Here is a 56,856-nt window from a genome sequence, read left to right as displayed (position 1 = left end):
ATGTACAAGGCACGCAGGTATACCATGTCGTACTGGATCTCGAGGATGTCCAGAACAGTACCTGTACCTGCCCGTACAGTCGGCTGTGCAAGCATATTGCAGCGACGTTCTTTCAGATGTATAGCGTTTTCGAAAATCCACGCCAATACCTGTCCCGTGCCCAACAGCCGCGACGAGCGAGATTTTCCCCTGCTATGCTCGTTCCTACCTTTCGAAATAGTAACCAGGTGACCGCTCAGGAAGGTACAGCAGCTGTGCAGTCCCCGCTGACGCCTGGCAGTCCTGTACGTGATTGGTGGACGTTTTTGGAAAGCTGGACACGCAACCTCCCCTCTGCGATGGAAACGTATCGGGCTTCCTCAGAGCTTATGTCCAGCTATCAAAATGTCCTGAGTGTCGCTGCTGGCTGGTCAACTGCCCGTGCGCAGCTATTTACGGTGCACGCCATCGTCTTTCACCTCCTGAAGCTGCAGGAGTTCGTCAAAACGAATCGGCAGTCGTACTGGTTCCAAGACTTATCCCAAACCGCTGAACGCTTGGTTGAGCAGCTGGAAGGCACTTTGTTTTACCTGGATGTGGAGGAGCTACACGCAAAGCATCGGGATTTACTGGAAGAGACCATGCAGATCGTCAAAAAAATGAAGAAAACGGAATCGACGGCTCTTTACTGGACCTTTGCCTACCAGCTTCTTTGGTGGCACCTGCTGCAGGTACCGGAATGGATACAAACGGAGGTCGAGGATCTAGAACGGCTGCTTCACCATACTTCGGCCACCCCATCCGAGCAGGAAATTTACAAGCTGCTGCGTGCTCATTTTTATGTCATGGCAGGCAAGGATGAAGCTGCCAAAGAGACATGGATTGCCAACAGTAGACTCACGCTTTCCTTTTATCTGCCCTATTTGAAAATGTTCGCTCGAAATGAGGATTGGCAGCGCTTTTTGACTTGGACGGATTGGCTGCAGTCCCTCATCGGCCAAGCGGATCCTCAGAACTACCAGCTCGTGATGGCCATCTGGCAGGAAGCGATGGAGCGCGTCGGTAGGGCGAGTGAGTGCGGAGAGAGTTTGAAGCTCTTTTTGCCTAGCAGCTTCCATGAGTATTCGTCCTACTTATTTGATCAACAGCAGTTTCGGCAGTGGATCGATTTGCAGATGTCCTATCACGTGCCATTGACAGAGGTTTTGGCAACTCCATTTAAAGAAGTGGAAGACAGGCAGCCTTCTCTGCTCTTCCCTCTGTATGTACGAGAAATCAATCGGCTGATCGGCGAACGAAACCGACCAGCCTATAAAGAGGCTATCAAGCTGTTAAAGAAGGCCAGAGCTGCCTTTAGCAAAGCGGATCAGGAAGCACGCTGGGTGCAATTTGTCGAGCAACTGTCTACGAAGCACAATCGTTTGCGCGCCTTCCAGGAGGAGCTAAGGAGAGGAAATCTGAACTTATGACCATCGTCACTACGCTGGTGCTCGCCGCAGAGATTATGGCAGACGGGCGTTTTTTGATCACTGGATCTGGACCACACGGAGAACGAATCGACCCCGAGACACTCGGAAGTACCTTGTTTGCTTGGGATGAGAAATCGTTCTACGGAACCTTTCTGGAAAAAAACGAGTACGGCTTGCTCCTGAGTCCGTCCGAAGCCCTGTCCTTTTTTGCCTCTCCTGCCTGGCTGCAGCACATGACCTATGAACTCGATCATACGTTTACGTCTTATCAGGAAATGGCGCGTGTCATTCAGCAAGCACTTGCTGCTGGTGCCATCTCCCCTGATTTTGAGCAATGGAAGATGGGCCGCTACGGATGGAAAATGACCGATGCTCCCGAAGACATTTCAGGACTTTGCCGGAATTGGCTGACACTTGCCCTGGAAGAAGCGCTTCTATCACGGGGTGAGGTCGGACTCGCCTGGGATCAATTATTGACTCAGTTTCCGGCGCTTATGGTCATGGGCAGTGATCTTTCGCCACATTTGGAAGAAAAGGAATGGCTGCAATCCATCGGCTGGCTCCCGGATCTGACTCCTTTTCGTACATGTCTGCGCTTGGTGGAGGCCGAGGACAGCTTTTCGGACTGGCAGCTCTCCGTCTATCTGCAGGACCGCGAAGAACCGGACCGCCTGTTCTTAATCGAACGGGATCTTGATGCTCCACATGGCTATTCTCGCGCGGATATCCCTGAGGAATGGGTCGAGCACTGGGAGAGGTTCCTGCACGATCTTCACAAATGCCAGGAGATATTGCCTTGGGAGACACCCTCCAGTGCGGAGCCCCTCTTGCTTTCTCGCCTCTCCAATGAGCAAGCATGGATTTTTTTGACCGCCAGCAGCTTGCTGCTTGTGCAAGCAGGCATTCATGTCTTCTTGCCTGCATGGTGGGAACAGGCGCGCAGGGTCAGACCAAAGCTGAAAGCCAAGGTCACCTCCTCAGTCGGGGCGAGCAGACAATCGTTTTTAGGAATTTCGCAAGTGATGGAATTCGAGTGGAAGCTCGCCTTAGGTCCGATCGAGCTGAGTGAAGAAGAGTTTGAGCAGCTGATCAAGCAGAAGCAGCGGCTGCTCAAAATACGCGGACATTGGGTGCAGCTCACCCCGGATCTCTTTTTGCAGCTGCAAGAAACCTTAAAGAAATCAAAAGGCAAGAATGCCCTGACGTTTCGCGATGTCATGAAAATGCATCTGACTGCCCCCGAGGAGCAGGAAGACGATTTGCTCGATGATGACGAGCTAGACGCCTATTCGCTGACGATGGAAGTCGAGTTGAATCAGCACTTGCTGCAGCTCATGCACCAGCTGCAAGAGACGAAGCAAATTCCGATCCTCGAGCAACCGTCCACCTTCCGCGGCACACTGCGCAAATACCAGCTGGAAGGCAGCTCCTGGCTGCTTTTCCTGCGCCGCTTCGGACTAGGCGCTTGTTTGGCGGACGACATGGGGTTGGGGAAAACCGTACAGTTTATTACCTATTTGCTGCAGCTAAAGCAAAATGGCGTATCGGACACCCCTTCCCTCTTGATCTGTCCGACTTCGGTCATCGGCAACTGGCAAAAAGAGCTGGAGCGTTTTGCCCCTTCCCTGAAGGTCTTTGTCCATTACGGCAACAACCGTCTGAAAAAGGAAGACTTCTTGCCTGCTATTGAAGGGGCAGATCTGGTCATCACCTCCTATGCCTTGTCCCATCTGGATGACAAAGAGCTCTCCTCCATCACCTGGAATGCCATTTGTCTGGATGAGGCCCAAAACATCAAAAATGCATATACCAAGCAAGCATCGGCTGTACGTGATTTGCAGGCTTGGCATCGGATTGCTTTGACAGGCACCCCTATCGAAAACCGTTTGAGCGAGCTGTGGTCCATTTTTGACTTCCTAAACCCCGGGTATTTGGGGAGCTTGGGTGACTTCGCCCGGCGATACGTACACCCAATCGAGAGGGACCAGGATCAGAGCCTGATACAGCAAGTTCAACGACTGATTCAGCCCTTTTTGCTCCGCCGGGTGAAAACCGACCCTAGCATTCAGCTGGATCTGCCAGAAAAGAACGAGGGGAAAGAGTACGTCCCTCTCACTGCAGAACAAGGGGCGCTTTATGAAACAGCCATCCAGGAGATGTTTGCCCGGATGGAAAATACGAGTCCGATGGAGCGGCGCGGGCTCATCCTCACGACTCTCTCCCGGCTGAAGCAGCTTTGTGATCACCCTGCTCTCATCCTCAACGAAATCGCGACGAGTGAGGAAGCGAGCCGTTCCCATAAGCTAGAGCGGCTCCTGGAGCTAGTCGGGGATATCCGGCAAAAGGGCGAGCGCTGCCTGATCTTTACGCAATATATCGAGATGGGCAACATGCTGCAGCGTGTGCTGACTCGAGAGGGCTATGGTCCTGTCTTCTTTTTGAATGGATCAACCAAAAAGGAAATGCGGGACGACATGATCGCACGCTTCCAAAATGAAGCGTTGCCTGATCAAGAGCGCGGCGCCATCTTCATCCTCTCTTTGCGTGCAGGAGGAACCGGTCTGAACTTGACCGAAGCCAACCATGTCATTCACTACGACCGGTGGTGGAATCCTGCCGTCGAGAACCAGGCAACCGACCGTGCCCATCGAATCGGCCAACGACGAAATGTGCAAGTGTATAAATTCATTTCGCTCGGAACCATCGAGGAGCGCATCGATGAGATGATGGAAAGAAAGCTCTCCCTTAGTCAACAAATCGTCGGTTCAGGCGAATCCTGGATCACGGAGCTGTCGACCTCAGAGCTTCGCGAGCTGTTTGCGCTGCGCCATGAATGGCTCGATATGAAAGGATAGAGACGCGTATGGAAGACCAAAAAGACAAAAAAGGGGTGCCTCCATCCAAATTGGACTCCCCCAAGCAGCCACCCAAATTACCGGACGCTTGGCAACGTCTGCTCGATGCCGTCCGAAAGCACTACGAATCTCCCCCTCATTCATAAGTTAGAAAACGGGCTCCGCCAAGCTTTGTGGCGGAGCCTTATTGTACAGAGAAGGTCCGATCAAGTGACTGATCGGACCTTCTCTATGGGAAAAACGACCTCTACTGTCGTTCCTTTTTGCGGATCGCTGGAAAAGTGGACATAGCCTTGGTGATACTCAATAATTTTATAACTCACCATAAGTCCGAGGCCAATGCCCTTTTCCTTTGTGCTGTAGAATGGCTCCCCTAACCTGTTCAGACGATCTTGACTCATCCCGCAGCCTTCATCGACAATACGGATTTTCACTTTGTCACTGCCCTCGTTGAACATGCCGACCTGAATGGTTCCTCCACCCGGCATCGCATCCATGGCATTGGTCAGCAGATTGAGAAAGAGCTGCCGAATTTGACCGGGATTACAGCGTATTTTTGACGACTCCCCATCCAAGTCGAGTTTCAAATCATAAAGAACCGTTGCCTCCTGAAGCTGCCCTACGACACTCACGAGTATCGTGCTGAGTTCCACTTGCTCCTCTAACAGGCAGCGCTGCCCCGATAAAAACACAAATTCACGCAAAGTGTTTTCCAGCTGTTGAAACTCCGCAAGAATAATATCAAAATACTCCTTTTTTCCGCGATCTTGCTTGAGAAGCTGGACAAACCCCTTGATGGAAGTAACAGGATTCCGAATCTCATGGGCGACCCCAGCTGCCAGCTGGCCTACTGCAGCGAGCTTGTCAATCTTGTGCAAAAACTCCTCTGCATGTACTTGAGCGGTAATATTGCGAATCAGGAAGATCATTTGCTGAACCTCCCCCTGACAATCGAAAACAGGAGAACCTTTGGCTTCGAGAATCAGCTTACTGCCATTTCGATGCTTGCCTGAGAAAACAAGCTGCTGCGGCAATTTCCATTTAATCATTTCCTCTACATGCTTCAGGACCCGCTCTCTTTCGTCCGGTAAAATAAAGGTGAGCATGTGCTTGTCATGCACTTCCTCCGGGGATATACCCAATATCGAGGAAACGGAAGGAGAGGTATAGGTAACCATGCCTCTTTGATCGAGTACCACGATCATATCCGAAACGTTTTCCGCGATCACACGATATTTGGCTTCACTCTCTCGCATTTTTGCTTCCGCTCTTTTTAAATCCGTAATATCGACACAGGAAGCAATGACTTCTTTGACTGCACCATTTTGAAAGATGGGACGCAGCGCCGCCAAATAATAAACTCCATTCGTCAGACCCTCGTAGTTGATATTCTCTTCGCCACTCCATGCGCGCTCATAATAACGCGTTTTTCTCTCGGCCTCGAGAGCCGGCAAAAACTCCTTCAACTCTTTGCCCACGACTTGTTCGGACATAAGTCCAGCACGATGCATCAGCTCGCCTTCACAGAGCGTGTGGATGAACTTATCGCCTATTTTCCGAAATGTAAAAATCATGCCCTGCTGATTTTTCAAAAGATTGCCTAGTTCGCAGCGCGTGTGGATGGCTCTCCATGGCTCATGCGCGGCTTCATTTGACCGTAAGCCGTTTCCATGCTTATCCACAATCTCTTGAGCAAGGGCCATATTCATTAAGAGTTCTTGGGCAGCGACTGGCCTCGCGATGAAAAACCCTTGTGCTGCGTCACACATGTGCTTTTGCAAAAAATGCAGCTGCTCTTTTGACTCTACACCCTCTGCGACAACTTGAAGGCGTAAACTTTTCGCCATGCCAATAATGGCTGTGAGCACCATTTCTTCTGCCTGATCCTGCACAAAGGATTGATCGATTTTGAGCTTGTCGACCGGAAACCGCTTGAGCTGGGAGAGCGAACTATAGCCACGTCCAAAGTCATCGATGCTGATCGTCACACCTATACGCTTCAGCTGAAGCAGTATTTCCAGAGCTTGCTCGGCATCGAACGCCATATCCTCTGTCAGTTCCAGCTCCAGCCATCTCGGTTCTAGTCCGCTAGCTTCTAGCACACGCTCTACGACCGTTACCAGATCATCGTGAACGAGGGAGAGCAGTGACAGATTGACAGAAACAGGGAACGGGGAAATGCCGGACTCCTGCCATTTTTTATTTTGCATACAAACTCGCTGTATGGCCCACTCTTGAATAGAGAAAAGAGTACTTGCCTGTTGGACACCTGAAAGAAACTCTCTCGCTACCAGTAAACCCCTTCTGGGATGGTTCCAGCGCAGAAAAGCCTCTGCCCCGACGATTTTTCCCGTTCTCAAGTCGATGACAGGCTGATAATGAAGCAGGAATTCCTGCCTTTCCAGAGCAAGGATGAGTTCGCTATCGTAGTCATCTGCGACACACCTTTCGTCCCTTTGCTGCCAAATCTGCAAATTGGAACACTCCCTTCCTCTGATACATGCCCTACAGCACGTATGCCCCCGGAATTTTGTTTGCTGGTATTCATTTTTGGGAATTTTTATAATCTTCCTTTACTTTACTGGAAGAATATATCTTCTGTCTAGTTCCATGGTCGCAGTGGTGAGAAAACTTGTGTGGGGCAAGCCTCTCCCCAAGGGGGACATGTCTCGCATTCGCTGTCTTTAGGCGAATAGGATCATTTCTGCATAAAAAAACGGCTCGATTCGACGTCGAGCCTTTGCTTTGATCCTTCTATCCTGTTTAGCTGGTGAATGCGGTGCGAGATTGTTCGAGATAGGTTCCAAACTGGGCTTGATACAGCCTGCTGTATACCCCTTCCTGATCTAGCAGCTGTTCGTGGCTGCCCTGCTCCGTAATCCCTTCTTCTGTCACAACCATGATGCGATCCGCGGTTTTGATTGTGGCCAAACGGTGCGCGATCACCAATGTCGTTCTTCCTTTTGACAATTCCGCCAGCGATTGCTGGATTGCCGCTTCCGTCTCGGTATCCAGAGCAGATGTCGCTTCATCCAGAATTAAGATCGTCGGGTTTTTCAAAAACATGCGTGCAATCGCCAGCCTTTGTTTTTGACCGCCAGACAGCTTGACTCCGCGCTCTCCGATAATCGTCTCCATCCCATCCTGCTGCGCGCGGATAAACTCATCGAGCTTGGCACGTCTGGCTGCTTCCCAAATTTCTTCCTCTGTTGCCGTTTGGTTCCCATAGATGATATTTTCCCGAATCGATCCAGAGAACAGGAATACATCCTGTTGAACGATCCCGATCTGACTGCGCAGTGACGACAGTTTGATCTTGCGAATATCAATACCATCGATGGTGATGCTACCGCCGTCAATTTCATAGAAACGCGGGAGCAAGCTGCACAATGTGGTTTTCCCCGCTCCAGAAGGTCCTACAAAAGCAATCGTTTCCCCTGCCCGAATGTTCAAGTCGATGTTGCGTAAGATACTTGACTCCTGATCATAGCTGAAGGATACGCCTTTGTATTGGATGTCCCCTCTTAGCTTCTCTACCGCAATCGCATCCGGTGCATCTGTAATATCCGGCTCCGTTTCCATAATCTCGATGTACCGTCGAAACCCTGCAATTCCTTTTGGATAGCTTTCAATGATAGCATTAATTTTTTCCATCGGACGGAAAAACACGTTGGTCAGCAGCAGGAAAGCGACGAATTCCCCGTAGGTCAGCTGATTTTGCAAGACAAACCAGCTTCCGCAGATTAAGACGAATAGCGTGACCAGCCTCATCATCATATAGCTGACTGAGGAATTTTGCGCCATAATTTTGTAAGAGAGCAGCTTCGTCAAACGGAAGCGCAAATTGTTCTCGGCAAAGCGCCCATTTTCAAAAGCCTCGTTGGCAAATGCTTGGACAACGCGTATCCCGCCTACATTGTCTTCTACGCGTGCATTAAAGTCTGCCATGTCTCCATACATGCGGTGAAAAGCAGTCGTCATTTTCCGGTTAAAGTGGATGACGAGCCAAATCATGATCGGAATCACCAAGAACGTCATGATCGCCATTTCTTCGTTGATGCTAAACATCAGGAAGAATGCCCCCACCAACGTCATGATGGCAATAAACAAGTCTTCCGGCCCATGGTGCGCCACTTCTCCGATCTCCATCAAGTCGTTGGTCAATCGGGAAAGCAGATGCCCTGTTTTGGTATTATCAAAGAAACGGAACGAGAGCTTTTGAATATGATCGTACAATTTTTTTCGCATGTCCGTTTCGATGTTGATTCCCAGCATGTGTCCCCAATAGGTAACTACATAGTTCATGGCTGCATTGAGTATGTACATGATCAGCAGTCCGAAGCAAGCCCACAGGATCAGCGGCCAGTCTTTGCTGGGCAGCAGCTTGTCTACGACCATATTTACCGCGACAGGAAAGCCCAATTCGAGCATCGCAGCTAGGATGGCGCATGAAAAATCAAGTAGGAACAATCCCTTATAGGGTTGATAATAGGAAAAAAAACGGCGAAGCATGCAAGCAACTCCTCTCTCTTTCAGGCATTTCTCCAATCGAAGCACCTTTGATAATCATTTTCATTATATAGCAAGCTCGCGCAATATCGACCCTTTTCTTGGAATCCCTTTCCTAATTTCCCTTCAGAGGCACACGTCGGAAGAAGATGGGAGTGCGCATAAAAAAGGCAAAGACCACAAGGAAGTCTTTGCCCCCGAATTTATCTACCTTTTTTCCGTTTTTTATAAGCTCTCGCCAGTCTTCGGATATTGTGAAAATGCGATTTGTCCTTTAATTTCAAGAACAGGACATGGGATGGCACCTCGTGGTTGACCTCAATCAAATAGATCCGACCGGTTTTGTCTACCGCAAAATCAATTCCCAGCTCGGAGCGCCTTTTGAAGCGATCGAAATATCGGCTGATTTGATAGCCTAGCTGCACGAGCCTTCGTTTGACCTCTGCTGTTTTCGCCTGGGATAGAGACGGTGCTAATGCCGCTGCGACTGGCAAAGCATAGCCTCCTCCACGACGTACATTTGAGATGATGCTGCCTTTACCTGCGACCTTCGCGAGCATCGCTGCATACTCCCAGCTTCCCGTGGCGTTGCGCATCATCATGACGCGGATGTCAAAGCGCCGTCCGTTTACTTTCGCCAGAGGAATGGTCTTTTGAATGATATGGCGCCCTTTTCCATTGGATTTTCGAATCTTTTTGTACAGCCCCTCCACGGAACTGCTCTCCCTTTTCTTGCCTTTCACTTTTACGAAAGAGTACCTGCCATTCTTTTTCCATGCACGGATGATCCCCGTCCCCGTATGTTCCGCGTCCGGTTTGATGTATACCGAGGAATAGCGCCGTAAATATGCGGACAACGTCTTTCGTGACAGGACTGCCGTGGGTGGAAGATACCTTCTTAAGCTGGAAGAACGAGAATAAAACTTGTGAAGCGCCCACTTGGATGAGTTGTACGGCATCGAATGACCCCTTTCTCCGCTCCTGAATGAACCACCCTTCTGCTAGACAATATATCCATCCACATCTACAGTGGAACGGCAGCAACCCGATGCCGGGACACATGCCTGCGCCGTATTTTGCTCTGCGTTTATGGCTAAAGAAAAGACCCCCAGGCCACAGGCAGGAGTCAATCCCGACGGCCGTAAGGGTCCCTTTTCTATCTGCTTGTCTTATTTCTTCCCGTGCAAATCCTGATAGGCTGGAACGCCGCCTGCTCCTTTTGCGGACAAGATTGCATTCACGACCGCTTCTGCCAGCACTTCCACGCTGAGTGCTCCGACCAGATTGACCGAGGCATCCACACCGCCTGTAGCGACAGCAAACACGGTATCCCCATCACTCATCGTATGTACGGGATTGATCGTTTTCGCCAGTCCATTATGTGCCATTTGCGCGATTTTGTTCGCTTGGACTTTATTTAAATTCGCATTGCTCGCGACAACCGCGATCGTCGTATTGGTTCCAGACGGCACTGGGGGGGTGCTGGCGTCAATCATCCAAGCCAAGCTATCCCGCAAGCTTCCATCATCGTCACGAACACCTGCCAATATCTCGCCAGTTAACGGAGAACGCACCTCGCCCACAGCATTGACAGCGACAATGGCACCGACGACCAGCCCGTTTGGCAACCGGCGGGAGGCTGAGCCTAGTCCGCCTTTCATCGCTCGTTTCATTCCTGCCATTTTCCCTACCGTGGCTCCCGTACCCGCTCCCACATTTCCTTGCTCGACCGGTTGTTTACTTGCCAGCTTTGCTGCCTCGTACCCCATTTGCTGGTCGGGACGGACCTTGGAGCTTCCGATCGACAGGTCAAAAATGACGGCAGCCGGAACGATCGGGACTACTCCCACTCCTACGTTGTAGCCTTGTCCGATCTCCTCCAGATAGCGCATCACACCGCTCGCCGCGTCCAAGCCGTATGCACTTCCGCCAGTCAAGACAACGGCGTTGACCTCCTGCACCGAATTGATCGGATTGAGCAGATCTGTCTCTCGGGTTCCCGGCGCTGAACCACGTACATCGACTCCACACGCGGACCCTTTTTCCAGGACGACGACTGTACAACCTGTCAATGCCTGCTCGTCCGATACTTGGCCGACCCTCACGCCTGGTACATCGACAATGCTGCCCTCAGACGCCTTTACTCCCTCTGCAGGCTTTTTTTCCTCAGCCATTGCGGACATCGTCAGTAAAGATCCGGGAACAGCCGCTGCCAAACCTAGCATCGCCGTCCTTTGCAAAAACTTGCGTCGTGAAACACTTTCCTTGATCTGCTCCTTTTGTCTCTCTTCCCTTTTTGAAATCGAAGCATCCCAATCATTCGCCATGTCGTACCCACCTTTTCCTAGATTTGGAGGACCGCCCACAGTTGTTTGAAAGTTCTGTCTGTTTCTTTATCATAGCGCGCATTAAGCACGGTCACAATCACCGTGGAGCTTTTGAGCGGAAAGATGCAGTGCTTTTTGCCTGTTATGCTTGTTCTCCTACGCGAAAGATGATCTTGCCGATGTTCTCATTTGCCTCCATACGTCGATGCGCCAGCTGAATCTCCTCCAGCGGGAATACCCTATCGATGATCGGCTTGATCACACCGCTCTCGAACAGTGGAAGTATCTTTTGTGCGAGCTCCTGGCTTAGCTCAGCTTTGTACGCATCACTGCGCGGCGTGAGCAAAGTTCCCGTAACCTGCAATCTTTTCCCCATCAGTTCAGACAGGTCGACGTCTGTCTCTTTTCCCCCTAGCGTGCCGATCAAGACCAGCCTTCCGTCCATGCTCGCGCTCTGGATGTTCTTTTTCCAGTAGGAGGCTCCGATGAAATCGAGAATCAGATTGGCCCCTTTACCGTCGGTGATTCTCTCGACTTCCTGCTCAAAGGCTGCCCGTTTGTAATCGATGACATGGTCGGCACCCAGCTCTTTGCAATAGGCCAGCTTTTCCGCAGAGCCAGCTGTCACGATCACGTTGGCCTTCGATACCTGCTTGGCCAGTTGAATGGCAGCTGTTCCCACTCCGCTCGCTGCAGCATGGATCAGGACGGTTTCGCCCTCCCCCAGCTTGCCGATCCAATACAGGGTCTGATAGGCGTCAGAAATACCTCCGGGATCGCTGCTGCTTCGATATAGCTCAGGTTATCAGGAATGCGCATCGCTCGATCAGCAGGAATCACGACGTACTCCGCATAGCCTCCACTGACCAGTCCCATGACTTTGTCGCCTGCTTGCCATGCCCCTGCCTGGTTTCCCACTTCCTCAACCACACCGGCCATTTCCACCCCGAGTCGGTTCGTCGCTTTTTTATAAGCAGACCCTCCTCCTTTTCTCGCCAAAATATCCGTACGGTTGATCGCCCCTGCTTTGACGCGAACCAGCAATTCTCCCTCCTCTGGTGTAGGAATCGGAACCTCCATGATTTTCAACTCTTCTGGACCACCTGGTTTTTCAACGACGACTGCCTTCATCTTTTTCCCCTCCCAATCTGGAAACGCGTTCCTTTTTCATGATCTACACTCAGTTTCCGTCACGGAATACAGGCCGTCAAGTTTTTCACCCAGTTTTTGCTTATTTCACTTTGGCATAAGAATGATCGCATTTCTTTATTAGTCAGGGGGTATAAGCAGTGCTAGAATAATCAATGCGAGCATCCTGCTTTTTTACTGCAAAGGTTGTGACAGAAAGATGGATTTTTCTTGGAAACGAAACTTAGTTGTACTATGGGTTGGGGTGTTCTTTTGCAGCACAGCCTATTCCATCGCAATACCGTTCTTGCCCATCTTCCTTCACAGTTCTCTCGGAGTTAATGAACACTTGGAAGCTTGGTCTGGTATTTCATTCGGCATCACTTTTCTCGCGAGTGCCTTGATCTCTCCCTATTGGGGCTCTCTCGCAGACAAGTACGGCCGAAAACCGATGCTGATCCGATCTGGATATAGCCTAGCTGTGCTGTACTTTCTCACCTACTTTATCAACGACCCGTATCTGTTTGTCGTCTTGCGCATTTTTCAGGGGCTTCTGGCCGGATTCGTTCCTGCCTCTATCGCGCTGGTTGCGACAAACACACCTGAAAAACATGTTGGATATGCACTTGGAGTCATGGCGACATCAGGTGCTACTGGAGGCATCATTGGTCCCCTCGTCGGCGGCGTAGTCAGCCACATGTGGGGGAACCGGGAGGCATTTTTATTTTCCGGAGCTGTCGTGCTGATCGCGGCCCTCATCGCCACGTTTTTGGTGAAGGAGACCAATCTGAACCGCTCTGGTACACGATCGAATGTACGTGAGGATTTGCGCTCGGCTATCGCCAACAAATCGCTTATGTCGATCCTGGGCCTTAGCCTGATTGTCACGATGTCCGTCATGCTGCTAGAGCCCCTCCTCACCGTCTATGTTCTGCAGCTGGGTGCTTCCCAGAAGGATGCTTCACTCAGCGCCGGTATCATTTTCGCTGCGGTCGGGATTGCAACCGTGATTGCGGCACCGCAATGGGGCAAGCTCGGAACCAAGGTGGGCTACTCCAAAATCCTGTTTATCGGTCTGATCGGCGGCGCAGTCGGCAATCTGCTGCAGTTCTTCTTCACCAACCTGTATGGGTTTGGGGTGTTGCGCTTCGGTTATGGCTTGTTCTTCGCCGCCGTTTATCCGTCCATCAACGCGATGATCGTCAAAGTGACAGACCCCGAGTTTCGCGGGAGAGCATTCAGCCTCAACCAGTCCTCTACACAGATTGCGACGATGCTGGGTCCCGTGATCGGTGGTTTTCTCGGTGGAGTCATCCCGATTCGTGTCATTTTCATCATCAACGGTATCGCTCTTTTGGCGACCGCGATCATGATTCGATCAAAAAGACCGGATGAAGCCTATCAGAAACAAAAACAGCAAGCTACAGAAGCGAAGCTTGCGACGAAGTAAACAGGCATGAAAAAAACGGGGCCCTTTTGATGGGTCCCGTTTTTTGTTTTCGTATCGATTGTTCCTTACAACGCCCGAATATCCTCGATCAACGTCTCTACATTCTCCCTTTTCGTAGCCCAGCTGGTGCAGAATCTCACAACACTATGCGTCTCATCCGCTTTTTCCCAATGAGAGAACGAATATTTTTTGCCCAATTCCTTGCAGATCTCGTCGGGCAAAATCGGGAACTGCTGATTCGTTGTCGAGTCGTAGCGGAATGAAAAGCCTTTTTCCGAAAATGCAGCTCGAATCATCATCGCCAATTGGACCGCATGACGGGAAATGTCAAAATACAGGCCATCTTCAAACAAAGTTTCAAACTGGATCCCCAGCAGTCTCCCCTTCGCAAGCATCCCGCCTCTTTGCTTGATCATATACCGAAAATCCTTTGTCAGGGCATCGTTCATAATAACGACTGCTTCCCCAAACAGCGCCCCTACTTTTGTTCCCCCGATATAAAAGACATCGCAGAGTCTTGCCACATCAGCCAGCGTCAAATCACACTCCTCAGAAACGAGACCGTATCCGAGCCTAGCTCCATCCAGAAACAATGGCAACCCGTTTTCCCGGCAAACCTTACTGATCGCTTCCAATTCCGCTTTTGTGTAGGTCGTTCCATTTTCGGTCGGATGGGATATGTACACCATGCCAGGCTGTACCATGTGCTCATGAGTGACGTCGTTCCAGTGGGCATCGTATATTTCTTTGACTTGATGTGCCTGAATTTTTCCATCCTCACTCGGCACGGTGAGAACTTTGTGACCAGTCGCTTCAATGGCCCCTGTCTCGTGCACGGCGATATGGCCCGTGGCGGCACTCACGACACCTTGATGCGGGCGCAGGATGGAGGCGATCACTGTCGTATTGGTCTGCGTTCCTCCCACTAAAAAGTGGACATCAGCATTAGGCGCGTCACATGCTGTTCGAATGTACGCTCTCGCCTTTTCACAATGCTCATCCGTCCCGTACCCGGATGTCTGCTCTTCATTCGTTTCCCATAGCCGCTCCAAAATCCGCTTGTGTGCACCCTCTGTATAATCATTTTCAAATCGAATCATTCTGCGCCCTCTCCAATCGGTTCATTTTGCTTTGAATAAACAACATCGAAGAACGTACTTCTGTGATTTCTGTTGGCGATAGCCCATCTAGCAGCCGCTCGATCTGTTCATCCGATCTTTCGTTCAGCTGTTGAAACAACTCCGCCCCTTTTGGAGTCAGTCGAATCAGGCTCGTCCGATTGTCCAACGGTGAGCTTTCCTTCTCGAGAAGCCCATCCTGTTGGATCTTGGAGATGATTCGGCTCATGTAGCTGCGATCCATGTCCAGTTTTTCGACCAGCTGATTTGCAATACACGGCTCCATGAAGCCAATCTCCAGGACAACCCGCGCCTCTGTCAACGTATATCCGGTATCCAATACATGCTTGTTTAAAACACCAAGAATATTGGTATAGAAGCGATTGAATTGCCGAATATCTGCGATGATGCCTTCATCCAGGCTCATGGTTGGCCTCCTTTAGTGGACATAGTCAACAATTAATCTAGTTGATTTAGTGGACATTGTCAACGTTTCGTTCATTCGGATGGCATAGAAGGAAAAAGCGAAAAAACTACTGGGATGAACCAGTAGCTTTCCGATCACTATGATCTTTTTAGAGGCATTGGCTTTGTTCCAGCAGGGATGAGTGATTGATAGACCTCTCCCTCTAGCTGTTCCAAATGCTCTGCCTTTGCTGTTTCGATCCACTGGGGATTTTTCATGACTTCGATCGCAGAGGCTGCCATTACCTTTCCTGCCAAGAGCATACCTTTGTGCGCGATCGATGATTTTCCCTGACTTACGAGCTGCCAGCTATGAAACGGCGTTCCAAATGCGCACGTTGACACGTATATTTGCCCTGTAGGGACCACCCAGCTCACATCCCCTACATCCGTTGAGGCGGGGATGAAACCAGGCTCTTCCGAATAATCGTTCACTTTCTCGGACAAGACTTTTCCATTCTGCTTTTTCACTACCTTTTTTTCTTCCTCGGAAAAGGTATCCTGAATCGCTTTGGCAAACGCTACTTCCTCTTCGGTGTAGGTCTCGGCGCCATACTCCTGAAAGTTCTTGTGCAGAAGCTTACCCAGAGTAATATTCGGGATCAGGTCCGCAGAGGCTGCATCAAATTGCATTTCCAGATTAGTTCCGGTCATCAGTGCTGCCCCGCGTGCGATGTCACACACACGATCTAGTAGCTCACTCACCTGCTGGGATTTTGGAGCACGAAGCTTGTACAGAACTTCGGCTTCTGCCTGAACGACGTTGGGTGCCAATCCGCCCGCATTCGTGATCGCATAGTGCAGCCGCGCATCTGGAATCATGTGTTCCCTGAGGAAATTCGCTCCCACGTTCATTAGCTCAACCGCATCCAGCGCACTGCGTCCCATATGGGGGCTAAAGGAAGCATGACTGCTCACACCGGTGAATTTGAAATACATTTGGCAAGTCGCCAGCATACGGCAGTTGTACGCAAGATTTTCATCCCATGGATGCCACGTAAAGGCAATGTCGACATCATCGAACAACCCGGCGCGAACCATGTGCGCTTTCCCACCTCCCCCTTCTTCGGCAGGGCAGCCATAATAACGAACTGTTCCCTTCAAGCCAGTTTGCTGCATGTAGTGTCGAACAGCGACTGCCGCTGCCAACGAGCCCGCCCCAAGCAAGTTGTGCCCACACCCATGACCATTGCCCCCATCGTTAATTGGGCTTTTCACAGCTATTCCTGCCTCTTGACTGAGTCCAGACAAGGCATCGTATTCTCCCAAAAAGGCGATGACAGGCTTCCCTTCACCAAAACTCCCCACCAATGCTGTCTCGATTCCACCTGCATTCCATTCCACCTGAAAGCCTTCTGCTTCCAACATACGGCCCAAAATCTCGGCAGAACGCACTTCTTCATATTTGATCTCGCTATACCCCCAGATGCTGTCGCTGATGTCGGTAAACTGTTGTTTCTTTTCTTCAATCAGATCAGATACGATTTTGTGATCATTCATTTATCTTTTCTCCTTTTCGTTTGCGAGAAATGATTCTCTTACTCGATTACAGCCGAACTCGACTCCTTCTTTCCGGACTGGATCGTCATCCCAACTACCATAACAACGAGGCTAGATGCTACCAGGAACATGAAAGCCGCATTGTAATTTTGGTGAAAGGCTGTAATGAGATATCCGACAATGGTTGGTGTCAAAACGGAGCCAATCTGTCCACCGGTGTTGATTATCCCGGTTGCGGTCCCGACCGATTCCTCCGCTATTTTTTTCAAAGGCAGTACAAATACGGTGATATTCATGGCATTCAAAAACACGTTAGACAACGATAAGTACGTAAACGCGATTGCAATCGACTCTGTATTGAACATCATGTAGATAAATAGGGCAGAGAAAAAGGCTCCTCCAATGAACATATACTTTTCATACCCGGCGAGAAACTTGTCCAACACCCAGCCGCTTACCAAAAAGGAGAGGAATCCAAGAACATACGGCACAGAGGAGTAAAGTCCCATCGATACCATATCCATGTTTTTGACCTTTACCCAATACGATGGCAGCCAGCTTTGCAGTCCCCAAAACACGATATTGGTAAACATCGCAGCCAGCATGAGCTTCCAAATCAATGGATTTTTCAATAGCTTTTTGATCGCTGTTTTATCGATGGACTTGCTCGCAGCTGCCGAACGATCTACCTTCTTCTCCTCTCGCTTGAGCAAAAACCAAAGGACAATAGCTAGCGCAACCCCGAGTACCCCCAAAATGATAAACATCAAACGCCAGTCGAAGGTAGCGATCAGTAGCGTCACCACAATGGAACCAAACATAAATCCGACTGGGGGCCGTACCTGTCAGAATGGTTGCTGCCGACCACAAAAAGACGGCTCCGCTCAAGACCTTTTTAATTCCGAATCTGTCTGCCAAATACCCTCCTACCAGCTGCATGATCGCGTAGCTGAGAAAGAAGCTGCTTAGCACCAAGCCCACTTGCTCCGTAGGGAGATTCAATTCTTTCGAAATCGGGATAATGGCAAAATTGATTGCTGTCTTATCAATAAAATTCAAGATCTGCGCCAAAAACAACAGCATAAGGATGAGGTACTTCTTTTGAACGATTCCACCAAGCTTCAACCATTTCACTTCCCATCTGAGGTATTTTTCAAATGATGACTGTATTCGGAATATTCATCATTTGTTTTACACAATCTCCATACTAAATTAAAATAGAAAAAACGCTATGTATGTAATTAACAAGCGATAGCTATTCACTTGTAGGTTTTTACACATGAAAGGAAGGAACGCATGCAAAACCTGATTGTGCTTCAATCGTTTCTGGCTGAAAAACTACCCGGTATCCCTTATCAGATCTGGATGGGGCATCCTGATTCCATGACGTTGTCTTACTCGACCCCACAAATAGAAACAGAGCGTCCTCTCTTGCCCGGACGCTCTTCAGAAAAACCTTATTTCTTTTTTCAAAATCCAGATAAAGCTTATTTTTCCACGGAGCTGGACAAGGACTTTCAGATCACAATCTGTTTGTACGATAGAGACGTAAGTGCATTGCCAGCTACCGACTGGGAGGTTCTCTCATACATTTGCAGCGGCATGTACTTTCAGGAAATTCATCAGCCACTCAAAAATGATTTAGAAAAAATGGTGGACAGCCTCCAAATCCTTACCGCCACTCTCGATGTAAATGAGCTGCTAAGTAAGATCATCCAGATCGCCCTCACTGTCATACCCGCTGGCGATGCTGGCGTATTTCGGCAATTTGACGCGGAAAATCAGCAGCTAACACCGCTTACCGTTGTAGGGCTTCCTGATGGATATTTACGATATAAAACAAGATTAGGCGAGAATGTCTCCGGTAAAGTCTTCATCGACAAACGTCCGCGTCTATATAACTCTACGGCCGATATTTTATCCGAACAGACGAATCTATCCCCAGAAAACGTCGCATTCGTGAAAAAAGGGCCGTACGCCAACAGAATGATTATCGTGCCCGTTTGGTTAGATGACGAATGCATTGGAACACTGGCTATTCTGCAATTCACGAAAAAGAGGAGCTTTATTGATCGGGACGTAAAGCTCCTGCAGGGATTTTCTTCTCAAGTGGCCATCGCTTTTCATAATGCCAAGCTGTATAAGGAATCCCGGCTACATCTGGAAGAATCCAGGCAGTTAAGCAGAGAGCTGGATGAAAAAAATCAGCTTTTCCAGAAGAGAATTAACGTCCACGAAACATTAACACAGCTTTCCCTGACAAACAAAGGCATTCAGAAGATGATCTCGGAGATTAACCGCATCCTGGGACGCCATGTCGACTACGTGGATTTTCTCAACAATGACAACTCACCTGGGCGGCGCCCTTCCCCTTCTTTTCCTTTTGAGACAATCGCTCACTATTTTTCCGGCTCGCAAAAGTCGGCGGTAACGACTACCCTGTCGAATCAGGATTACTATCTATACCCGATCTTCATTGGGTCGGTGCTATTAGGATGCATGATTGTCTCCCTTTCTCACCCTCTAAGCCAAATGGATATCGTCACGATTGAGCAAAGCGGCTCTGTCCTTGCGTTAGAAATGGTGAAAAATATTTCGATGACCGAGCTCTATCATAAAAAAGCTCTTACGTTTTTCACCCAGCTCTTAGAGAAGCAAGATTACGAAGCTTTGCTGGCCCGTGGATTGCCTTTTAATTTTAAAATCAATACCTATACGTTTGTTTGCTTATGCGAAATCCCTGGATCTTTTGAACCTTATGAAGTTGAGGCTCGGCTGCAACGGCTGCTATCGAAAATCAATCAACGGCTATCCGCCATCAATAAACTGACTTTTGGATTTCATAACAAAATCACGCTGCTTTTTTCCGTTAATGAGAATGCTGAAGTGAAGCATATCATCTCACAGCTGGAAACGATTGTTCGGGAATGGCTGAACACCGATCAACATTTTCTTTACGGTGGTATTGGAGGTGCTTACCTCAATGTAGAAGAGATTGCAAAAAGCTATGAGGAAGCCCAAAAGACCATCTCTTTTTTAATCAACCGTAATCAATCCGGTCTCATTAGCTACGAAGAGATTGGGATTAATCGCTTCTTTCTGAATCAGTCCTCGCAGGACATCGAGAAGTTTACCGAAGAAATATTCCTTCCCCTGCGCTCGGACCACATTCAAAGCAGTGATTTGGAGACAACGCTCATGCAGTATGTGGCATGTAACTTATCCGCGATCGATACGGCAAAGAAACTTCATATTCATATCAATACCCTGTATCAACGCTTAAAACGCATCGAGGAACGACTAGGTCTTCGGTTTGACAGCCAGGAAGACATGCTAAAAATTCAACTGGCTTGCCATCTGAAGAATCATTTGTCTTCTTTCAAGAGCTAAGAGCAAGTTGATCGGCTTGTTGGTGCCGATCTAGTCAGTCGTTTCTTGCAAGGATGACGTGCGGTCTCGACCTGCGTCCGTATATAACACATTAATCCTACCAAAATTTATGCCTTTCATTCACAGGTGAATCTCTGTTATTCTGGGTCATGCCAAACAAAACAGCCGAAACTTCCTCTCGAATGGAAGTGCGGGGGATCTTCTTTTGCAGATGAGAGATCTGCATGGGGTGAATCGCCATAGTGCGTAGGGTTGTTTCCTCAATCCGAATCCGTCAGCTAACCTCGTAGGCCAAAAAAAGGAGACGATGTGAATATGAAACGCCTTGGTACAATTACGATCGCGACTTTGGGATTGGGATTTGTTCTTTCCGGCTTTTCTAACACAGCTTCTGCCGCGGCCCTTGAACAACAAACTCAATCGTTCCCATATACAGCACAATACGGATATCAACCTGTGATGCAACAACCTGTTCAACCACAATACGCGACACCTATTCAGCAGCCTGTACAACAACCGGTTCAGCAGCAGCCAGTAGCTGCTCCAAAACCCGCGAAGCAAGCTAAAAAGCAAGTTGACGCTTCCGCTGTCATGAAGCAGGTAGCTGATCTGGTTAACCAGGAACGGGCTAAAGCAGGTCTGAAGCCAGTGGAGCTGGACGCTTCCCTGAACAAGGTCGCACAAGCAAAAGCGGCTGACATGTCCAGCAACAACTACTTTGACCATACAAGCCCAACGTACGGCTCTCCATTCGATATGATGAAACAATTTGGTGTGTCTTACACGACAGCTGGTGAAAACATCGCGATGGGTCAACAAACCGCCGATGAAGTCATGAACCAATGGATGAACAGTGAAGGACACCGTCAAAACATCATGAATCCAGCTTTCACTAAAATCGGTGTAGGTTTTGTGAACGGGTACTGGGTTCAAGAATTTATCGGATAATGAAAAGGGATAGAAACGCCGAGTCCTGTAACTAGGGCCCGGCGTTTTTTTGGTTTTGTTTTTTACCTGGGCGGACGGCGGCTGCATATTCAGCGCAACATTCTGTGTTCGGTGGAGCTTTCCACGATATTAGTATCCACCCAGCCGCAGCATTCATTCGTTGAAATGCTTTCGCCCTTATGTAAACCTGCTTTTCACTTCACAGTAAATTGGTTATAGCTGACAAACTCTCCTACTGGCTTGCGATAGCCTCGGACTCTTTGGCTCGAAATATCTTCCTTGCCAATCGTAATCATCAATGCCGGTACGTACTGATCTGGGATGCTGAGCAGCTCGCGAATCGCTTCGGGATCAAAGCCAATCATCGGGCAAGTATCCCACCCTTTCTCTTTAGCTGCCAGCATGAACAGCATGGCGGACAGGCTTGCAGATCGGATAGCTTCATCGCGCTGTAACGACTCGCCCCCTTTTTCATAAAACCGGTGGATCGAGGAGACAGTGTCTTCGTATTCCCGCTTATCGATTACGCCCAAATGGAGTAGCCCCTCATTGATTTTCCCTGCCTGCGTATGTGCCTCTTGATTGCCCAGCACCAGGATCACCGCTGATGCGGTTTTCACTTTATACTGCTTTTGTGCGGCTTCAAAGACTTTGTTCTTCATTTCTTCATCATTGACGATAACATAATGCGTATGCTGCAGGTTGAAGGCAGATGGAGCAAATTTCACGAGCGAAAAGATCTCATCGAGCTCGCCTGCCGATATCTCTACATCGGGTAAAAATTTTGTTGCAGACCGTCTTTGTTTCACCAAATTTGTAAAATCGCTCATCGGAAAAACTCCTCTCGAAATCATATATCTTAAATTAAAGGTTTATGGGGAGAGAAAGTCGTGTCTCGCCATCTTTATTGAGTAAATATCTCAAATTCAAGATAATTGTATAGTGAAATTTACCCAATGTCAACAAGCATAAAGAAGACCATCCCTTCCGTATCAGAGAGATGGTCTTCTTTCCCTAATTAGTTCGGTGATACTTGCTTCGTACCTTGTGGTTGCTTCGGCCCTCCTGCACGCTTCAGAAAAAAGGAAGCAAGCAAAGCTACGACAACCAAAGCAAATGCCAGCAGGAAAGCACTTTTCATTCCTGCAATCATCGATAGCATACGCAGGGTAGATTCCTCCTGCCCAGGTGCGGAGTTTTGCAAATATTGTTCGGTCCCATTCATCATGACAGTTACCAATAGGGCAGTCCCGACAGCTCCTGCCACCTGCTGCAGCGTCCCAATGATCGCAGTGCCATGTGGATACATTGGCGGCGGCAGCTCATTGAGTGCATTTGTCATCACTGGCATCATCAGCATGGAAATCCCCAGCATGAGCAGTGTATTGAACAGCATGATCGTGAGGTAAGAGATCGAAACGGTAATAAATGCGAATTGCAGCAAGGTGTGTGCAATCAAAATCAAGCCTACAATCGCCAGCCACTTCGCTCCGAATTTATCGAACAGCCTGCCCGTGATGGGTGACATGATTCCCATTATGATTCCACCTGGGAGCATCACTAACCCAGCCTCAAACGGACTGTAACCCAAGGCGTTCTGGAGAAAGATCGGCAATAGCATCATCGCAGCGAACATCGCCATCATCACGATAATCATGATTAAGGTAGAGATTCGAAAAATGCGATACTGAAATGTCCGCAGGTCAAGCAAAGGCTCCGCCATTTTTAACTGCCGAATGGTGAAGAGCGCCAGCGATAAGAAACCGACCACAATCGGCAGTAAGACGGAGTAGCCTGCCCATCCTCCATGTCCTTCACTTGCACTGCTAAATCCGTACACAATTCCCCCAAATCCAACAGTCGAGAGCAGAAGCGATAGCAAATCTATCTTGGGATTCGTCGGCTCTGTGACGTTTTTCAATCGGATAAAGGCAAAGATCATCACGAAAACAGCGATGGGCAGTACTCCGTAAAAAAGGTATCGCCAGCTGAAATGCTCCACAATGATTCCAGACAATGTGGGACCGATTGCCGGAGCAAACGTGATGACGATCCCGATCGTTCCCATTGCGGAGCCCCTCTTTTCCAGCGGGACAATGGCAAACACCACGTTGGTCAAGAGCGGAAACAAGAGGCCGGTGCCAGCCGCCTGGAGAATCCTTCCTAAGACTAACAGGGAAAAACCAGAAGAAACCGCCGCAATGAACGTTCCCAAAGTAAATAGTCCCATCGCTGATAAAAACAACGTTCGAGTGGTAAAACGCTGCAGCAAAAAAGCGGTGACCGGAATGAGCACGCCGATGATCAGCAAATATCCTGTAGTGAGCCACTGAGCGGTACTAGGCAAAATCCCGAGGTCCGCCATGATTTTGGATAACGCCACATTGAGCAGCGTTTCATTGAGAATCGCCACGAATACACCCAAAATCATCACGATGACCACCGTAAAGTTCGCTTTGCTCCCGAATGTTCCTTGCGCTCGGTTTACGTCCTGCTGTGTGTCCACAATCGCACTCCTTTCCGTGTCGCATGGATCGCTTATAACGGATCCATGGCAGATGCACGTGAGAAAATTTCAGCTCCCCCATTCTATCGCGAAAATGAGCGGGACATTTCTTCTAAATTGCGGTATTTTCCCCCGCTCCCTCTTTCCTGTTTCGGATCGCAGCTCTTGCCAATTCATCTGCTGCTTTATTTTCAGAGCTTGGCACCCATTTCATAAAAAACAAATCAAATGGACGAATTAGCGTCAATGCTTCTCCAAGCAAGGGAACGAACCTTTTGTTTTTGACAAATTCCTTCTCAACTGCTTGGCTCACAAGCTGTGAGTCGGTCCGGAATGAGACCTGGCTATATCCCTTATCTTTGCATATTTGCAGCGCGATTAAGAAAGCTCGGAATTCCGCTTCGTGATTGTCCATATTCCCCAATGGGATGGAATATCGCTCCACTTCCCCATCCTTTTTAATAAATATTCCTGCACCGCTGGGACCAGGATTTCCGGCGCTTGCTCCATCCATATACACTTCATACATCTGCACCGCCCCCAGCTCTATCGTCATTTTCAAGGATTTATACAATCTGCCTCAACCAACTGTCATCATAGCCCATTTTAAAAGGAATGCCAATGATCAAGACTTTCCGCTTATACCGATCATCTACAAAATTCCAAATGGTGAGGTCATCCCTTTCCAACTAAAAAGGAAGACAGATGGATCCGTCCTTCCTTTAAGCAACAAAGTGGTAGACAATCGCTCCTAAACCTACGATGGCTGCAACTCCAAGACCGACTATGAACCAAATCAGTATGATTGCTCCATTAACCCCTGCAGCGTACATAAAATACCTCCCTGTTCTCTTCCTTTTCTCCCGTATGCTTTAGCCGCCAGCCCGCTTAAGGGTGAAGTCCCTTCCCCCTTCTGCACACCACCTGCTGTCATAAGCGTGATTCCTCGCTTTTTTTATTAACCGAATCGCTGCCTCAAGTATATTCGAAATGGTTGTCCGATTTGTTCAATGCCGGGAGTGTAAACTTGTGTAAACCTTTGTAAGATGCATGGCTGCGCTATAGCTCGGCAGCTGCTTACTGTACTCCGATAAAAAAACAGCCAGGCTCACATGATACGCGTCCTGGCTGTTCACTGATTATGTGCCTTGCTTAGTAAACCTTCTTCCATTCACCGATGTTGCTGGAGTCAAATTTGAATGGATCGCCCAGCATGATCTGAGTGCCATCGCCATCCTGGATCACTTCTTTGTCACCCAAGCGACCTGCCTTGAACTTATCTCCTACTTTACCGGTAATCGTCCCTTTGACGAGTGCGTCAGCAGCATAGCCTGCCAGGTAGCCTACATCCACTGGGTTCCACAGGTACATCCATGGAGTCACGCCGCTTTCGATATATTCTGCCATTTCACTCGGCAAACCAAGACCCGTCAGCTGTACTTTTCCTTTCAAGCCTTTGTCCGTGAGAACCTTACCTGCTGCTGCAATCCCTACAGTAGTCGGAGCAATGATTCCTTTAAGATCCGGATAGGACTTCAAAAGTGCTTCGGTTTCCGCTACGCTCTTGTCGCGAAGGTCATCCCCATACGCTACTTTCACCAGCTTGATATCTTTGTATTTTGGATCTTCCAGCTCTTTTTTCATCCATTCAATCCATGTATTTTGGTTGGTTGCTTGTGACGTAGCACTGAGAACGGCGATTTCGCCTTTGCCGCCAATCATTTCGCTTACTGCTTGAATCTGGACGCGGCCGATCCGCTCTGGGTCAGCCTGATTGATATGAACCATCCGGCTCTGCGCATTTACTGCCGAGTCGAGGGACAATACTTTAATTCCGGCATCCATTGCCTTTTTCAAGGCTGGCTGCAATGCATCCGGATCATTCCCGACAATGGCGATCGCATCCACTTTTTGAGAGATGAGTTCCTCGATCATTTGAATTTGCGCTTCCGCTGTTGGCTGGTCTGGGGCCTTCAGGATGGCTTCGCCGCCGAGTTCCTCAATGGCGTTTTTAAAGCCTTCCATCTGCTTCTCCCCATATGGGTTCCCTGTGTTTTTAAAGATAATGGCAAATCTCTTTTTACCGCCGTCTGCACCGCCTGTGCTGCCAGCGTTGTCAGCAGACTTTGGTGCCTGCGTGCTGCAGCCGACCATAACCGTTACTGCGAGCAGTAAAGACAGACACGATGTGAAGAACTTCTTCATTTGGCTCCTCCCCTTATCTTCCATTATGTATACAAAACAGCCACGAGGACCGCTTAGTATCGGATAGAACAATCAACCGCGCCTAAAGTAAGCGCTCTCAAATCACGGATGCCTCTTCTTTTCTGTTTGTCCCCTGCGTCTGTTTGTTTGTTTTGTTTCTTTTTGAATGATTGGACAGAAGCAGTAGACATACAGTCCAAACGTGGAAATATTCCCCAAATACATCCTTGTTGATATTTAAAAAGGTGAAAATCCTGTTGAACAAGAGATAACAAAATTCTTCAGACAAACAAGAATGGACAATCTCATTTTGTTTTATTTTTGTTTGTATTTTATTATTTATGTTCTGTATCTATGCATTCGTTGTATCTTTCTGATTTCCTTCTTACTTTCAAAAAATTTCTGCTGTTTTTTTCAACACACGCACTCTCTTTGCTTAAGAGATCTCGAAAATGCACGTCCCGCTTAGGAAACTCCTGGCTTTGCTGTGAAAAAAAGGCGTACTCGATTTCGTACACCTTTTCTTGCTTCTGCTTATGGAGCGACCGTTACGGCTACGCCTTTTTCCTGCAGCTGACGAACTTGCAATGCATCGATTTCATCATCGGTAATGATTTCATTGATTTGCTTTAATTCCGCAAAATAAGTAAAGGCCTGGACACCAAATTTGCTCGTGTCTGCAAGCAGATAGACTTTGTCAGAAATGCTAATCATTTTTTTCTTGACCAGCGCCTGCATTTCATTCGATTCACTGATCCCGCGCTCCAGATGGATTCCTTTACAGGAGAGAAACACTTTGTCCACATGGTATTGATCCAAAGAGCGTTCCGCGCTTGGACCCAGGAATGATAGCGATCGTGGTGCCAGCTTTCCTCCCGTTGAGATAACTTCGACCTTTTCCTTTGTACTCAGCTCCATCGCGACTTTGATGGAGTTTGTCAGGACAGTCAGCGGTATGTCGGGAATAATCGAAGCCATATACCAGGCAGTGGTGCTGGCATCCAGAATGATGCGGTCGTTTGGCTCGATGTTGGAAACGGCTTTTCTGGCGATTCGCTTTTTCTCCTCCATCATGGTAATTTCCCGCTCGATATACGGAATTTCCGGTTGGTGCTCAGTAATGCTGACAGCACCACCATGGCTCCGCAGCAGCCGCCCCGCTTCCTCCAGACGATCCAAATCTCTGCGAATCGTCTCTTCTGTCACCTGGCAAATATCGCTCAACTCGGAGACCCGGATACTCCCTCTATCGTTGACTAGACGGACAATCTTTTCGTGTCTTTCGGCTACAAGCATTGTCATCCTCTTTCCCCTTGTATATTGATCGTCTTGTCGTAATTATTTGTATAGTTTTGATTATACCAGTTTTACATGCGTACGCAGGATTTTTTTTGGTTTTTCGTTTGTTTTTTTGGTTACCTTGTCTTTATTCAACTTTTGCGTTTGGCTCTAAAAATGCAAAAGGCGCCTTCCAAATCGGTAGAGCGCCTTTTCGCTGCCTATTCAAGTTGCTTACAATGTCACTTGCAAAATGCCCATCAGCTCTGCCACTTTTTGAAACAGCTTCGCCTGATGCCCGATTGCCATCGCGCAGTGGTGTGTCGGTGATTCCTGGAACCACTTCTCCATATACTCATCCGGATGCTGGCGGAACTTGACCGGCGTCTGGGTATTCCCGATTTTCATGATCGGTCCGTTGGTCGACTCGCCTTCGCTGATGATCATTTTCAGCTTGCCTTCGCCCGTCTGCGTAACATTTAGCGTAGAAACAGGACCGGTCTTCACTTTTGCCTCTACGGACACGCCGGTTCCCTGCTTGCCATGGTACAGTCCCATCCCGCGCAAGACAGGCTTGCCCTCCGATATGGCAATATGGAAAGGCCCGTCATGACCGAGCAATATCGTCTCGTCCTCGTAGTCCACAACGACGATCTCCGAGTAGCTTCCTCCTGTTCCGAGTATGTCGCAAATTTTCATGGCGACAGCAGTCTTGAGGTCCCCTTCTCCAGCGCACGGAATCCCGCGTGCCGTCAGCAGCGAATGCCCGACAATCAATCCTCCCTGCAGCTTCTCGTACTCACTTCCAGGGGCTCCATGATAATAGTAGGTCAATGCATCCAGATCGTACTCGCGGACCAGCTTTTCCTGTGCAGCCGCGACTCGGCAGGACCACTGCATCTGCTCCTCTGTCGGGCGCTTGGCGATCGGGTCTGCTGGAGAGTCCTCGCTGATCGTGAACATCTCCTGCACCTGGGCAAGCTTCTTTCGCACTTCGTTTTCCGTCACATCGCGCAGCATCCGATCGAGATCGCACATTTCCAAAATCTCTACATGCAGTCCTGCCTGTGCTTGAATCATGGTGAAGTCGCTGTACATATCGAGCATTCCGCTGTATGTATTTCCTAGAAACCCAAAGCGGCTATGACGCAGCGTACGGGGAACCGCAGCTGCACGAATCCATTCCTCGATGCTCTTCCATGCTCGAATGGCCGCTTGCTGCTCCTTTGTGTTTTCATTTGTCAGGGAAATTTGTGGTGTATAGTCCAGCCCTAGCAGTCCGTTGATGACACGAAACGGAATATTCGCCCTCGCAAAGGCATTCGATATTTCCGGTACCGGGCAAGCTCCGCAATGCGCCAGCCATTCCCCTGTCGTCGTCTGCTCGTAGTTGATTCTTGCAGCTGGCTGCAAATTCAATACCACTACGGGAGCCTTGCAGATTTGGTGCACGGGTAAAACGGCCGAGCTGGTGCAATACGTACCAGAATGACAAAAAATCAAATCCACTTTCTTTTCATTGAACCATTCCCCTGCCGCTCTTCCTTCTGCTTCCGTATCGACCAGGCCATAAAAAAAGACCTCGCCGTATTCGGACATTTTCGTCTGCATGAAACGCCCGTACTCCAGCAGTCTCTCGCGAAGTCCAGGGAACTGTTTCCAATAGGCGGCCAGGCCAATCGTATACAGGCCAATCCGTGCCTTTTTTATCGGTTTAATCGGTTGAAGAATCGTCATCCTGCACCACTCCTTGAAAAAAATACGAGCTTTATGCGTCCATTGTATTCGCTTACAATAAAAGAAACATCCACGCATCTTGTTCATTTATAACAGAATCTTGCTCAAGGAGGGCTGGAATGGGAAGCTACATGGAAAAAGCCGCACATGACTGGACGGACGACTCCATCCGAATCATTGCGACTCCGAGCATGGCGGCAAAATCAACTTATTTTTATGTCCAGGAAGTGGGCCATTTCCGTACACTTCCTACCTATTTCACCGAGCGTCAAAGCTTGAATTCCTTTTTGATCGTGTATACTTTGGCCGGTAAAGGCTACCTGCACTATCAAGGAGTGACACATGAGCTAAGCCGCAACCAAGTCTTTTTTATTGACTGTCAGGAATATCAGCATTACAGGACAGACAAGCATGAGCTGTGGGAGCTCGCCTGGGTCCATTTTAATGGAAGCAACAGCCGTGGCTATTTCGAGCAATTCATGAAAAATGGTTCACCTGTACTCACCCTGGATGAGTCCAGCACGATACCGCAGATCCTCTCGCAGCTTCTCGAGGTGAACCTGCAAAAAGACATCCGAACCGAGCCTCTTTCCTCGAAGTATCTCGTTGATTTGCTCACAGAAATGATTATCATGACGAGTCCCCAGGAAGCGGACGGCTCCTTCCTGCCGGCTCATATCCAGCGAATCGTTTCTGACCTGGACAAACGCTTTCAGGAGAAGATCTCTTTGGATGAACTGGCGAACCAGCACGCCATCAGCAAATACCATTTGCTGCGCGAGTACAAGAAATACACTGGGTATACACCCAACGAGTATGTGATTCATCGACGAATCACGTACGCAAAGGAGCTCCTTACCTACTCCGATCTGACCATTGGCGAGATTGCAAGCCTGTCAGGAATGGATAATGTCAGCCATTTTATTAATCTTTTCAAACAACGTGTGGAGATGACCCCGTTGGCGTACCGCAAAAAATGGCAGGGTATCCACTAATGCCGAGGTCGGATAGCAGGAAGCGTTACAGACACTGCCGTTCCGCGTCCGACTTCACTTTCGATATCGATCTGGCCTCCATGAGCATCCACAATCCCTTTGACCACAGTCAGACCGAGGCCCGATCCACCGCGCGCTCTCGTTCGTGAGCGATCCCCACGATAGAAACGGTCAAAGACAAAGGGCAGATCTTCTTTCGGAATTCCAGCACCGTTGTCTTCGATATGCAGCTGGACCCGATATCCTGAAAGCTTTACCATGACCGCTATTTTCCCGTTTGCTTCCAGATGCTTGCTAGCATTGTTGAGCAGATTTGTCATCACCTGTGCCAGCCGCTCAGGATCGCCCATCACCCACGCATCTGCTGCGAGTTCCTTTTCTATCTGGATGTGGTCACGGATAAAGGCTGCACTCATCGCATCGAGGACTTGCCCGGCAAGCCCGCTCAGATCGATCTTTTCACGATTCATGCGCAAAGCCCCCGACTCGACTTGAATCACCTGATCCAGATCCCGTACGAGCCTACTCAAGCGCAAAACCTCACCACGTGTCGACTCCAAATGCTCAGGGCTTGCTTCCCAAATTCCATCGATCATTCCTTCGACTTGTGCCAAAAGCGTATTTAACGGGGTTCGCAGCTCGTGCGCAATATCAGAAGTCAGGCGCTTGCGCAGTTCCTCCTGATGCTGTAGACTGTGCACCAGATTGTTGAAGGTATCGACGAGCGAAGCGATTTCGTCGTGACCACCGGGTTCGGCTACACGGACAGACAAATTGCCCTTTGCTACTTTCTTTGCAGCAGCACTGATTTGGACGAGTGGCTTTACCAATGTACGTGCCAGCAACACACTCATGAGAATCACGAGCAAAATCAGAGCAAACATCGTCCATTGCATGGCATTGGTATGCGCCAGCTGAAAGTGATTTTCCATGGACTGATACGAATTTTCATCATGGTAGGCGATGGAGAGATAGCCGATTTCTCGCCCATTTAACTCCAACGGGATGTCGTCTGCCATGCTTCTGTTTTCTGCATCCCCTCCCCATGACAGGACCTGCTTATACTGGGCATCAAACAAAGTGAAGCGCATGCCTAGAACCGAGGAGACTGCTTTCATTTTATCCAGGCTATTTTTGTCCCAGCTGCCGGCTTGCTCATAGGCCTGGATGGCCATTTGGGATATTTTCTGATCTTGTTGATTTCGGACTTCATCGAGGTACATCTTGAAGTGATAGTCCATCTCTTTCATTGACAAAAAGGTAGTGAGCATGATCGCCAAGGTTCCTACCGCCATGAGCACCAATGCGAGTTTCACCCAGATTTTTCGCATGGCGTCCTCAGTTCTTCCCAGGGTTTTCAAAGCGGTAGCCGAAGCCGTATACCGTTTTGATGTAAACCGGATTTTTCGGATCATCCTCTATTTTGTGCCGCAAATTTTTGACGTGAGTATCGATCGTTCGGTCAAAGCCGTCGTAGTCATACCCCAGCACCTGTGCCACTAGTTCTTCTCTGCTCCACGTCCTCCCTGGATATCGGCATAAGGTCGTAAGCAATCGGTACTCATTCGGTGTCAGCTCGAGCCAGCCGTCTTTTTTCCGAATTCGCTTGTCCCCGAATGAAAGGTACAAATCCCCAACCGTCACCTGATCCGTCAAGGCTTGATAATCACCTGCTCGTCGCAGGACAGCCCGAACACGAGCAACCAGTTCTCGAGGACTGAAGGGCTTGACCAAATAATCATCCGCCCCGATTTCCAAACCATGTACGCGATCTATCTCCCCGCTTTTTGCTGTCAGCATCAGGATCGGTACCCGGGAATGCGAACGGATTTTCTGGCAGATTTCTTCTCCGCCCAAATCCGGAAGCATCAGATCCAGGATGATACAGTCGGGATGAAGAGAAGCAGCCAATTCCAAAGCCTCGTTGCCTGTTTCTGCTGTCACGACATGAAAGCCATCCTTTTGCAAATAGGAAGATAGGATCTCCACTATTTGCGGCTCGTCATCTACCAGCAAAATCGTCGACATAAAGCGTCCTCCTTTGACTCGTACTAGGACTTACGATGAACGGCTTTTCTCTCTTTTCCAGAACAACAGAAAGACGAGAGAGCCTGCAAGCAATGAAATAATCAACCGAGATTTGTTTTCAGACAGGTACACCAAATCATGACCGACAAAGGTTTCGAAAACCATCGATGGAATTTTCCCCACTAGCGTAGCGAGAAGAAAATCAGCAAAGGAAATGGTTGTGAGTGCTGCCCCCAGATTGATAACTCCGGATGGAATGAGCGGATTCATCCGCAGCAAGACGATAGCCAGACCTTTGCGAAAACGAGACGCCCCGTTGATATGCTGGATCCACGAGAACTTCTCCAGCTTTTTCAAACCCTTTGATTTTTGTAATCCGTATCGATACAAGAGAAAGGCTGCCGTCGCTCCCAGTACTTCCCCCGTTAATGAAACGAAGAAACCGCCCACCAGCCCATAGACAATCGCATTCGCCCCAGACAAAAAGATGGACGGGAACACCCCTGCCACACTGATGATAATGTTGAGGACAATACTCCCTATGATACCGAGAATTCCCCACGAGCGAATCCATCCTGCCATTCCCTCTACGTTTGTTAACCACTCCATGAAACCGCAGGACTCCTCTCATCAACTATTCTCTCTACAGAGTAAACCAAACTTGTGAAGAAATCATGATGTTGCATAAAAGAATACGTCCAGACCATACTAACACTGGTTAAGAGATTTACACTTTTTGCTAAATCACTCATTAAAATAGAACCTCAAGGTGATGGATACTGATGTTTTCGAAAAAAAATAAAAAAAATAATGATCCCACAAAAACACTACCATCTACTACCGCTCAAACCCCTGTCACACTGGATAATCTGAAACGGGTATTGGCCAACATCGACGAGGCGGAAATCATCGAACGACAAACGAATAACGGCCAGCAGGTGATGCTGCTCTATATAAGATCGCTAGTTAATCTAGAGCGATTAAATGAAGCGATTGTCGAACCACTAAACACCAGCTCCCACCTGACGATCCACGAGTATATGATATCCTCCAAAGTTTCCCGAATGATCACGCTAGAAGAGGCGGAAACCCACCTCCTGCGCGGAAATGTGATCCTGTACGGTATGGATCATGAGGAATTTTGGGCGGTCCCCCTGCAAAATACATTGAGTCGTTCCATCCAGCAATCTGGTACGGAAACCATTATCTATGGCGCAAAAGACAGCTTTAGTGAACTGTTGGAACAAAATATCACGATGATTCGCAGACGAATCCCACTGATGAATCTGAAAACGGAGTCTTTTACGATTGGATCCATCAGTAAAACAGAGGTTGTCATCCTGTACATCGAAGGAATCACCAATCCGGACTATGTTTCCATCGCTCGAAAGAAAATAGCATCGATTGATTTTGATCAATTTTTGGACTCCTCACAAGTCGCTGCCTTTATGGAAGATCATAAGCATAGCGTCTTTCCTCAGTTTCAGGAAACGGATCGTCCGGATTCCTGTGCTTTTTCATTGGGGATCGGCAAACTCGTGATTTTGGTAGGCAACACGTCTTATGCCTTAATTGCCCCTATCACCTTTTTTCATCTCTTTCAATCACCCGAGGATTATTTTTTGCGTTGGATTATTTCTAGTTTTTTGCGTTGCATCCGGTATCTGAGCTTTATCATTTCCGTCACGTTGATTCCGTTTTATGTCGCCTTGACTACACATCATTACCAGATGATTCCCTTGCAGATCCTCTTCGTCTTGTTGGAATCGCGAAGCAAACTGCCATTCAGCCCCTTTTGGGAAGCGTTCATCATGTTGATCACTTTGGAAATTATAAAGGAAGCCAGTCTGCGAATGCCAACGAAGTCAGGACAAACATTGGGAGTCATTGGTGGGATCGTCATCGGTCAAGCCACAGTTGCAGCTGGTTTTGCCAGTAATGTCTTGATCGTACTCGTGGGCATATCCGCCATTGCTTCTTTTTTAGTACCCAATTACGAAGTCACGAAATCCAATTCGCTCTTGCAATTTATTTTACTGCTCCTCGCTGCTTATCTCGGTTTGTTCGGCATTCTACTCGGTGCAATCGGTATTCTCACCCACTTGAATGGGTTAAGTTCATTGAAGCAACCTTACTTTGCACCGGTCGCTCCTTTCTATCTCAAAGAGTGGAAGGATCTGTTCATAAGAGCTCCCTTACCATGGATGAAAACGCGTCCTGAATACTTACATCCGGTGCAGAAATGGCGTATGAGCCGAAGGAGATGATCTGGTGACCGCACTTTCGTTATTTGAAAAATCTACCACGTATAACGGTGCCTACATCTTTATGATGGCAAACCGCTTTCAGATGCTTTACTTTGTGATCATCATGCCTACTTATTTGATTCATCCCTATATGATTTGGGGAATCGTACTCGTAGGAATCGTGTCACACTTCAATCTGATGCTGTTGTCCAAATGGTTTCGTTCGAGGTTTGCCACAAAGGGGTACGATGGCTTCGTTGAGCTTTTTGGTGAGACCTTGGTACGTTTTTTCGCATGGATCGGCTTGTTTTTTCTGTTGTTGAAAGCATCCATCATTCTCATAGGATATGTCGAGATTGTACGTACGTTCATTTACCCTTCCATGAATCAAAAATGGCTGATTCTCTTTATGCTCATGATCAGCTGGTATGTCGCTGCCAAAGGAATGGAAATCACCATCCGCTTTATTGTGATTGCTTTTTTCATGATCATCTGGATCATCCTGCTTATTGTGCCGTTCTATCTGCCGCCGATTGCGGCTTTCCATGATCTCTTCCCCTTAATCCCCCTGGAATGGTCACAAGTAAATTGGGAAGGGCTGTTATTTATATGGTCTTCGTTGTCAGGACCGGAATACTTGATTTGTTTGGGTCCCTGGCTCCGTCCGAATGAAAACACCTTCAAAAGCCTAGCGTATGCAAATGCTCTCACTGTCCTCGAATATTTGCTTTTGTTTGTTGGATCTCTCTTCTTTTTTGGATCGAATTATTTAAGTACCAGTATCTATCCCGTTGTGAATATGTACCGATATTTGCAATCACCTGTCATTGAACGCATTGATATGCTACTGATTTCCATCTATCTTTTCCAATTTGTATTTGCCATTTCCGTCTTACTGCTGTGTTTCTATGGCGCAGCCAGAATCGCTGGCAGAAAAACGACCAAGCCGACCTCTCGAATGGGATATTTCGCCAGTTGGCTTACCATACTCGCTTGCACGATGATCATCAACGAATGGGCTTGGAATGGTGGCACCGTGGTAAATAGGTTGTTGAACCTGCAGATCTGGTCAGGGGCAATCACCTATCTGTTGGTTCCTTCCTTCCTTCTCATTTCGATCTATCGAAAAGGACGGGTATAGCCATGCGCTGGATACACGCAGCTTTTGCATTGGCGATTTTAAGTGGGATCATAGCGACGACGGGATGCTCTCCTTTTGTGGAGAACAATACAATCGAGGAAATCGCCCCCGTCATTTTCTGGTCGCTCAACCAGTCCGATGATCGACATTTGGAAATCAGTACGTTGGTCCCTCCCCTCATCCACGAGAAGAAAAGAATGCTGACCTTAAAGGTCGATCTGCAAAAGCAAGGTGGAAAAGAATTTAATCTGATCTATTTTCGAGAATTGAAACCTGGACAGCTACGTGTAATCGTCATCAATGAAGAACTCGCTAGAAAAGGGGTGTTACCGCTCATTAGTACCTATTTGATGGATACGGACATCTCTCAGCGTTTATATCTCATCATCTCTAGAGGAAATTTTGAAGAGTTCATGAGAGAACAGCTAAATGACCAGGCGAATCTGGATTATTTCCTCTATCGCATGCTCAAACACTATGAAGCGAGTAATCAAGGAGAGATGAGCATCCTCAATCTGCATCAATTTAAAAACAAGCTGTTCTCGCCCTATGCCGACCCGTTTCTACCTTTGTTTGAAGTGAAGAAGGACAATTTCACGTACAAAGGGACAGCCATGTTCAGGCATGACAAGATGATCAACATGCTTCCCCTCATGGACGACCAAATTTTTCAGCTGATTGGTCATGATCACTACCTAAAGCTTTTTGCTGTACCATCCTCCGATGTCATCTTAGGTCATGTCCGCTCCAAAGTCGACATCGATCTGGACCCTGCCTACAAAAATATGACGATAAAGATTGACCTCACTGGCCGTCTTGAGGAGTATCGAGGGAACAAAAATTTACACAAGCGAGAGGATCTGGCTAAACTCCATCAAGACATTGAGAAATACTTAGTCAGTCGTACCTCCGATTTGTTGAAGACCATGCAACACTGGAAGATCGATCCTCTGGAAATTGGTACACGAACCCTTCATCCTTTTTCTAAGCCAATCAGTGATAGCGAGTGGCTGAATCTCTGGGAGAAAATGAAGTTCAAAATCGAATACCGACTCACGATCCAGCCGTTAGTTAATGTAAATCAGTAAAAGCCGAGGTGATACTTTCCTCGGTTTTTTCCCCATCTTTTCAGACTAGTTGATATCTGCAGTCTGTTCAGTCCGCTTCACATGCAATATACAATTGGACTTGCGTATTGTTGTAGACGATAGGATGCACAGTCCCCGTCCCCGTTCTTTCGCTTCCTGTCGTAGCCAAAGTTTTGATTTTTTCCAACAAGAGACCGACTTGACTGTCCGCGGAAGAAGACTGGACTCCCTTTAGCGCCGCAATCACCGTCACCAATTCTTCCAAGGAAAGATATTGTCGATCAATCGTAAAGCTCTCCATAATTTCGTATCCGCCGTACGAGCCAGGGTAAGCTACGATCGGAATTCCAGCCGTATTAATCGCCTCTAGGTCACGATATATCGTGCGAAGAGAAACCTCAAAATGATGGGCAAGCTCTGATGCACTCATTCTCCGCTTGTTGAGAAGCATGATGACGATTGCCAGAAGTCGCTCTACTTTCAATTCACTCACCGCCTCCTTGTCATCATCCGAACAAAAGAGGGGACGTGCAGCATCGAAATCTGCACATCCCCTTTTTGTTCCGTATCATTCCGTCGTATTTTATACGCCTGTACGTCTACGTTGATTGTTTGGCTTTTTCGTTTGTTGGCTTTTCATCGCTTGATTTTTTGCTTTTTGGTTAATCGGATTGTTGGCTTGCGCTTGCTCAGCCTTTTTCTCCGCTAGTCTGCGTTTCATCGCCTCTTGCAAGCTGATTTTTCCTGGTTTTTGTTCAGACGTTTCTTTTTCGTTTTGATTCGGCTCCGTCATGCGTAGCAACTCCTCATCAATAATGATCTACTCATATTGTATTCTAGTGCATGAACGAATGGGACGCCAGTAGGAATCTACCTAATCTGCGAAAGGTCTGACAAGACAAATGCCACGGTGGGAAGCAGCTCTTCCTCCAAGACTGGCTTGACCAGACAAGCACGGATGCCCTTTGCTTTCGCTTTTGCTACGATCTCATTCTGGCTGTATGCCGTTAGCAGCAGGACGGCTGCCTGGCCGCTCTTTTGGATGAGTTCTGCCGCTGTTAAACCGTCCATCCCCGGCATTTTGACATCCATCATGACGAGATGGGGGTGCAACGTTTGCGTCAAACGGACATCTTCCTCCCCGTTTTTCCCCTCTGCCACGACATCATATCCTGCATCCTGCAGCATTTCCACTAAATCCATGCGAGTGATCGGATCGTCATCAATGACAATGATACGATAGGTTTGACGCAAAGCTCCACCTCCTGCTCTACAGAGAATGGAAAGACATGCGATGACACCCTAGTCGAACTGCACTGCCGATTGTGATCCTAAAAACCATTATAGCGAGCACAGGGGATTTTTTCCAGTCACGCTTATACAGATGCTTCCCGTCTTGTACAATGATCAAGAACGTCTCGCCAAACGAGCGAGCCATTCTTCCGTATGCTCTGCGCGCTTTTCTGTTCCAAATAACACGTACCCACATAACGATGTCCCCATTTTTCCTGAATAAGTCCTCTTGCCTGAATCTGGGGATGCTGATGAAGCTCCCCGACCTCGAGAATCGGTGTCAAACAGCAGTCAATCGTCAGGGAAAATGTCGTCCACTCGGCTAAGGTTCGACTCGCAAACAGCTGCTTCATTCTTGGAAGATCGGGTTGTCCTCACGCTGCAAGCTCATGCGCGCAGAGAGCCACTGCTTTCTTTCCACGGCCAAACAAAAATTGTCCCAAAACTTTGATTCCAATGCCCCCAATGCAACGTACCGGTTATCCTGCGTGCGATAGATCCCGTAATAATATACATACCCTCGGGACAGCTTGGCAAGTCCATGCTGCTCGCCGCTGCCAGACTCCACTGCCACATGTGTGGTCATCAGCGACAGGACGACATCCGCAATCGCTATGTCGAGGTAAGCTCCCTTTCCTGTTTTTCCTCTTTGGATGAGGGCAGCCCAGCCGCTTTTAATAGCGTACTTGGGAACAGAGAAAACTGTCCGGCGCACCGGACAGTCGGATCAAACTTTCGCTGTTTCTTCGGGAACTTCGTTATCTGATGCTCCGTCTGCCGAAAAGGAGCGAGAGGACAAAGAGAATCAAGAAGACGACGAACAGGAACTTCGCAATCCCCACCGCTGCCGTAACGATTCCCGTAAAACCGAAAACAGCGGCAATCAGAGCGATGATCAGAAACATCATGGACCATCCTAACATAGGAACACCTGCTTTCTTGGATCATTTCTTTTTGATTTCTTCTTACTCTTTCTTAACCGTAACTTCGGCAACTGAAACAAAGGACCGCTGCTGCTCGATGGAAACCATCAACAACTGTAGCGGTCCTTCTCATTTATTTTTGCACTGCTTGTTTTCGATAAACTTTTTCTTGCGGGATAAAGTCTTCATAATACACTCGATCCGGGGCAAGCAGAATCGATTCCTTGCTTCCCAGCCCTAGAAATCCACCGTCCGACAAGCTGTTATGCATCAAGCGATGGACGTGCTGCTGCAGGTCCTGATCGAAATAGATCAGGACATTTCGGCACAAGATCACATGAAATTCATTAAACGAACCGTCCGTCACCAAATTATGCTGAGCAAACATCATGTTCTCGCCCAAGTCGGGGTGAAAATACGCATATTGATGATCAGTCGTATAGTACTCGGAAAAGGCTTTTGATCCCCCTGCCTCCAAGTAATTTTTCGTATACTGCTGCATTTGCTTTAAGGCGAAAGCTCCCTTTTTCGCAGCTGCTATGGCTTTCTCGTTCATGTCCGTTCCGTAGATTCTGGTCTTCTCACCAAGTCCTTCCTCGTGCATCAGGATCGCCATGGAGTAGACCTCCTCCCCTGTCGCACAACCAGCATGCCAAATGCGAATCTCGGGCAATCCCCTCAACAACGGAACCACCTGCTTTCGAAACGCTGCAAAAAAACTGGGATCTCGAAACATTTCTGTCATGCGAATTGACAAATCGTTCAAGAGGCGTTCGAGAACCCCTTCTTCATGCAAAACCTTCTCGAGTAGAGCCGTGATGGTCGGCAGCCTCTCCGCTTTCATTCGGTTCAAGATTCGTCTGCGAAGAGATGACCGCACGTACCCCCGAAAATCGTATCCGTACATTTGATAGATTCCTTCCAGAAGCAGATTAATCTCGATTTGCTGGCGTTCATCGTCTGCAAAGCTCTCCCGATCTGCATACACTTCCTCCGAAGCTTCGATGATAGAGATATCCATGATCGTTTCGTTCACCTACTTTGTCAGCCACACCCGCATAAGCGAAAACAGCTGGTCGATATTAAGCGGCTTCATGATATAATCCGAAGCTCCCGCCTCCATACATTTTTCTCTTTCATTTTTCATCGCTTTGGCTGTCAGGGCAATGATCGGCATATCCGTCATGCCAAGGTCCTCGCGTATGGCTTTCATCGCCTGATAACCATCCATGATCGGCATCATGATATCCATCAGCACCAAGTCGTAGCTGCGATCTTCTAGCAGCAGATCCACAGCCTGCTTCCCGTTTTCAGCGACTTCGACCCTGACCCCTTTTCGCTCCAAAGCAGTCACGAGCGCATATACGTTTCGTGCATCATCATCCACTAGCAGTACATGCTTGCCTTGGAAAAGCTGCTCATGTAAAGGAACGCTGTCTGCGATATGCACGACCAAATCCTTCTCGCTCTCGATCTCCTCCAGCAGCTGACTGCCACCAGCCGCGACTTCTTCTGCTGCCGTTTGCTCTGCGGCCTGCTGCTGGGCTTGCCGTTCTGTTCGGTTCGGAATATACAAGGTAAAGGTGCTGCCTTTCTCAGGCTCGCTCTCGACGTATAGAGCGCCTCCGAGCAACCGTGTGAACTCACGGCAGATAGACAAGCCGAGGCCGGTTCCCCCATACTGCCTGTTAGTCGTGCCGTCTACCTGCTGAAAGGCATCAAAGATGATCTCCTGCTTGTCACAAGGGATGCCGATCCCCGTATCGATCACGGAAAAGGACAATACCTGCTCTTCCTGTAACTGCGGCAGCAGCTCGCGTACACGATCTGGATGCGCTGGCTCAATCCGCAGGGTCACGCTTCCCTTTTCCGTGAATTTGCAGGCATTGGACAGCAGATTTTTCAAGATTTGATGCAGTCTTTGTCCGTCTGTCAAAAGGACGGAAGGCGTATCCGGATGCATCTCCACGCAAAAAGCAAGCTGCTTCTTCGCTGCGATCGGCTCAAACATACTCTGCATAGATTGCGGAATCTCGGAAACATTTACTTCATCCGTCAAGATTTCAATCTTGCCTGCCTCAATCTTCGACAAATCCAAAATGTCATCAATGAGACGCAGCAAATCTTGTCCTGCACGGAAGATGACGCGCGAGTATTCCTCCACTTCCTTTTCCTCGCCTTCCCCCTGATGATTCTCCATGAGCATCTGGGAGAGAATCAAAATACTATTGAGCGGGGTTCGCAGCTCATGAGACATATTAGCCAAGAAATCCGTCTTGTACTGGGAACTCGCCTGCAGCTTTCGGGCATAATCGGCAAGCTCATCACGTGTCTTTTTCAGCTCGGTCGCTCTCTGCTCGGCAAACAGGTTTTGCTCCTCCAAAAATTCATTCGTGATACGCAGCTGCTCTTGCTGCATCTGAAGCTCTTCTGACTGGGTCTGCAGCTCCTCCGATTGGGTCTGCAGCTCCTCGGTCATCACCTGGGATTCGCTGAGCAGCCTTTCCACTTCCATTCGACCCAGTACGTTGAGAATCGCCTGTCCAAACTTATCCTGTAGCAGGTCGAGCAGTGTCAGATGGGAAGCTTCGAACGGTTGAAAGGAAGCAAACTCGATGACTGCCTCCACTCTTCCTTCCACGGTAATCGGAGCGACTACCAGATTGCGGGGAACCGCCTCTCCTAAACCTGACGTCACCTTGAGATAGTCCTCAGGCAAATTGTCAAAGAGAAAGATCCGTCTATCCAAGGCGCATTGCCCGACGAGCCCCTCTCCTACGCGAAAGGTGTCTGTGGTATTCTGATGCGCTAGAGCATAGTCAGCCACCCGGACAAAAACGGTCTCATTGCCGGCATTTTTCCGCAGATACACGATGCCATATGCTGCTTGAAGCTTCGGTGCGAGCACGGTAATGACCGCTTTGGACAAATCGCCAATATCTGTGATTCCCTGATAAAGGGTGGAAATCTCCGTCAAGCTTCTTTGAATCCAGCTCTGTTTTTCTAAGCTGCTCAGCAGGTCGTTGGTGGCTTCCGCTAGATCTCGGAGCTCGTCCTTTGACTGTACGTGGATTCGCGCACTCAGATCCACTCCCGTATCCGATTTCGAAATATCTTTGATTGTCCTCACGACCTGTCTAATCGTCCTGACAATGGACGAGGACAAGAAAAGGGACATCGCAAAGCTAATCAGCGTCACGCCCCCGGCAATGACATACCAGATGTAAAGCACGTTCTCGTTGCTCTGGTTCAGCTTCGCCACACGGTCTGCCGTCAGGTTCTTTTCTTTGGCTACCAGCGAAGACATTTGCGAGCGAATGTCGTCCATCGCGTTCTTTCCTGTGTTTTGTGCAAAGTACTGCTGCAATGCCGCTTCGTTGTTTTCCCTCTTGTTTTGGATGACAAACTCGCCGGTATTAGCGATCCAGCTTAAGATGAGCGGACGCATTTGCTCTAGGGCCTGCTGCTGATCCGGATTGTCCTTCAGAAGCGCGTACAGCCTGTTATAGTTATCCTGCCAGCTGCGGCTGCTGATCTGATAGGGCTCGAGGTACTGCTCATCCCCCGTTATCATGAATCCTCGCATCCCTGTCTCCATGTCCAGCATATTCTTTTGGATCTGATTCGCTAATTCATGTACGGCCATGTCATGGTTGGATATCACATCGATCTCTGCCTGCAGATTTTTCATTTGACCGTTCACGACAAAAAGAGAGATTCCCAAACAAATCACGATCGCTAGGTAGCTGATAAAAATCTTAGCTTGAATAGGAAAATTTACGCCCTTCATCTTTCCGCTTCCTCTCTCCCTATGGCTCGTGCAGAAAATATTTCCCAATTATTCTATCATATTCCCTGATACATAACCGAAAAGGGAAAGAGAGCGCATGGTTTTTGCGCTCTTCGCGTTCCAAAAAGCCTCTGCTCTTCATTCTGACAAGGCACTCTTCAGCTTATCAATCGCCCGCTTTTGAATCCGCGATACACTCATCTGCGATACGCCGAGCCGTTCGGCAATCTGCCGTTGAGAATGGCCTTCGTCATAAATGAGCGAAATGACCGTTTTTTCCTCTTTCTTCAAGCAGCTCATCGCCTCATCCACCAGCAGCCGTTTCTCCAGCTGCTGGTAATCATCGGCGGGCTCTGCGATCATGTCGGCGATCGTTGCTGTGCTCTCCCCCTCTGGAGAAAGCGGCGTATCTAACGAAGTATAGTTGTAGTAGTCGCGGCCCACGAGTATCTCGATCGTCTCTTCTACAGTCAGTCCTACCTGTTCGGAAATCTCTTCCATTTTTGGTGATCGCTCGAGCTTGATCGTAAGCTCGTCAATGATGCGTTGAACGAGAGAGCTCTTCTCTTTAATTTTTCGCGGTACTTGTATGTACCAGGACTTGTCCCGCAAGTAATTTTTCATATGACCGATCAAGCTTTTCATGGCATAGCCTTCAAATGGAATGTTTAAAGTACGATCGTACTGCTCGAACAAGCGAAGGATTTTGATGCGTCCCACCTGATACAAGTCCTCTGTCAGGTCAGGACGGTTTCTCGACATCTTGGAGGCCGCTGTCTGAATGACCTGGTCATAGTGTACCAAAAGTTCAGTTGCGATCTGTGGACAGCCTGTCTCCCGATAAAGCTTCATTTTGGAGTACAACTCGTACAAAGCCTCCTTGGGTTTATTTGAATTCATACGTATTCCCCATTTCTACTGAGGCGTTTCGATAGGACGATCTCTGTACCGCTGCCGTTTCCCGTGCTCACTCGGACGTCATCCATCAGGGCTTCCATCAGAAAAATGCCGAGACCCCCCACAGCGAGATCCTTGATATCCTCTTGCTGCTCCGGAATGCCAATCCCTTCTTGGGAAAATACGAAGCTTTGCCCATGGTCTTTTATGGTAATCCGCAAATGCTCCCCATCGTGTTCCAGGCGCAAATCGATCCTGCCATTTTCGTTATCTCCATACGCGTGCAGGATCGTGTTATTGCATGCCTCCGAGACTGCCACTTTCATGTCCTCGATTTCCTCAAAGGAAAAACCAGCCTTTGTCGCGAAGCTGTACAATGTCAAACGCACAATATCCAAATATTCCGCCTGGGCGGGTATCGAAAAACTAACGTATGGGTTCATGATTGCGCCTCTTTCCTTTCCTGATTCCTGCTATTCTTCTTAGTGTACAACAGTTTATTGTGTACCGGGTCTACTCTTGATTACCGCGTGCCGTGGGCGTTTGAACGCGAGGACTTCACCTTCTGCCATAGATCAACAGCAGCTATGACTCCCTCGAAAAGGGAATGCCATCTGCCAGTCGGCTGCGCTATCTTCTTGCTGTTTTTGAAGCTTGTCATCGAAGCGATTAGGGAGGTCGCAGACTCTTTAATCGACGATGTTAGTTCGTGGACGATTTGCCCGACATCATTTGCACTGCTAAACAAATGATCCAGCATGGTAAGCTTCGTTCGTAGATCCACGGCCATTTCGTTGGCTTTTTCCACCACCTCTTTTACTTCGTCTCCGATCTCTCTTACCTCTATTTTCATTTGAACCAAGGTATTGGTGACCTCATCCAGAGAGTTCTTCACCGCTTGCAGGGTTCGAATCAAATAAAAAGTGAGGATCACAAACGCGACCGCGATCAAAAGCGCGCTAATTTCTAGTAGCATAGCCTCTCCTCCCTCTGGACTGTTTCGCCTTATTACCCACCTTCCTCTACATTTGAAACAGTCTTCTTTTCATTATTTTGTTCTGTTTCAAAGAGAGCTGTAACGGGGTAAGAGTTGCTGTCAACACCTATTCCATGAAACGGAGGGATTCCCTATGACAACCCCGGCAGCCTACTCGATGTACTTGACTGATACGCTCAATCAACAAGTAGCCAACTTCTCTGTTCTCTATATGAAGCTGCATCATTACCACTGGTACGTGAAAGGCGAAAATTTCTTCACCCTGCACATCAAATTTGAGGAGCTGTATACCGAAGTCGGTGTGCATCTGGACGCCATTGCGGAAAGAATGCTGGCCCTGCAGACGATCCCCACCGCTACTCTCAAGGAGCATCTAGCCATGGCGACGATTAAGGAAGCCACAGGTGAAGAAGATGCGAAGCAAATGGTGGAAGCACTGTCCGAGGATTTGGAGAGCATCATGAAGGAAATCAAAATCGGGATTACCTTGGCAGAAGAGCATCGTGATCAATCAACGGCTGATCTGCTCATTGCAATCCATTCCTCGTTTGAAAAGCATCGGTGGATGCTCGATGCCTACCTCGGCAAGTAGCAAAAAACCACGGAGGGACAGCGAGTCTGCCCTTCCGTGGTTTTTTCCTATAAAAAGACGACGCTCTCCTAATGAGCGTCCCCTTTTACACCTGCCAGCAAAAATTGAGAGATGCCCGTAATCTCCAGAAGCTTGCATACACTAGCCGGAATGTTCTGAACCGTCAATGCTGCCTTTCGCTCGTTGCGAATCTTCAGGACAGAGACAAGAATTCCGATCCCGGTGCTATCGATGTAGGACAAATCTGTTAAATCCAAGACCAGCTCTTTCTCTGTTCGGTAGACTACAGTCTCAAGCTTGTCGCGGAACAATGTCGCTGCCACTTCCAAATCAAGTTCACCATGAAAATGCAGAACAATCGCCTTATCCGTTTCCCTCTGATCAATGGAGAATTTTTCTGCTGCCATTTCGCATACTCCCTTTCTCTCTTTTGATTGCCTCGCATTCATATGTGGTGTCAGTTCGTCGAAATCATCACCAGGCACATATCGTCTTTTGGTTCTTCTGCTGTTTTCAGCTGTAATCGCTGCAGCAAAGCGCTTGGATCGTGTTCATCCTGCTCTCGCAAGCTGTTTATCAGCACAGCAGCATCATCGTCCATCTGTTCCTCCAGGCTTTCCACCAAACCGTCCGTAAAGAGAAGGATGCGTGCTTCCCCACGATAGGAAATCTCTCCCTGCCCAATATCGATCTGCGGAAAAAAACCCAGTGCACAGCACCCTTCTGTCAACTGCACCGTCTCTCCATCTACTATCGCGATTCCCGCCGGATGGCCAGCATTCACATACTGGATTGTCCGTTTTTCGGTATCAACGACCAAGTAAATAGCCGTGAAGTAATATTGGATGAGTCGATCTGACATCTGCAGCTGATTCATGCGGCGATTCAGCTCTTCCATGACCGCTTTTGGCTCGCTCAAGCCCATGATCGTGTCCTTGAGGGCAGCATACATATACATGCACACCAGCGAGGACGAGATCCCATGCCCCATCATATCCAGTAAGATGACGCCATAGCGCCCTGCACCAAGAGCATGCCAGGCATAAAAGTCTCCCGCAAGCTCTGAGGAGGGTTTATAGACAGCTGATATCTCGATTGCTTGATCCCGTATCGGGCTTGAGAGCATGCTGCGCTGGACTTGTCTTGCAAGCTCCAGCTCATTTTGAATTCGCTTGTCTCTCTTCTTGCGCAAATCTTTTTCGTGCTTGAGCCGTAGAGTAGATCGGATGCGCGCCAGAAGCTCCACTTTGTTAATCGGTTTCATTACGTAGTCGAGGGCACCTGCATCCAGCGCTTCCGCCATTTTATAGGAATCGCCCATGGCCGTAACAAAAATAATGGGCAGATCGCGATACCTCTCCTGACTCAAGACGGTTCTGCATGCTTCCACTCCGTCAATTTCCGGCATCATCAAGTCCATGAGCACCAAATCGACCGGAACCTCGGCTGCATTGGGAGAATCCATTTCCAGAAAATGATAGAGCTCTTTCGCCGATGAGAGCAGCACCAGATGATGATAGCCTGCTTTGCGCAGGATTTTTTCGATGATGACTAGGTTCGTTTCGTTATCGTCTACAATGACTATATCCATGGCAACCCCCTATCACGAGAAAATCAGGGGAAGCTCCCCTACTCTTTCCCTATCATAGCATGATCCTACTGAGAGCTCCTTCCTTTTACTACCCATCTGCAAGACACGTGAATCAGCTAATTTTCGAAATAGACCGTTCTGTGTTTCACTTTCGAAAAAAACGTTTATTGACTAGTAGGAACCAAACAAACTGCCACATAAAAGGAGAGATGAACGATGAATCAAACAGCTGATAACAATAAAAGTCTTTTGAAAGGAATGTTGATCGGAGGAGCGATCGGTGCAGCGGCTTCGTTGCTGATGGCGCCAAAATCCGGTTCGGCACTGCGAGAGGATTTGTCCAACGCTCTGGGCTCTCTCAGCGAAAAGAGCATGGGGCTCGCTTCTACTCTGAAGGAAAGAGCGCAAAACGCTGCAGATACAATCAGCATCCAGGCTTCCGAGCTGTCGGACAAAGCAATGGAAGGAAAACAAATTGTGGCGGATACCCTTCAGTCCGTCAAAGAAGATATGCAAGGAAGAAGCTAACGGAACTTGTGCTCGTGTATCCAAACTTTTCGGTGAGGAAGTGAAATTATGGAATATCCTGCTGTCCACCAAAAATTTATCGAGATGGGATTCGAGCGGATCGAACATGCGGTCACCTCGACTTATCGCCTCCCTATTCTCTGTGAAAAGACAGGGCGAGTTTATCCGTTGTTTGTCACGGCTGTCACCTTTGAGCATGGCCAAACGATGATCAACTATGAAGAGGCATCCTTCGAAGAGAGCAGGAGCGTTCCTCTCTCCGTCCGAAAAGCCGCCTATGAGAAGCTGATCGAGCTGGAGCAGCGTTTTCTAGAGTCGCCGTCCGCCTCAGTCAAGCAAGCGAAGAACGGCTCCATGGCACGAAATATGGAAGAAATCAAAAAGCTTGGCGAGGAAATGAAGGATCTCAAAACAGGCAGTGAAATTATCGATGAAAACAAGATCCCCGATCCGATTCAATAGCCGTGAACGAAGCAGCTCTTAAACGCCTGAAAGCAGCCTTAGTCCGATCCTACTGGACGCGGGCTGTTTTTCTGTTGAAAAGATTCGACCACTTCGGTAAAAATGAAACTACGTTGTTCGGCATAGAAGTTAGCATGGCTGCTTCCTAATTACGGTAAAGTGGATAAGGGGATGCGCTTAGAGACAAGGCAATTGAATCTGCAACAGACGAATGTATCAGGGGCAACATGGCAGGACGTTCGAGCAGAAGGGCTGATCAAGGAGACAGCATTTACCAGCCCCATGGGCAATATACGCCCGTAAATTTTCATCAGTGCGACCTTTCCCATGCGCAATTACGAAATTGAACGGACTGTGACATTACCGGTTTGAAAAGAAACGGGATCCTGCTATCGAATCTCCTCAAAAACAAATTACGGCGCACGTCAAAAGCCGGACATCCATTTGCAAAGGGATCCCCGGCTTTTTTCAACTCTTTTTTACAAGCATCATGGCGCTCTGCGATTTCTCTCTGACTTCCCCTCGCCTATCTTTACGCTTTTCAAATAGCGGTAGATGAGGTTGTCCAGCTTCCTTGATTTTTTTAGAACAAAGGCTCCAGAAAAGCTTGGACTGCCCTTCGCATATGCGGCTTGGTACAGTTCATTTCTCGCTTTCTCGATTTGGTTTATGATCAGGTCCCGCATGGCTTCACATCCCCTTTCGATACAATGACGTTTCCCGGGCAGGAGCTTTCCCCAACCCTTGGGGAGAGCCCCTGCCTTCTTCTCGATCTAAAACATCGGCGGATAGTAATAGATAGCCGAATCGTAGTCATTTCCCTCGTAGTAGGTACCGCCCCATGCAATCACGACGATCTTGTCATTTTCCATTTCGCTCTCCAGACGCTCAGCTTCCGCCTGCATGAAGCCCATGGATCTGAGTTTTGCACGCAGCGCTTCATCGCGGGTGCGGAAGACGTTCGCAATCGCTGTACCGAAGCCTTCCTCCAGCACGCCAATTTGTTCTGCGTTGGTTCTTTCTGCTACTCGCTCGGTACGGTCCTTGTCATAAGCAAGTACAAAGATATAGTCATCCCGGTACCCCTCTAATTTGAATTTTCTGACTTGTTCTCCTGCTTCCGTGACGTTTCGCACTGTTTTCACTTTCGTATCCATGACATACATCAAAATCCCTCCTAAATGGAATGTTGTGCTGGATGGAGACGATGCTCTCAATCCTCAAAGTGCTGTTCCGCTTGCTTGATCTGTATTACCCTTGAAAAACGGAAATGAAACAAGGCGTTACACAAAAAAAGCCACCCCTTGCCGGGCGGCTTCGTTATTGTAGCGATTAACTATTGGCAACGATTTGGACGCGCAGGTCCGTAACCAAATCCGCCAGCGTGACACTCCCCAATATCTCTTCCATCGCATTCTGTGCACGAGTCAGGATGAGCTCCAGCACGAATTGAATATTGGCACCCACTGGACATTGCGGATTGGGCTGCTCGTGGATATGGAATAGACCGCCTTCTTCCACGACATCTACGGCTCGATAGACATCAAGTAAGGTAATATCCTTCCATTCTTTCGTAAGCGAAGCTCCACCCGCACCCGGGCGCACATGGACAAACCCGGCTTTTTTCAACTGCCCCATCACCCGCCGAATAATTACAGGGTTCGTATTCACGCTGCCTGCGATCCACTCGGACGTACAGTGTGCCGTGGATTCGATGGAAAGTAGTGATAAGATATGGACAGCCATAGAAAAACGGCTACTGATTTTCATTTCGGTCACCCTTTCGTTGTAATGATTATAGTTACATCTCAAAGGGGAAGTCAAGTTACCTGAACTGTCACATCTTATCCCTCTGTCCCATTTTGATCTTTACTATAATGAATTTGCGGTTTTTCTTATTAGATAAAGGAAGGGTATGATGTTTGTCATGCTACGTCCACAAATTGAGGTTACCCCATCCACCGCCTTAATTGACGTCCCTGTCCATATTACACTGAGTGGCTTTGCCCCGCATCAACTGATTACACTCCACGCGACCCTCACGGATGGAATGCCAGGGGGAGAGATGTCCGCGTCGTCCCACGCTATTTTTCAGTCAGATGAGGACGGCAATGTCGATCTCGTTTCTCAAGCTCCCCTCTTCGGAACCTACGAAGGAATCGATCCGATGGGATTGTTTTGGTCCATGCACGTGCAGAGTCAGCGTTTTTACAGTCCTCATTCTTTGGATACGTTTGAATTTGCGCCTCGTTCGACGGAAATTCACCTGTCAGCCGAGGTGCATGGAAAAGTCATTGCTAAAGCGAATGTTACCCGAATCTTTGTCTCTCCAGAGGTCTCCATCGAGAAAATCCGGGAGAACGGTCTCGTTGGCCTGTATTTTTACGATCCACATGCGAAACCGCGCCCAGCCGTACTAGTTTTGGGTGGCAGTGAAGGTGGAATCGGATCTTCCTCCCAATTTGCCGCGTTGTTTGCGTCACATGGATATCCAGCTCTTGCTCTTGCTTATTTTCAATGCGACGATCTTCCTGACGATATTCGCCAAATTCCTTTGGAGTACATACAAAATGCCATCCAATGGCTTAAGACGCAACCTCAGGTTCATCCGGAAAAAATCGCGGTCTTTGGCCGTTCCAAAGGGGCAGAGCTCTCCCTTGTCATGGGGTCCTTCGATCCTGATATTCGAGCCGTCATCGCTTCCAGTCCCAGTTCCACCGTATGTATTGGATGTGACACCGAATCTGCTGACTCCGATATTTTTTCCCCACAGTCCTCCTGGTCCTTCCGGGGAGAACCCCTTCCTTTCGTCCCTTGGACAGAAACACAGTCCCGTGAAGCGAACGAGAGACTACAGACCAAGGAGCGAATCGACCATCTGCATAAAGAAGCTTGGAAAAACTGCGAGTGGATGGAGGACGCAAGCATTCCCGTTGAGCGGATACAAGGCCCTATCCTCTTATTATCCTCTGATGACGACCATTGGTGGCCATCTGCAGAGCACTGCGAGCAAATGGTCAAACGCTTGCGTGAAAACAGCTTCCCCCATGAAGTCGTTCACCTGCGCTATGAAAATACAGGGCACATGATACGTTTTCCCTATATCCCGACCACACGAACACAGCTAAATGGCGGAACAGCCAAGAACAATGCCTATGCCTGCGAGCATTCGTGGCGGGAGGTCCTGCTATTTTTAGAAAGAGCGTTTCCGAAAGCTTCTGGGACGACAGGCTGAGAAGAGAAAGAGCACAGGTCGCGAAAACGTTACCTGTGCTCTACTTTTTTTAAGATTGAGTCAGTGGATCTGCAGCGAATACCTGTGCAGCTGCGGATAGATAGTAAGCAAGTCCAGTTTGCTGTGCTTCCAGCATGGCCAGATGAAAGTCGTCCTGGAGAAAAAACGCTGTCTGATTGGCGAAATCAACGGCAGTCATGGTGTGACCATGCTGGTTTAAAAACGCCACATGCGTCTGGATTTTCTCTTTGATTCGTTCGTCAAAATGCTTGACTCCAGCTCTTAAGGCATCTGCCAGCTCTGTCATGAAAAAAACAGCTTCTCGCGCTTGCTCGTTCATTTCCTGCACGTCTATGGTACTCGTGTCGAGCTCTGCCTCGTAGGTTTCTTGCAAGTACTCTTTTTGTTCTTGTAGCGCACTCTTCCATTCTTCCTCGCTTGAAAATCCTGCAAACATTTCCTGTTTTCCCATCGTTACGCCTCCCTGAACCGCCTCTATCGATTTTTCCAACGTCCCTAGAATCTGCCCAAGTCTAGTCGCTTTCTTTCGCAGCATGGTTCTTTGTTCGGTCAGGATGCGCAATCGATCTACATCCCGCTCCAACAGCTGCTTGATTTGCAACAACGGGATCTCCAACTCCCGATAAAACAAAATGGCTTGCAGCCGCTCCACTTCCCCTCTACCGTAAAGCCTGTAGCCCGCTTGACTCACTTTCTCAGGCAAAAGAAGTCCAATCTTGTGGTAGTGGTGCAAGGTTTTAATCGTCACCTGGGAAATCGCGGACAGTTCCTTTACCGTATACAGCAACCACTCGTCACCTCCTCGAACAAAGAATAAAGGCTCCTCTAAGGGGAGAGTCAATAAACAAATCCATATTTAGTATAAATGAAATTTAGCTACATTTTTTCACGAGAGAGGATTATAATGAACACGTTTGCTTGCACTTCGTTTGACCAGTACCTGGGAGGCTTTTTTCAATGATCGACTATGTCATTAAGTTCTTGATCGGTGGCTGTGTTCTAGTTTTCGCTTCTTACTTGAGCAAGACCAAGAATATTTTTCTCTCCGGCATTATTACGACGCTGCCCATTCTTACCTTGTTAAACATGATGCTTCAGATCCAGTATCTAAACACGCAGGAATTTCATCTGGCTCAAAAAAGCGGTATATTAGGGGCTATTGGGCTGGTCTTGTTCGTGGCATCCTGCTACGTTTTGACGACCTGGCTGAAGCCTGGGTATGCAATACTCTTTGCGATCTGCATTCTATTCCTGTATTTTTGGATGTACAAACAGGTAACCGGCTAAAATCCATTCAAAAGAAAGAAAAGGTAAAGCCTACTCGGACGACGAAGTAGGCTTTACCCCTATCAAAAGCTGGAAAGGAAGTTGAGAAGCATGGATTGTATCTTTTGTAAAATCGTGAACGGGGAGCTCCCGTCAAAAAAAGTGTACGAGGATGATCACGTCGTTGCCTTTCATGATATCAACCCGATCGCACCGGTACATGTACTGATGATCCCCAAAAAGCATATTCAATCGCTGATGGCCATTGAACCTGAGGATAAAGAGCTCATCGGTCATCTTCATCTCGCCCTGCAAAAAGTAGCGGAAGCGATGGAAGTAAAAGACCCCGGCTTCCGTGTGATCACCAACATCGGCAAGCACGGACAGCAAACCGTCTTTCACTTGCATTACCACTTAATCGGCGGCAAACAGCTGGAATGGACGATGTAAACGGCTTACCTGGCCAAGCGTGACGTAATGTGGCGGGCAATTCCCTCGCCGTGGAATCTGCCGTTTTCAATAAAAATGGACTTTGTCCGGTGACCGGATGCGATGACACCCGCGATGTACAGTCCTGGCACATCGGTTTCCATGGTATCCGGATGATGAACGGGCGAACCCGTCTCTGGATCGATCTGTACGCCAAGTGATTGCAGGAAGGATCGATCCGGGCGGTACCCAATCAACGTAAACACATGATCGTTCTCGATATCCAGGATCTCATCCCCTGTTTTTACCCGAATGGAGCGCTCCCCGATCGACTCGACCGTTGATCCGAACATTATCCGAATCCTTCCCTTGTCAATCAAGCTTTCAAAGACAGGCCGCGTCCACGCTTTGACCCTCTCGGATATCTCTGTTCTGCGGCAAATGACAGTCACCTCTGCCCCTGCGCGCTCCAGCTCTATGGAGGCATCTACGGCAGAATTGTTCCCGCCGATGATGGCAACACGCAATCCCGCATACGGATGCGCTTCCTTATAAAACGAAGATACTTTCGGTAAATCCTCGCCTGGCACGTTTAGCCGATTGGGATTGTCAAAATATCCTGTGGCAATGACGAGATTCTTCGTCTCATACGTTTGCTGGCCGCCAAAACGATCCGTCGTATTTATTTGAAAGCCTACCTCCGTGCGAACGGTCGAAGTCACGGTTTCAAAGGTGTGGACACGAAGCTCTTCCCGTGATGCCACCAGCCGGTAGTATTGGAGCGCTTCCTGACGCGTCGGTTTATCATGAGCAGTCGTAAAAGGAATTTTTCCAATTTCTAATAATTCCGCCGTGCTGTGAAAAATCATATACGTCGGGTATCGATAAATAGAGTGGACTAATGAACCTTTTTCTATGTTAATCGGGTTTAGCCCTACTCTTTTGCAAGCGATCGCTGCGGCCAGACCACACGGACCAGCACCGACGATCAGTACGTCTTCCATAACTCTCCCGCCCCGTTTCTACTCTCTTTTCGTTTCCGTACTATCATATCATATCCCAGAGTCCGAAATACGTTCTCCCCGGTTGTCAACCCTTGATTCCCTGCCAATATATGATCAATGAAAGATTGGGTATCTCTCCTTATACTGGATGTATGATGAAAAAACAACACATACATATGTCGCTCCTAACAATTGTTTTGCTCACCTTTTGCTTCACGATGGGAGTCAGTGCCCCTGCCTCGACAGCCGCTTCGAGCAGCCTGCGCGACATTTCCAGCAGCTATGCAAAAGAGCAAATCGCCTCGTTGCAAAAGGCCGGCATTGTATCAGGCGATGAAAACGGATATTTCCATCCGGATCATCCCGTTACTCGTGCCGAGTTTGTGTCAATGCTAGATCGCACTCTGGGCGTAAAGCCTGTTTCAAGCAGTGTAGCGTCCTTTGGGGATGTGCCCAAATCTTCCTGGGCGTATGGGTACATTCAAGCAGCAGTGTCTCTCAACATGGCTAGCGGAACGAGTGCCAATACGTTTTCTCCGAATCGAACGATTTCACGCCAGGAAGCCGCAACCTTTTTGACGCGAGCGTTGGGGCTGAAACTAGCTTCTACAGCCGCCCCTTCCGTCAAAGATGCCAATGCGATTTCCAGTTGGGCACGCTCTTCGGTGAGCGCCGCCATGAACAAGAAATGGCTGGTAGGCTACCAAGGCTATTTCCGACCGACGGCCGCCATGTCCCGCGAAGAGACCGCCGTCCTTCTGAAACGAGTTCTCGATGAATTGAATGCGCAGACCGTATCGGCAAAACCATTGGTGTCCTTGGGCTGGCAGTATCAGTCCACCACACAGGAATTTATTGCGCAGGTACAAAAATCTGGCGTCAGTACGCTCTCTCCACGTTGGTATTTCCTGCAGAAGGACGGTTCTGTCAGCGATTTTTCTGACGCAGCTCTCGTTCATTGGGCACAGAAAAACGGAAAAGAAGTGTGGGCTTTGTTTGGCAATCAGTTTGATCCAGCCACGACCCATACGGTTTTGTCTGACAAAACCAAACGGACGGCCGTCGTGCAGAAGTTGAGCGCGTTTGTAGACAAGTACCAGCTGGACGGAATCAATGTAGACTTCGAAGGATTCAATCCTGCTGATCGCGACAACTTCACGGCATTCGTAAAAGAACTCGCTGCTGCCTTGCATGCAAAAGGAGCTGTCGTGTCGGTCGATATACCACCCGATACAGACACCGATTGGAGCGAACCGTTCGACTATACGAAATTGGCAAGCTATGCAGACTATCTCGTATTGATGGCCTATGAAGAACATTGGGTCGGAGCTACGGAAGCTGGCTCTGTGGCTTCGCTGCCTTGGTTTGAAAGTGTGATCAAAGGTGTCCTCGACGATGTTCCGGCACAAAAGCTGATCGTTGGAATGCCGCTTTATACTCGAGACTGGTATCAATCCGGCGGCAAGCTACAGTCTACGGACATCTCGATTCCGCAGTCGTACCAGCTCCTCTCCCAATACAAAGCGAGCACAAAATGGGATTCCTCCATCGGTCAGTACCGCTCTACCTTCAAGAAGCAAGGCGTATCCCACTCCATCTGGCTGGAAGAGAGTCGATCACTTGGGCTAAAAGCACAGTCCAGTCTGACCTGGCAAATCGGTGGTCTCGCCTATTGGTATATCGGTTCTGAATCTACGGATGTGTGGACCTCGATCGCGAATTCGATCTCGCTTACGCAAGCGAGACAAAAAATGTAACAGCATCCAAAGAAAAAGGCAGTGATTACTTTCGACCAAGAGGAAGTCGGAAAGCGTCACTGTCTTTTGTTTGCGTACAGTCCTCGTGCTATTCGTGTTTTTTTGTCGCCACCAGCAAGAACCGTTTTGCGTTGGTCCGAATCCCCTGCTCGCTGTTATTTTGCTTTATGTAGGTATGAAGTTTATGAAAATCATCGGCGTACTCACCAAAAGACGGTATGATCGGCGTGTGCAAGAGTAGAAACAGTACATCTTCCACTGACTGGTAGTATTCTTCCGCATCGTACTCCCGAACCTCTACTTCCAAGCCAGCAAGCTGCAGGTCTCGTCGGTAGTTTTCACGCAGCGCTCCATCATCCTCACCATAGCACTGCCCTCTGCCGAAGCAGCTTTTGAGCGCATACTTGTCGTGCTCACTTACTTGCTGTGACAAAAAAACGCCGCCTGGCTTTAATACTCTCGCTATCTCATAGGAATCAAAAGGAGCATGTCTGCTCGTAACCATGTCAAAAAAGCCATCGGGGAAAGAAAGGGCGGACGCATCCATTTGAAAGAATCGGACATTCCTGTGCGGTGAGGAGACGAGATTTTCCTGTGCTCTTTGGATCATGGCGCCTGAATGATCGATCCCTACCAAGAGCCGCACATGGCTGGCTATTTTTAAAACGGCTTCTCCGCCACCTGTCCCGATATCGAGTACCAGATCGTTTGGACGGCATCGCTGCAGGACTTCATGGGTGAAATCCCATGTCTCTCCTTTTGTTTTCACGTGCAAGCGAGTGAAATCCCACCCATTTTTCTTCCCGATGGATTCGTAGAAATCCCGATAGGCTGCCTCGTCCATGCCACTTATCCCTCCTTGCTCGCTTGATTGAAAAATAGGTACAGCTTGAATAGCAGGATGTTTCCAAATCGATCACCCATTCTGGGAATATGACGATGGTAAAAAGTTTGCTCTCCTGTTTTCCGCGAATTTCCATGCGGTTCCTTTTTGGAGCCGCCTTGTGCTACTCCCCGCTTTCCTGCCCTTCCACAAACCTTCCCATCACCACTGTGTGATAGTAGTTTCCGTCCGAGAGCAGTCGATCATGCTTCCATACTCCTTCGACTTCAAATCCTAGCTTTTCGTATAGCTGGATCGCCTTCCCATTTGTCTGAAGGACATTGAGCGTTATTTTCTTGATGCCATTGGAATCCGCCCATGCCAAGGATTGCTTCAATAGATTTTTGCCAATACCGAATCCCCAATACGCTTTCAAGATACAAACGCCAAATTCTGCTTTATGAGCAAAACGAGTCAAATAGGTCCCTTCACAGCGGGAAAATCCTACGATCTTATCCTCCACAACCGCGACCAGGAACAGATTTCTCGTCAGCTGTGCATCCATTTGGATGATCTGTTCAAATCCTGCAGGATCAATGAAAGCTTCTCCGGGCTCTCTGTCCAAATTTTCAGTTTCCCCATCGATTTTGACTCGTAATCCAGACAGCGCTTCTGCATCTGATGGAGCGGCTGATCGTATCGTATACGTAGTGCCCTTCACGTGATACTCCTGTTTGTCGATGATCATTGCGGCCTCTTTTCCTGTTTGGTGATTCGAATGAAAAGAAAGAACAGTCTCGTTAAACTTGTCGGGAGCCGGCTGAAACAGCGGCATCTTGCTGGCGTCTCTGGAACGGATGATTCACTCCGTGCCGATACACAGTCA

The 56,856-nt window shown here is 48.5% G+C and carries 56 protein-coding genes, 1 pseudogene and 1 riboswitch (2 of these 58 only partly in view); of the genes and pseudogenes, 17 read left to right on the top strand and 40 right to left on the bottom strand.

What is annotated here, in order from left to right:
* On the top strand, positions 1–1,448 hold the 3' portion of the coding sequence (locus ACLIN2_RS14360) for an SWIM zinc finger family protein (RefSeq protein WP_411504374.1). The gene continues 157 nt to the left of window position 1, outside the view; the window shows 1,448 of its 1,605 coding nt (coding positions 158–1,605); its start codon lies beyond the left edge, outside the window; it ends in the stop codon at positions 1,446–1,448.
* Complete coding sequence (locus ACLIN2_RS14355) at positions 1,445–4,303, top strand: DEAD/DEAH box helicase (RefSeq protein ID WP_411504373.1); 2,859 nt, start codon at positions 1,445–1,447, stop codon at positions 4,301–4,303. The genes ACLIN2_RS14360 and ACLIN2_RS14355 overlap by 4 nt, the downstream gene beginning before the upstream one ends.
* A 206-nt stretch (positions 4,304–4,509) precedes the next feature.
* On the opposite strand, the gene ACLIN2_RS14350 is transcribed toward ACLIN2_RS14355, so the two are convergent.
* The 6 genes from ACLIN2_RS14350 to ACLIN2_RS14325 all read right to left on the bottom strand — a co-directional run bounded on the left by ACLIN2_RS14350 (position 4,510) and on the right by ACLIN2_RS14325 (position 12,270).
* The gene (locus ACLIN2_RS14350; RefSeq protein WP_411504372.1) at positions 4,510–6,777 is read right to left on the bottom strand and encodes an EAL domain-containing protein; all 2,268 of its coding nucleotides are present in this window, start codon (positions 6,775–6,777) and stop codon (positions 4,510–4,512) included.
* A gap of 289 nt (positions 6,778–7,066) precedes the next feature.
* A complete protein-coding gene (locus ACLIN2_RS14345) occupies positions 7,067–8,815 on the bottom strand; it encodes an ABC transporter ATP-binding protein (protein WP_411504371.1) in 1,749 nt (582 codons plus the stop codon).
* 200 nt (positions 8,816–9,015) lie between these two features.
* Positions 9,016–9,771 carry a YheC/YheD family protein gene (locus ACLIN2_RS14340; RefSeq protein WP_411504370.1) on the bottom strand — a complete coding sequence of 252 codons (756 nt, stop codon included), beginning with the start codon at positions 9,769–9,771 and terminating at the stop codon, positions 9,016–9,018.
* A gap of 210 nt (positions 9,772–9,981) precedes the next feature.
* Complete coding sequence (locus ACLIN2_RS14335; RefSeq protein ID WP_411504369.1) at positions 9,982–11,139, bottom strand: P1 family peptidase; 1,158 nt, start codon at positions 11,137–11,139, stop codon at positions 9,982–9,984.
* A 142-nt stretch (positions 11,140–11,281) separates the two neighbouring features.
* Positions 11,282–11,821, bottom strand: a complete 540-nt coding sequence (locus ACLIN2_RS14330; protein WP_411504368.1) for a zinc-binding dehydrogenase — start codon at positions 11,819–11,821, stop codon at positions 11,282–11,284.
* A 20-nt stretch (positions 11,822–11,841) separates the two neighbouring features.
* Positions 11,842–12,270, bottom strand: a complete 429-nt coding sequence (locus ACLIN2_RS14325) for an alcohol dehydrogenase catalytic domain-containing protein (RefSeq protein ID WP_411504367.1) — start codon at positions 12,268–12,270, stop codon at positions 11,842–11,844.
* A gap of 217 nt (positions 12,271–12,487) precedes the next feature.
* Between ACLIN2_RS14325 and ACLIN2_RS14320 the strand changes: the two genes are divergently transcribed.
* Positions 12,488–13,717 (top strand): MFS transporter, encoded by a 1,230-nt coding sequence (locus ACLIN2_RS14320; protein ID WP_122961802.1) that lies wholly within the window; start codon positions 12,488–12,490, stop codon positions 13,715–13,717.
* Positions 13,718–13,782: 65 nt separating this feature from the next.
* Here ACLIN2_RS14320 and ACLIN2_RS14315 read toward each other — a convergent pair whose 3' ends face one another.
* The 5 genes and pseudogenes from ACLIN2_RS14315 to ACLIN2_RS14295 form a co-directional block, all read right to left on the bottom strand.
* Positions 13,783–14,817 (bottom strand): threonine aldolase family protein, encoded by a 1,035-nt coding sequence (locus ACLIN2_RS14315; protein WP_411504366.1) that lies wholly within the window; start codon positions 14,815–14,817, stop codon positions 13,783–13,785.
* Positions 14,804–15,262, bottom strand: a complete 459-nt coding sequence (locus tag ACLIN2_RS14310) for a MarR family winged helix-turn-helix transcriptional regulator (protein WP_411504365.1) — start codon at positions 15,260–15,262, stop codon at positions 14,804–14,806. The genes ACLIN2_RS14315 and ACLIN2_RS14310 overlap by 14 nt, the downstream gene beginning before the upstream one ends.
* 137 nt (positions 15,263–15,399) lie before the next feature.
* Positions 15,400–16,800, bottom strand: a complete 1,401-nt coding sequence (locus tag ACLIN2_RS14305; protein ID WP_411504364.1) for a M20 family metallopeptidase — start codon at positions 16,798–16,800, stop codon at positions 15,400–15,402.
* Between the two features lie 38 nt (positions 16,801–16,838).
* Positions 16,839–17,621, bottom strand: a complete 783-nt coding sequence (locus ACLIN2_RS14300) for an MFS transporter (protein WP_411504363.1) — start codon at positions 17,619–17,621, stop codon at positions 16,839–16,841.
* Positions 17,622–17,628: 7 nt separating this feature from the next.
* Positions 17,629–17,883, bottom strand: a pseudogene (locus ACLIN2_RS14295) (MFS transporter); the annotation flags it as partial.
* A 213-nt stretch (positions 17,884–18,096) separates the two neighbouring features.
* Here ACLIN2_RS14295 and ACLIN2_RS14290 point away from each other — a divergent pair.
* Together ACLIN2_RS14290 and ACLIN2_RS14285 are read left to right on the top strand one after the other, a co-directional pair.
* Positions 18,097–20,190 carry a helix-turn-helix domain-containing protein gene (locus ACLIN2_RS14290; RefSeq protein ID WP_411504362.1) on the top strand — a complete coding sequence of 698 codons (2,094 nt, stop codon included), beginning with the start codon at positions 18,097–18,099 and terminating at the stop codon, positions 20,188–20,190.
* Positions 20,191–20,343: 153 nt separating this feature from the next.
* A riboswitch (cyclic di-AMP (ydaO/yuaA leader) is annotated at positions 20,344–20,498 on the top strand.
* Between the two features lie 7 nt (positions 20,499–20,505).
* Positions 20,506–21,138 (top strand): CAP domain-containing protein, encoded by a 633-nt coding sequence (locus ACLIN2_RS14285; protein ID WP_411504361.1) that lies wholly within the window; start codon positions 20,506–20,508, stop codon positions 21,136–21,138.
* Between the two features lie 194 nt (positions 21,139–21,332).
* Here the strand turns inward: ACLIN2_RS14285 and ACLIN2_RS14280 are convergent, their stop codons facing one another.
* The 6 genes from ACLIN2_RS14280 to ACLIN2_RS14255 all read right to left on the bottom strand — a co-directional run bounded on the left by ACLIN2_RS14280 (position 21,333) and on the right by ACLIN2_RS14255 (position 28,864).
* Positions 21,333–21,968: a nitroreductase family protein gene (locus tag ACLIN2_RS14280; RefSeq protein ID WP_310227850.1), complete on the bottom strand. Its 636-nt coding sequence runs from the start codon at positions 21,966–21,968 to the stop codon at positions 21,333–21,335.
* Positions 21,969–22,156: 188 nt separating this feature from the next.
* A complete protein-coding gene (locus tag ACLIN2_RS14275; RefSeq protein WP_411504543.1) occupies positions 22,157–23,569 on the bottom strand; it encodes a DHA2 family efflux MFS transporter permease subunit in 1,413 nt (470 codons plus the stop codon).
* A gap of 187 nt (positions 23,570–23,756) precedes the next feature.
* A complete protein-coding gene (locus ACLIN2_RS14270; protein WP_411504360.1) occupies positions 23,757–24,173 on the bottom strand; it encodes a reverse transcriptase-like protein in 417 nt (138 codons plus the stop codon).
* 623 nt (positions 24,174–24,796) lie between these two features.
* On the bottom strand, positions 24,797–25,849 hold the full coding sequence (gene rhaS / locus ACLIN2_RS14265; protein ID WP_092270327.1) for a rhamnose ABC transporter substrate-binding protein: 1,053 nt from the start codon (positions 25,847–25,849) through the stop codon (positions 24,797–24,799).
* A gap of 534 nt (positions 25,850–26,383) precedes the next feature.
* On the bottom strand, positions 26,384–27,145 hold the full coding sequence (locus tag ACLIN2_RS14260) for a DeoR/GlpR family DNA-binding transcription regulator (protein ID WP_092270330.1): 762 nt from the start codon (positions 27,143–27,145) through the stop codon (positions 26,384–26,386).
* Positions 27,146–27,361: 216 nt separating this feature from the next.
* The gene (locus ACLIN2_RS14255; RefSeq protein WP_411504359.1) at positions 27,362–28,864 is read right to left on the bottom strand and encodes an L-arabinose isomerase family protein; all 1,503 of its coding nucleotides are present in this window, start codon (positions 28,862–28,864) and stop codon (positions 27,362–27,364) included.
* Positions 28,865–28,983: 119 nt separating this feature from the next.
* Here ACLIN2_RS14255 and ACLIN2_RS14250 point away from each other — a divergent pair, with 119 nt between their 5' ends.
* Positions 28,984–29,859, top strand: a complete 876-nt coding sequence (locus tag ACLIN2_RS14250; RefSeq protein ID WP_411504358.1) for a helix-turn-helix transcriptional regulator — start codon at positions 28,984–28,986, stop codon at positions 29,857–29,859.
* On the opposite strand, the gene ACLIN2_RS14245 is transcribed toward ACLIN2_RS14250, so the two are convergent.
* Genes ACLIN2_RS14245 through ACLIN2_RS14235 form a run of 3 tightly spaced genes read right to left on the bottom strand, consistent with a single transcriptional unit; the run spans position 29,856 to position 32,496 of the window.
* On the bottom strand, positions 29,856–31,190 hold the full coding sequence (locus ACLIN2_RS14245) for a sensor histidine kinase (protein WP_411504357.1): 1,335 nt from the start codon (positions 31,188–31,190) through the stop codon (positions 29,856–29,858). The two genes, ACLIN2_RS14250 and ACLIN2_RS14245, sit on opposite strands and share 4 nt — an antisense overlap.
* A 7-nt stretch (positions 31,191–31,197) precedes the next feature.
* Positions 31,198–31,887, bottom strand: a complete 690-nt coding sequence (locus ACLIN2_RS14240) for a response regulator transcription factor (RefSeq protein WP_328211600.1) — start codon at positions 31,885–31,887, stop codon at positions 31,198–31,200.
* Positions 31,888–31,917: 30 nt separating this feature from the next.
* Positions 31,918–32,496 (bottom strand): TVP38/TMEM64 family protein, encoded by a 579-nt coding sequence (locus tag ACLIN2_RS14235; RefSeq protein WP_411504356.1) that lies wholly within the window; start codon positions 32,494–32,496, stop codon positions 31,918–31,920.
* A 173-nt stretch (positions 32,497–32,669) separates the two neighbouring features.
* Here ACLIN2_RS14235 and ACLIN2_RS14230 point away from each other — a divergent pair, with 173 nt between their 5' ends.
* From ACLIN2_RS14230 to ACLIN2_RS14220, 3 genes are read left to right on the top strand one after another with little or no spacing between them, the layout of a single operon-like run.
* Positions 32,670–34,154 (top strand): spore germination protein, encoded by a 1,485-nt coding sequence (locus ACLIN2_RS14230; protein ID WP_411504355.1) that lies wholly within the window; start codon positions 32,670–32,672, stop codon positions 34,152–34,154.
* 4 nt (positions 34,155–34,158) lie between these two features.
* The gene (locus tag ACLIN2_RS14225; RefSeq protein WP_411504354.1) at positions 34,159–35,274 is read left to right on the top strand and encodes a GerAB/ArcD/ProY family transporter; all 1,116 of its coding nucleotides are present in this window, start codon (positions 34,159–34,161) and stop codon (positions 35,272–35,274) included.
* Between the two features lie 2 nt (positions 35,275–35,276).
* Positions 35,277–36,362: a Ger(x)C family spore germination C-terminal domain-containing protein gene (locus tag ACLIN2_RS14220; RefSeq protein WP_411504353.1), complete on the top strand. Its 1,086-nt coding sequence runs from the start codon at positions 35,277–35,279 to the stop codon at positions 36,360–36,362.
* A 67-nt stretch (positions 36,363–36,429) separates the two neighbouring features.
* Here the strand turns inward: ACLIN2_RS14220 and ACLIN2_RS14215 are convergent, their stop codons facing one another.
* The 10 genes from ACLIN2_RS14215 to ACLIN2_RS14170 form a co-directional block, all read right to left on the bottom strand.
* Positions 36,430–36,855, bottom strand: coding sequence for a helix-turn-helix transcriptional regulator (locus ACLIN2_RS14215; RefSeq protein ID WP_411504352.1), 426 nt, complete (start codon positions 36,853–36,855; stop codon positions 36,430–36,432).
* Positions 36,856–36,945: 90 nt separating this feature from the next.
* Positions 36,946–37,155, bottom strand: coding sequence for a hypothetical protein (locus ACLIN2_RS14210; RefSeq protein WP_122922930.1), 210 nt, complete (start codon positions 37,153–37,155; stop codon positions 36,946–36,948).
* 77 nt (positions 37,156–37,232) lie between these two features.
* Positions 37,233–37,616: a response regulator gene (locus ACLIN2_RS14205; RefSeq protein ID WP_411504351.1), complete on the bottom strand. Its 384-nt coding sequence runs from the start codon at positions 37,614–37,616 to the stop codon at positions 37,233–37,235.
* A 388-nt stretch (positions 37,617–38,004) separates the two neighbouring features.
* Positions 38,005–38,370, bottom strand: coding sequence for a CoA transferase (locus tag ACLIN2_RS14200; protein WP_411504350.1), 366 nt, complete (start codon positions 38,368–38,370; stop codon positions 38,005–38,007).
* A 43-nt stretch (positions 38,371–38,413) separates the two neighbouring features.
* A complete protein-coding gene (locus ACLIN2_RS14195) occupies positions 38,414–38,578 on the bottom strand; it encodes a DUF1328 domain-containing protein (RefSeq protein WP_411504349.1) in 165 nt (54 codons plus the stop codon).
* A gap of 133 nt (positions 38,579–38,711) precedes the next feature.
* The gene (locus tag ACLIN2_RS14190) at positions 38,712–39,599 is read right to left on the bottom strand and encodes a CheR family methyltransferase (protein WP_411504348.1); all 888 of its coding nucleotides are present in this window, start codon (positions 39,597–39,599) and stop codon (positions 38,712–38,714) included.
* Between the two features lie 15 nt (positions 39,600–39,614).
* Entirely contained in the window at positions 39,615–42,368 is a 2,754-nt protein-coding gene (locus ACLIN2_RS14185) for a CHASE3 domain-containing protein (RefSeq protein ID WP_411504347.1), read from the bottom strand.
* A gap of 138 nt (positions 42,369–42,506) precedes the next feature.
* Positions 42,507–43,268, bottom strand: a complete 762-nt coding sequence (locus tag ACLIN2_RS14180; RefSeq protein WP_400581952.1) for a sigma-70 family RNA polymerase sigma factor — start codon at positions 43,266–43,268, stop codon at positions 42,507–42,509.
* Complete coding sequence (gene rsbW / locus ACLIN2_RS14175; RefSeq protein ID WP_411504346.1) at positions 43,265–43,708, bottom strand: anti-sigma B factor RsbW; 444 nt, start codon at positions 43,706–43,708, stop codon at positions 43,265–43,267. The genes ACLIN2_RS14180 and rsbW overlap by 4 nt, the downstream gene beginning before the upstream one ends.
* Positions 43,709–43,788: 80 nt before the next feature.
* On the bottom strand, positions 43,789–44,241 hold the full coding sequence (locus ACLIN2_RS14170) for a DUF948 domain-containing protein (RefSeq protein ID WP_411504345.1): 453 nt from the start codon (positions 44,239–44,241) through the stop codon (positions 43,789–43,791).
* 154 nt (positions 44,242–44,395) lie between these two features.
* Between ACLIN2_RS14170 and ACLIN2_RS14165 the strand changes: the two genes are divergently transcribed.
* Entirely contained in the window at positions 44,396–44,854 is a 459-nt protein-coding gene (locus tag ACLIN2_RS14165) for a Dps family protein (RefSeq protein WP_411504344.1), read from the top strand.
* Between the two features lie 68 nt (positions 44,855–44,922).
* On the opposite strand, the gene ACLIN2_RS14160 is transcribed toward ACLIN2_RS14165, so the two are convergent.
* Entirely contained in the window at positions 44,923–45,261 is a 339-nt protein-coding gene (locus ACLIN2_RS14160; RefSeq protein ID WP_092270392.1) for an STAS domain-containing protein, read from the bottom strand.
* 50 nt (positions 45,262–45,311) lie between these two features.
* On the bottom strand, positions 45,312–46,445 hold the full coding sequence (locus ACLIN2_RS14155; protein ID WP_411504343.1) for a PP2C family protein-serine/threonine phosphatase: 1,134 nt from the start codon (positions 46,443–46,445) through the stop codon (positions 45,312–45,314).
* A 216-nt stretch (positions 46,446–46,661) separates the two neighbouring features.
* Here ACLIN2_RS14155 and ACLIN2_RS14150 point away from each other — a divergent pair, with 216 nt between their 5' ends.
* The 3 genes from ACLIN2_RS14150 (at position 46,662) to ACLIN2_RS14140 (ending at position 47,738) form a co-directional block, all read left to right on the top strand.
* Entirely contained in the window at positions 46,662–46,973 is a 312-nt protein-coding gene (locus ACLIN2_RS14150) for a YtxH domain-containing protein (protein ID WP_411504342.1), read from the top strand.
* A 48-nt stretch (positions 46,974–47,021) separates the two neighbouring features.
* Positions 47,022–47,435 (top strand): hypothetical protein, encoded by a 414-nt coding sequence (locus ACLIN2_RS14145; protein ID WP_411504341.1) that lies wholly within the window; start codon positions 47,022–47,024, stop codon positions 47,433–47,435.
* A gap of 171 nt (positions 47,436–47,606) precedes the next feature.
* Positions 47,607–47,738 carry a hypothetical protein gene (locus ACLIN2_RS14140; protein ID WP_411504340.1) on the top strand — a complete coding sequence of 44 codons (132 nt, stop codon included), beginning with the start codon at positions 47,607–47,609 and terminating at the stop codon, positions 47,736–47,738.
* A 185-nt stretch (positions 47,739–47,923) separates the two neighbouring features.
* On the opposite strand, the gene ACLIN2_RS14135 is transcribed toward ACLIN2_RS14140, so the two are convergent.
* The 3 genes from ACLIN2_RS14135 to ACLIN2_RS14125 all read right to left on the bottom strand — a co-directional run bounded on the left by ACLIN2_RS14135 (position 47,924) and on the right by ACLIN2_RS14125 (position 49,205).
* Positions 47,924–48,121, bottom strand: coding sequence for an aspartyl-phosphate phosphatase Spo0E family protein (locus ACLIN2_RS14135; RefSeq protein WP_411504339.1), 198 nt, complete (start codon positions 48,119–48,121; stop codon positions 47,924–47,926).
* Positions 48,122–48,208: 87 nt separating this feature from the next.
* Positions 48,209–48,601: a general stress protein gene (locus tag ACLIN2_RS14130; RefSeq protein ID WP_411504338.1), complete on the bottom strand. Its 393-nt coding sequence runs from the start codon at positions 48,599–48,601 to the stop codon at positions 48,209–48,211.
* A 166-nt stretch (positions 48,602–48,767) separates the two neighbouring features.
* Entirely contained in the window at positions 48,768–49,205 is a 438-nt protein-coding gene (locus tag ACLIN2_RS14125) for an Rrf2 family transcriptional regulator (protein ID WP_092272497.1), read from the bottom strand.
* A 148-nt stretch (positions 49,206–49,353) separates the two neighbouring features.
* On the opposite strand from ACLIN2_RS14125, the gene ACLIN2_RS14120 reads away from it, so the two are divergent.
* On the top strand, positions 49,354–50,670 hold the full coding sequence (locus ACLIN2_RS14120) for an acyl-CoA thioesterase/bile acid-CoA:amino acid N-acyltransferase family protein (protein WP_411504337.1): 1,317 nt from the start codon (positions 49,354–49,356) through the stop codon (positions 50,668–50,670).
* Between the two features lie 49 nt (positions 50,671–50,719).
* Here ACLIN2_RS14120 and ACLIN2_RS14115 read toward each other — a convergent pair whose 3' ends face one another.
* Positions 50,720–51,478: a MerR family transcriptional regulator gene (locus tag ACLIN2_RS14115; protein WP_411504336.1), complete on the bottom strand. Its 759-nt coding sequence runs from the start codon at positions 51,476–51,478 to the stop codon at positions 50,720–50,722.
* A gap of 170 nt (positions 51,479–51,648) precedes the next feature.
* Between ACLIN2_RS14115 and ACLIN2_RS14110 the strand changes: the two genes are divergently transcribed.
* A complete protein-coding gene (locus ACLIN2_RS14110) occupies positions 51,649–51,978 on the top strand; it encodes a GlpM family protein (protein WP_411504335.1) in 330 nt (109 codons plus the stop codon).
* Positions 51,979–52,068: 90 nt separating this feature from the next.
* On the top strand, positions 52,069–52,407 hold the full coding sequence (locus ACLIN2_RS14105) for a histidine triad nucleotide-binding protein (protein ID WP_092272490.1): 339 nt from the start codon (positions 52,069–52,071) through the stop codon (positions 52,405–52,407).
* A gap of 5 nt (positions 52,408–52,412) precedes the next feature.
* On the opposite strand, the gene ACLIN2_RS14100 is transcribed toward ACLIN2_RS14105, so the two are convergent.
* Positions 52,413–53,390, bottom strand: coding sequence for a YpdA family putative bacillithiol disulfide reductase (locus ACLIN2_RS14100; RefSeq protein ID WP_411504334.1), 978 nt, complete (start codon positions 53,388–53,390; stop codon positions 52,413–52,415).
* Positions 53,391–53,545: 155 nt separating this feature from the next.
* On the opposite strand from ACLIN2_RS14100, the gene ACLIN2_RS14095 reads away from it, so the two are divergent.
* On the top strand, positions 53,546–55,147 hold the full coding sequence (locus tag ACLIN2_RS14095) for an S-layer homology domain-containing protein (protein WP_411504333.1): 1,602 nt from the start codon (positions 53,546–53,548) through the stop codon (positions 55,145–55,147).
* Between the two features lie 88 nt (positions 55,148–55,235).
* On the opposite strand, the gene ACLIN2_RS14090 is transcribed toward ACLIN2_RS14095, so the two are convergent.
* From ACLIN2_RS14090 to ACLIN2_RS14080, 3 genes are all read right to left on the bottom strand, one after another.
* Positions 55,236–55,991, bottom strand: a complete 756-nt coding sequence (locus ACLIN2_RS14090; protein ID WP_411504332.1) for a class I SAM-dependent methyltransferase — start codon at positions 55,989–55,991, stop codon at positions 55,236–55,238.
* A 163-nt stretch (positions 55,992–56,154) separates the two neighbouring features.
* The gene (locus ACLIN2_RS14085; RefSeq protein WP_411504331.1) at positions 56,155–56,718 is read right to left on the bottom strand and encodes a GNAT family N-acetyltransferase; all 564 of its coding nucleotides are present in this window, start codon (positions 56,716–56,718) and stop codon (positions 56,155–56,157) included.
* A gap of 135 nt (positions 56,719–56,853) precedes the next feature.
* Positions 56,854–56,856, bottom strand: the final stretch of a protein-coding gene (locus ACLIN2_RS14080; protein ID WP_328211310.1) for a helix-turn-helix transcriptional regulator. The gene runs 792 nt beyond the window's last position; 3 of the gene's 795 nt are visible here — the last part of the coding sequence; the start codon falls outside the window, past its right edge; the stop codon is at positions 56,854–56,856.

Source organism: Brevibacillus centrosporus (assembly GCF_046622605.1).
In the GTDB taxonomy this organism is placed as follows: domain Bacteria; phylum Bacillota; class Bacilli; order Brevibacillales; family Brevibacillaceae; genus Brevibacillus; species Brevibacillus centrosporus.
The sequence above is the reverse complement of the archived record's forward strand: the minus strand, read 5'-3'. Positions and strand labels throughout refer to the sequence as shown.

Excerpts from the sequence above, each read along its gene's own strand:
- ACLIN2_RS14355 (WP_411504373.1), top strand. The coding sequence starts at position 1,445 with ATGACCATCGTCACTACGCTGGTGCTCGCCGCAGAGATTATGGCAGAC.
- ACLIN2_RS14345 (WP_411504371.1), bottom strand. The coding sequence starts at position 8,815 with ATGCTTCGCCGTTTTTTTTCCTATTATCAACCCTATAAGGGATTGTTC.
- ACLIN2_RS14340 (WP_411504370.1), bottom strand. The coding sequence starts at position 9,771 with ATGCCGTACAACTCATCCAAGTGGGCGCTTCACAAGTTTTATTCTCGT.
- ACLIN2_RS14335 (WP_411504369.1), bottom strand. The coding sequence starts at position 11,139 with ATGGCGAATGATTGGGATGCTTCGATTTCAAAAAGGGAAGAGAGACAA.
- ACLIN2_RS14325 (WP_411504367.1), bottom strand. The coding sequence starts at position 12,270 with ATGAAGGCAGTCGTCGTTGAAAAACCAGGTGGTCCAGAAGAGTTGAAA.
- ACLIN2_RS14320 (WP_122961802.1), top strand. The coding sequence starts at position 12,488 with ATGGATTTTTCTTGGAAACGAAACTTAGTTGTACTATGGGTTGGGGTG.
- ACLIN2_RS14315 (WP_411504366.1), bottom strand. The coding sequence starts at position 14,817 with ATGATTCGATTTGAAAATGATTATACAGAGGGTGCACACAAGCGGATT.
- ACLIN2_RS14310 (WP_411504365.1), bottom strand. The coding sequence starts at position 15,262 with ATGAGCCTGGATGAAGGCATCATCGCAGATATTCGGCAATTCAATCGC.
- ACLIN2_RS14305 (WP_411504364.1), bottom strand. The coding sequence starts at position 16,800 with ATGAATGATCACAAAATCGTATCTGATCTGATTGAAGAAAAGAAACAA.
- ACLIN2_RS14300 (WP_411504363.1), bottom strand. The coding sequence starts at position 17,621 with ATGTTTGGTTCCATTGTGGTGACGCTACTGATCGCTACCTTCGACTGG.
- ACLIN2_RS14290 (WP_411504362.1), top strand. The coding sequence starts at position 18,097 with ATGCAAAACCTGATTGTGCTTCAATCGTTTCTGGCTGAAAAACTACCC.
- ACLIN2_RS14285 (WP_411504361.1), top strand. The coding sequence starts at position 20,506 with ATGAAACGCCTTGGTACAATTACGATCGCGACTTTGGGATTGGGATTT.
- ACLIN2_RS14280 (WP_310227850.1), bottom strand. The coding sequence starts at position 21,968 with ATGAGCGATTTTACAAATTTGGTGAAACAAAGACGGTCTGCAACAAAA.
- ACLIN2_RS14275 (WP_411504543.1), bottom strand. The coding sequence starts at position 23,569 with ATGATTTTGGGTGTATTCGTGGCGATTCTCAATGAAACGCTGCTCAAT.
- ACLIN2_RS14270 (WP_411504360.1), bottom strand. The coding sequence starts at position 24,173 with ATGTATGAAGTGTATATGGATGGAGCAAGCGCCGGAAATCCTGGTCCC.
- rhaS (WP_092270327.1), bottom strand. The coding sequence starts at position 25,849 with ATGAAGAAGTTCTTCACATCGTGTCTGTCTTTACTGCTCGCAGTAACG.
- ACLIN2_RS14260 (WP_092270330.1), bottom strand. The coding sequence starts at position 27,145 with ATGCTTGTAGCCGAAAGACACGAAAAGATTGTCCGTCTAGTCAACGAT.
- ACLIN2_RS14255 (WP_411504359.1), bottom strand. The coding sequence starts at position 28,864 with ATGACGATTCTTCAACCGATTAAACCGATAAAAAAGGCACGGATTGGC.
- ACLIN2_RS14250 (WP_411504358.1), top strand. The coding sequence starts at position 28,984 with ATGGGAAGCTACATGGAAAAAGCCGCACATGACTGGACGGACGACTCC.
- ACLIN2_RS14245 (WP_411504357.1), bottom strand. The coding sequence starts at position 31,190 with ATGCGAAAAATCTGGGTGAAACTCGCATTGGTGCTCATGGCGGTAGGA.
- ACLIN2_RS14240 (WP_328211600.1), bottom strand. The coding sequence starts at position 31,887 with ATGTCGACGATTTTGCTGGTAGATGACGAGCCGCAAATAGTGGAGATC.
- ACLIN2_RS14235 (WP_411504356.1), bottom strand. The coding sequence starts at position 32,496 with ATGGAGTGGTTAACAAACGTAGAGGGAATGGCAGGATGGATTCGCTCG.
- ACLIN2_RS14230 (WP_411504355.1), top strand. The coding sequence starts at position 32,670 with ATGTTTTCGAAAAAAAATAAAAAAAATAATGATCCCACAAAAACACTA.
- ACLIN2_RS14220 (WP_411504353.1), top strand. The coding sequence starts at position 35,277 with ATGCGCTGGATACACGCAGCTTTTGCATTGGCGATTTTAAGTGGGATC.
- ACLIN2_RS14210 (WP_122922930.1), bottom strand. The coding sequence starts at position 37,155 with ATGACGGAGCCGAATCAAAACGAAAAAGAAACGTCTGAACAAAAACCA.
- ACLIN2_RS14195 (WP_411504349.1), bottom strand. The coding sequence starts at position 38,578 with ATGTTAGGATGGTCCATGATGTTTCTGATCATCGCTCTGATTGCCGCT.
- ACLIN2_RS14190 (WP_411504348.1), bottom strand. The coding sequence starts at position 39,599 with ATGGATATCTCTATCATCGAAGCTTCGGAGGAAGTGTATGCAGATCGG.
- ACLIN2_RS14185 (WP_411504347.1), bottom strand. The coding sequence starts at position 42,368 with ATGAAGGGCGTAAATTTTCCTATTCAAGCTAAGATTTTTATCAGCTAC.
- ACLIN2_RS14180 (WP_400581952.1), bottom strand. The coding sequence starts at position 43,268 with ATGAATTCAAATAAACCCAAGGAGGCTTTGTACGAGTTGTACTCCAAA.
- rsbW (WP_411504346.1), bottom strand. The coding sequence starts at position 43,708 with ATGAACCCATACGTTAGTTTTTCGATACCCGCCCAGGCGGAATATTTG.
- ACLIN2_RS14170 (WP_411504345.1), bottom strand. The coding sequence starts at position 44,241 with ATGCTACTAGAAATTAGCGCGCTTTTGATCGCGGTCGCGTTTGTGATC.
- ACLIN2_RS14165 (WP_411504344.1), top strand. The coding sequence starts at position 44,396 with ATGACAACCCCGGCAGCCTACTCGATGTACTTGACTGATACGCTCAAT.
- ACLIN2_RS14160 (WP_092270392.1), bottom strand. The coding sequence starts at position 45,261 with ATGGCAGCAGAAAAATTCTCCATTGATCAGAGGGAAACGGATAAGGCG.
- ACLIN2_RS14155 (WP_411504343.1), bottom strand. The coding sequence starts at position 46,445 with ATGGATATAGTCATTGTAGACGATAACGAAACGAACCTAGTCATCATC.
- ACLIN2_RS14150 (WP_411504342.1), top strand. The coding sequence starts at position 46,662 with ATGAATCAAACAGCTGATAACAATAAAAGTCTTTTGAAAGGAATGTTG.
- ACLIN2_RS14145 (WP_411504341.1), top strand. The coding sequence starts at position 47,022 with ATGGAATATCCTGCTGTCCACCAAAAATTTATCGAGATGGGATTCGAG.
- ACLIN2_RS14140 (WP_411504340.1), top strand. The coding sequence starts at position 47,607 with ATGCGCTTAGAGACAAGGCAATTGAATCTGCAACAGACGAATGTATCA.
- ACLIN2_RS14135 (WP_411504339.1), bottom strand. The coding sequence starts at position 48,121 with ATGCGGGACCTGATCATAAACCAAATCGAGAAAGCGAGAAATGAACTG.
- ACLIN2_RS14130 (WP_411504338.1), bottom strand. The coding sequence starts at position 48,601 with ATGTATGTCATGGATACGAAAGTGAAAACAGTGCGAAACGTCACGGAA.
- ACLIN2_RS14125 (WP_092272497.1), bottom strand. The coding sequence starts at position 49,205 with ATGAAAATCAGTAGCCGTTTTTCTATGGCTGTCCATATCTTATCACTA.
- ACLIN2_RS14120 (WP_411504337.1), top strand. The coding sequence starts at position 49,354 with ATGTTTGTCATGCTACGTCCACAAATTGAGGTTACCCCATCCACCGCC.
- ACLIN2_RS14110 (WP_411504335.1), top strand. The coding sequence starts at position 51,649 with ATGATCGACTATGTCATTAAGTTCTTGATCGGTGGCTGTGTTCTAGTT.
- ACLIN2_RS14105 (WP_092272490.1), top strand. The coding sequence starts at position 52,069 with ATGGATTGTATCTTTTGTAAAATCGTGAACGGGGAGCTCCCGTCAAAA.
- ACLIN2_RS14100 (WP_411504334.1), bottom strand. The coding sequence starts at position 53,390 with ATGGAAGACGTACTGATCGTCGGTGCTGGTCCGTGTGGTCTGGCCGCA.
- ACLIN2_RS14095 (WP_411504333.1), top strand. The coding sequence starts at position 53,546 with ATGAAAAAACAACACATACATATGTCGCTCCTAACAATTGTTTTGCTC.
- ACLIN2_RS14090 (WP_411504332.1), bottom strand. The coding sequence starts at position 55,991 with ATGGACGAGGCAGCCTATCGGGATTTCTACGAATCCATCGGGAAGAAA.
- ACLIN2_RS14085 (WP_411504331.1), bottom strand. The coding sequence starts at position 56,718 with ATGATCATCGACAAACAGGAGTATCACGTGAAGGGCACTACGTATACG.